We start from the raw sequence: 48,806 nt of genomic DNA, 5'->3' as shown, positions 1-48,806 counted from the left end.
CTCATCAATCAGGCGCGATTTATACGCCTTGCCCGCCGTTTTATATCTGCGGCATTGAACCCGCAGATCCTGCGCTCTTGACTCCAGACTCATCGTTTCCATCCCTCCAGCAACAGGGTGTCATCATGATGAGTCAACGAAACAATCCGCCCCCCTCTGCGGCCCGTGCTTCGGTGTCGTTTTTTATGAGTCAATTCGAAGTTATAAAAAAATTATCTTTTGTGTTGCCTTGCCGTACTGGTCTGCTACCTTAGCGCGTTTGTTTCTGAATGACCCCTTCGTTCAGCGGTTAGGACTCCAGGTTTTCATCCTGGCAACACGGGTTCGATTCCCGTAGGGGTCGCCAAACCAGCATATTAACAGCGGTGTAAGTATCCTGTGCTGCAATATTTTTGATTTTATTGTAAAATGATATCTATACAGGAATTTTCAACAAACGGCCGGATAATTTTGGTGGGCAGTGAGGGACAATCTCAACCGCTATACAGTTTTAAAAATTTAGCGTTGGTTGCACTTCGGTTGCTGTCAGACCCTATTCTTTCGGGCCGGAAATGCGCCATCCATACGGAATATAAAACGCCCGGTCATTCAGCATCATTTTTCCGCCAGCGGCGTAATACATAACAGATTTTCGCGGAATGTAAATTCCGGTTTCTTCGGCGACGTAAATGACGCTTTTAGGGTTCGGGCGGAAGCTCCCCTGGCTCACGCAACCGCTCACGCTCGTTAAAATCAGCAACGCCGTCAGGATCGTCAGGATTCGTTTTAACATGGAGCGAGTCCTCGTCTTTTTTATCAGCCCGCGTAAACAGCAATTTTACCACGCCGATAATTACGGCGACGGTAATCGCTGCCCACACTGGCAGGACAGAATCCATTATTAAGCACCTTGCGGGACAGCTTTTTCGAGCGCATCAATCGTTGCGTTGATAGATGGCAAAAGAACATCGTCTTTCGTGTTTTTGCTTTTCTCGATGCGTGCTTTTAATTTTTTCAGCCCGCGAATCTGCAAGCCGATCATTTTTTCAGGCGTCACATAGCCCATCGCCGCCTCGATTATTTTTTCACCGACCAGCGACCATGCTTTTTTTACTGCGTTCCATAACTTCTTCATATCTGCGTGTCCTCTCTTACTTCTTCGCTTCGGCAATCGTCAGTCTTAAATCGCTGATTGCCTTATTGTTTTCTGTAAGCACCTTCTCAAGCGTTTCATTATACCGCTCCATCCGTTCAACATTCTTTGCCTCAGCCTGTCTCAAGGCTCGCCATAACATGGAAAGCGCAAAGCCTTCCACGAGCACCATGAAGCTTAACAGCGTCGGCGCGCTTGAGCATGAAAGCTCATTGGCTCTATCCAGTACATCAATCCCCACCGCCATCACGGATGTTGAAATCACCACCAAGAGCCACACTAACACTGGAAGAGATTGACACCGGTTCATCCTTCACCGCCTTCCAGGTCATTGCCTTCCTCATCGCATTGCGACAGCCCCAGCGTTGAAAGCGCGGTGTGATAATCGACAACTCCGGAGATCGTTGCCGAACCTGTAGAGCCGGTGATGAACGCCGGTGCTTCGGCAATGTCTATATTTGCATGTGTATCGCTCTCCGGCAGAAGGCTAAAATCCGGCTGAACCCACCAGCCGACCAGCCACACTGTACCACCTTGCGAACGTACATAGTTGCCGCCGATGATGGACTTCTCTGCCGCATCTGAATCAGCTTTTCCAAGCACCAGCACCGGAGCAGAGAACGCCGTCAGCGATGAAATTAAAATCAGTGTAATCAGTTTCTTCATTGCACATCTCCTACGATGATTTTTGCTTTGCGAACATTGAACGCGGGCGGTTGAGGCGTCGCCGGATTCCCGAAATAAAACGGTACATTTTGCATCACCGGCAGTTCTTCCGGTGCCGTCGCTGTAGCTTTAATATCGCCATCAATTCCGGCAGTAAGCACCGTGCCTATCTTCTTAAACCACACACGCCGAAATCCTGTTCCAACTAAACTTCCAACTTTCCCAATATTCTCCGACATGTACGACACAGGGCTCAACGCAGTGTTGCCGACGATCGCTCGCAGATTGTCGGAAGAATAAGTATGGAGTGCGACAATATAGCCGTTAGTTGCGGAACCTATGCCTGTCCCATAACCATAAAAGTTTACGTACATATTGTTTGTCGTAATCGTTTCCAAAAACTCCATTTCAACTTCGATTAAAAAATCATTTGTTCCAATGTTTATGTTGCCCTGCGTATAGAGCCGGTCGTCTGCTCCATCAAAATAGTACGCCACGCCAGATGCAGTGTTCGTTAGAGCAGGCTGTCGTGCCACGGTCGGTTGAACCATGTCCATTTTTTCAGGACTCCAGTCCAGCCAGCGGGCGGTCGTCTGTCCGGCTTTGTATGCAGGCAGTGCCGCATCAAAAAGAAAAATCGCGTTCGACCATGTGCTTTCCTCTAAAGACTTATTTAACAAAGCGTAGCTCTTCCCATACTCCAACCGCGACGGATGAATCCAATTCGTCGCCGCACCAAACTCCCACACCTTATTAGTCGTCCACTCAACCTCCTGCTCCACCGTTATTAAACGGTTGCTCACGACCTCAAGGCGCGGACTCGTAACCTGTTTGCATAGCCCGATCTCACCTATCACCGCGTCAATCTCACCGGAAACCTCCCCCACGTCCTCCAGCAGTGCAAGCTCGGTATAGAGTGAAACCCAATCATCACCAGAAGCGTCTTCGTAAAAATATAGCGGGCGAACGGAATCCAAAGGCGACAAGTATATCCTTGATTGATATGTCCCAGAAATCATCGAGGAGGTTAGCACTAAATCGTTCTCGCTAGTCACCTCCGCCGTTTTAAACGTTCCAGCCACCGTCAGATTTGTGGCGGTGCCGCCGGAGTTGTCTACCTTCCCTTTGACTGCGTTCGACAAAGAGTTAAACTGCTCCAGCGTAGGGATGTCCTCAGCCATTATCCCCGAATCTCCAAGCAGACCCGGGTTAACATAAACTGGGATTGCCCCGGGCTTTCCGGGCAGCGATTCAACGCCAAGCGTTTGCGCCGGCAACGGTTGGCACTGGTATAAAAAAGCAATGGTCAGCAGATAGTAAAATGACTTCATTGATTTCTCCCAGATTACAGTTCAAGAAAAGAAATAATGGCCGTGCCGCCGCCCATCGGAGTAAAATACCATGCGCCGCGCTGCGGATCGTAAATCTGTCTCACCATCCAGGGGGCATTCGTGGAAGCTGCTGCGTTCAGGTTATAGTGCGCTGCTGTATCTGTCATTACACACGCGATCACGCCATTTTCGCCAAACGTATCTGTCACCACAATCCAGCCGATTCCATCTGCGCCGGTAACGTGACCGCTCCGGTGCGCCGGCTCAACCGATGCAGTGCCGGACGAGGTCGCCATATAATACCGGGCGGCACTTGAAATCACATAATCCCCGGCAGAAACCTCCCCGGCTTCCCACGGTGCAACAGTTTTTTCGCGTGCAATATCCTTACGCGGAATACACCGGGTTGATCCGGTAATTGTCATTGTCCACTGCGCAGCAGATAGGCACATAGGAACAAAGGCACAAAGGCACATAACTGCAAATAACATCTTTTTCATAAAAAACTCCTCCGCCCTATATACGCATCTCACTCTAAATAATTTTCGTACGCCTTCTTCACGTCACGGTATGGCGGCACGGCGCCCTTCATTATTTTCTCCAGCTCTTTCCACACCTCGCCCCAGTCGCCATAAAGAGCCGCGTTCACCGCCGCGCCGATTGTCTGTGCATCTGCCGCCAGCCCGGCAATCGGAATCATCTCACCGCCGCCAAAACCGCTTTCGCCCGTCAGAAGACCATGCGCCATTCCCTCCTGAATCGCACCAATCACAAGGATTCCGCTCCACGGCCCGACAAGGATGCTTTCAACCAGCTGTATAAAATCTTTCTCGTCGGGCGGCTCGCCCAGCATCCCGCGCCACGCTATCGACACAGCATTATAAAGTCCGGCCAGCAGAACATGGTTGATAAAGGAGGTCTTGAGGAATTGCGCACGAGCGGCGCTTTCTCTATCTGACCCAAACCCCTCAACCTCAAGCGCCGCCCGCCATGCCCGCCAGTCAAATACCTGCTTTGCCCAGAACTGTGACGGCGTTGAAAGAAGTTGACCCAGTGCGCGCCCAAAGCTCCCGCCGTGGCGCTGCCATTCGGGCATATTCATAATGCTGCCGGACTGCTGACTCATCTCAACCAGACGCCACAGCTGATCCATTGCCCATGACTTTGCCTCTTCGCCTTTCATTCCCTGCTGTGCGGCATCATTCAGCATGGCGCGATAATAACCCTGCCCAAAAATCAGCGTCGGCATAATGTCGCCATACTCGGTCGGGAACCGCCCAAAGCGCTTATATCCTTCCCAGAACGTCATTCCCTTTTCGTTTAAACCGGAAAGAATTTCGCGATCAACCTGCGTGAACCCTTCGCGCCGGCGCGTTTTAGCATGCTCGCTGTTCATGATTTCGCGCATCGTTGCTATGCCCTCCGGGGTGAACGCTGTCGCAATATGGCGCATGAAATCCCATCCCGGCACATACATCGCAAATGAGGGAATACTTGTAACCTGTTTCGGGAACAGGCTGAGATTCCAGCCCAGCCGTGTAACGGAAAAGAAATTCACCAGACTGTCAATAGCCTCCATCCGGCCGCTGGTCACCGGCTGGCCGCTGATCGTATCTCTTAAATGTGTTATCAGCTGCTCTGCAAACCGAGCCCCGTGCGTCAGCTCGATCGCCTTCATCAGTTTCTGATCGTTAAAAATCCGTGCGACCTGCTGATGGATTCCTGCAAATTTAATAAAATGCTGGTTCGATTCCAGCCGCCGCATATAAATGCTCACAATATCTGCGCTCTCATCAAGGTCACGTGTGCTGAACACGCGCGGCGTCAGACTTGGAGGAACCACCGGCATTGTAACATGCAGCGACGACATCGGCGGCGCCATATAGTCCACCTTGGCCGGAATGTAGAGCGGATCGGGAGGCTGAATCACAAAGCCGGTAATCTGTTTGTTGACTTCACTCAGCTCCGGGCGGTTCTGGCGGTAATAATCACGAAACCAGTTCAGCAGTTCAAAATCCTTCGGGCTCACTTTCCGCAGCGCGGCAATCATTTCGCTCTCCATTGCCAAACGCTGAGCCAGAAAAGAACCCTCCTGTACCGCGCGCACCGCCTGATACACCTGATAGCCGGACAGCTCCATGCCGTTTTTCAGCCGGTATTTTATAAACTCATCTGCATCCTGATACAGGCTTTCTGCAACCGCCTCAATGCCGTGCCGTTTAATATACTTAACAACATCCCCGCCGTGCATTGCTTTCAGCACATCACCAATTTCCGCAATCGCTTCGGCGCGGCTGCGTATATCCTGCTGTGCCAGCATTCCCAGCATCTGCAGAATCTGTGCGCGGCTCAGCTTCTGGCCATACAGGCTGAACCGCTGAAACTCTTCGCTCGGCGTCATCAGCGCCCGGACTTCGTTTTCGGCAAACCGGACACCGTAAATCCGCCGTAAGGCTTCGCCGAATGCCAGATTATCATTCGCCGTACTGTTGTTTTTCTGGAAGTTTGCGCTCGCAATATCAAAGGATATTTTCTGCATTAACTCCTGCGCCGCTTTTCGATCAGCACCTTTGCCATAATTGACCAGCTCCAGCAGACGGTGCTCGATCATGTAAACCTGAGAGTTTCCATCCGCCCACCACTCTTTCGGCGAGCGTTTATTATACCCCTCTGTTTTACGGCGCGGCAGCGTTTTTATGAGCGCCGCCTGAATCTTCCCGGCTTCCGCCTTTACTTTCTCACGGCGTTCCTCCTGCGCCTTTAACTCAGACTCCAGCCGTTCATTCAGCCAGTTGACGGCATCCGCCCGTTCCGCCGGTTTTTTATATTTAAATGCGCCAAACCGCTCCAGCATGTTATACCGGTCAATCGTATCCTGCAGTGCGTCATCCAAATCCGTTCCTTCCGGAAACGCGGCGCGCAGTGTATTCGGATTATTGATCCGGTCGTGCAACATCTGCATCTCTGTTTCCACCGCCGCCGGAGACATAAACAGAACACCGGCATGGTCGGTCGTCCCGCGAATATGCCGGAACATTTTTGTTGCCCGCGCATTCACCGCCCGGCTGATCTCCTGCTGCCGGTATTTCAAATGCCCGCTAAACTGCTTCGTAACCTCCAGCACATGATCAATCTGCCCCTGCAGCGTCTCATAATCCTGCGCATTTAACATCTGCTGCAGAATGATTGACGCCCGTCTCTCCAGCGCACTGCCAAGTTTAACATTGTCCAGCGAGTTAATCCGGCGCTCAATCACATCCCGCCGGAATCCATACGTCAGATCCGCCGCCATTTGCCCTAAAATGGTTTTCAGCGTTTGCCTGAATTCCGCCACCGCTACCGGTGAACACATTGCAAGTGATGAAAAGCGCACAGGGCCAATCACGCCCTCTTTTTGCAGTTCCATCACCACTGCGCTGCGCAGCCTGAACATGAAATCATCGACCCTGACTTTATAAATCTGCTCCGTTTCTCCGTTTAAATCCCGCACGATCGGCGTACCGGATTCAACCGCCTTCTCAAACTCCGCATCAGAAAGCGGTTTTCGTTTCAAAAGCTCTGCCGGCGGTTTACGCTCTGCCACCTCCAGATCGAGCTTTTCCAGCAGACGGCGCGGATCCAGATTGTATTCCAGCAGCTTTTCGGCATTCATCCCCACCCGCGACGTCAGCAGCATCTGCGCCGCCTTTTCCTGTTCATAACGAACTTCCGCCGCCGCCATTGCCGCAATCCGCCCGCCCTCGCGCCCGGCGCGGTAAACCTCTTCAACCTGCCGGTTAAACCACTGCCGCGCCATTTCATCGCGAATAAACCGGCTCACCTGTGCATTGTTCTTAAAACTGTTTTTCTGCCGCAGTGTCGCCGCTGCCGCAGCAGTCGCCATTGAAAGCACTTCATTCACCGCTGCATCATTCATGCCGGCGCCCATGCTTTTCAGAATATTGCGAACTTCTGCCGCCTTCTCTGCATCCGTTTTCGGAAACCACTGTCCGCGCTGTTTACCTTTGCCCTGCTTTACGTTAAACGCGCCGTTATAAATCTGCCCTGCGATGTACACCGCCGCTGATTGATACGGATCGTTGCGCTGCTCGATGGAAAACCGAGCTCCCGGACTGAAATTATCAGGATAGGAAAAACGTCTCTGATTGTCCTTGTACCCTGCCATCATATCATCTAGCTTGATGGTTGAAGCTGACGGGCTATCATCAAGGCTGTTATCAGCATGGGTGATTAATTTGACGTCAGCTTTATCTATTCCATCTAAAGCAACATCGTACAGTTTTCTAACGTCGCCGCTTTTGTCATAATCAGTTATTTTTTTGACGGTCAGTTTTGCACGATATACCTCACCATTCAGCATTACCGGAGCAAACAGCCGGTTGATTCGCTCAATTTCAGATGCACCGCGCGCATCGTCATGTGAATATACCGCGACTGCCGTCCGTGCAATTTCCGGCAACGCTTCAATTAAACTTAACGCACCGGGGATTCCAGACGTTGATAAAGTGTTGACTGTTTTTTGTCTTCCGGAGCCGGTAAAACGTAGATAAAAACCGCCATCCTCATTTAATATATCGCCGGCGTTTTGGATCTTTTTATAAATTTCGTATGCCTGCTTAATATTAATTTTTTCGCCGGACAGAGCAGTAATCGGGAGTTCTGTATCTCCTGAAACCGAAAACCGAATGTCTGGATTGCCGGGATCGAATGTGCCGGTGTTGTCCGTTGCGCTTTTTACCTGCGTTGAATCATGAACAACAATTATGTGCATATCCGGATCAAAATATGAATCATATCCTAATTCTGTATAATGTCCTTCATGACTTAACGCTGTTTCGCGCTCTGCGCCGGCCATTTCACTGATACGGAACGGTCTTTCCGCTTTTAAATAAACTTCTAAAACCCGACCGCTTTTGCCGGCATAACGTTCCGCAAGTCTGCGATCTGCTGTAAAATAGAACCCTTCACCAAGCCGCGTACCGTTTTTATTTTCCTGTTTTAAAAATTCATTAAAATCAGCATGAGTCCCATGATAAACCACCAATGGCTTGCCGGACGCATCCACCACTTTTGAATCTCCGAACCAGCGTTTGAACTCCAGAGTATCCACCGGTGGCGCGACCGAAAAACGGGGTTGACTCTCACCGGCAGATGGTGTCTTATTCTCATTGGCAGGCTGGTTCCGCGGCGAGCCTAAACGTTCGCTCAGTGCGGTGGTCTGAAAGACCAGCCTGCCGTTTTGCATTATTACCTCCACCTGTTTCTCTTTTTTCATGTGGTTGGTGATAACAATGCGCTCACCATCTTTACTGATTGCAACTGACAGAAACCGCCGTTTTTTATCCCCGTCAATAAATGCTTTTAAAAATGCCCACGAACCGCTTGGCTGCTCAATCACCACAGCTGGATCAGTCAAAGTGCTGTGCATCATGCCCAGTTGCCAACTGCGCCTTTTTGCTTTGAGCTTTTCAAACTGGTGCTCTCCGAGCTTTACTTGACCAACAGGAGTATCAACCCGGCCATCAGGGAACAGTCTGCCCCATTCTTCGCGCGAGAACTCAACCTCCGGTGCCGGCGCCGCAATGTCATGCAAAGCGTCAACAAACCGATCGCCGCCAATCGAGAATCGCGGATCCACCAGCTCCGTCATCGCGCGCTCATATTGCTCCGGTGTAATCTCTCCGCGCTGCACTTGATCCAGCAACTGCTGCTCCAGCTCCGCCTGCTCCTTTGCACTCTCGCGTCCTTGTTCCCGCCCCTGAACGCTGTCCTCAAACGCCTCCAGATAAGCCCGCAGCTCCGATGTTGAATAATCCGCCTCCTGCCTGCTCAGCGCCGCCACCTCATCCGCCATTTCATCCAGCGCCAGCCCTTTGCCTTTTTTCCCGCGGAACCGCTTCGGGATCGCCGCATATTCATCCGGATACGATTCGCCCGGCTTTAACTCCGGCATTGCAATCCCGCCGTTCTCCATCACCATGCGAATAATCGGATCGCCATCCATCAGCTGCTTAATACGCGCTTCATTCTTTTTGCGCCACTCACGCGCCTCTTTCTCTTCCTGCTTACGAATCTGCTCATCGGCCGCGTTCTGAATCGTTTCAACCAGTCCTTTGTCTTTAACCGCTTTGCCCTTTTCATTCACCCACTGCCCTTCGCGCCGGATGAACGTCTTGCGCTCCAGTTTCACCGTCGTGCCGTCCGGATAACGCACATCAAACCCGTGTGCAAACTGCAGAATATCCTGCGCCACACGCGCCACATTGCGCGCCGCAATCGTTTCCGGCAGATCCAGACCGAACTCTGTATTGATCCACTCTTTAAATCGTTCCCAGACTTTCTTTTCCTGCTGTGTATCGCCGAGTGAGTTGCTTTTCCCCGCCAGCCCGACCAGTCGCGACAGATATTCCGCCACAATTTCAGAATCAGTTTGATTGTGGTAAAACTCCGGAACCTGACTTTTAATAAAATCCATCCCCAGCTCTTTTTTCACGCTGTCGAGAAAACGCTGCGCCTTCGGGTTCAAATCAAGGCCGCGGTGTCCGGCCGCTTCATGCCACCACTGTTCGCGCGCATCCTGCGCGTTTTCCAGATTCTCACCCACCAGAACAATCGTGCGGCCGTCCAGATTCACCGCTTTAATTTTTTCCCCTTTCGCCTGTTTGGCGAGTTCCGGGAACTGGTCGATTGCCTCCTGCTGCGTTTCAACATACACGGTTTTCAGACCCAGCGCCGAGCCGTAGGCATCCATGTCGCCCTGCACCAAACCAAACTTCGGGCCGATAAACACATCCGTCTCATCTTCCTGCGCGAGCTCATGTTCGAGCTGCTGCTTATAGCCCTCAATGGCAAGCTGCTGCCGTGCCATAATCGCGTCAACATACTGCATCTGATTGCGGATTCCATCGAGCGCACCGCCCGGATCCTCATAGCCCTGCTGCTGCAGATATTCTTTCAATGAATTTTCAATCGCCTCAGGACTTGTATTGGACGTTTCCTGTGCTTTGGCGTATAATTCAGGGTTTATTGTTTTAAACAGCGCTTCTGCGCCGGAAACTGCCTCCTGAGATGTAGAAAAGTTTTCGCCGGCGCTGCCTTCAACAATCTGCAGCTTACCGTCCGCGCCCATCGCCGTTGCGTGCCAGCGCCCGCTGAATGTACCATCGTCATTCTGCTGCGATGAAAACCGCACAGATCCGCTGTCGGGCACCATTCCGAGCATATCCATTAAACGAACCTGCTGCACAATACTGTCCGGATATTGATCCGTGCGAAGCCCCTGCTCATCCATCGCATTTAGCGCCCGCCGCGCTTTCTGAACCGACTCATACACTCCCGCCGGCGACTTGATCGAATGAATGGCGTCACGAAATTCCATTGGAACAAACGCCCGCAGTGTGCCTTCGCGCGCCGCCTGTGCCATGCTGGACGAAAACCCGCCGGCGGCCGTCACAAACGGCATAATCGCCGTCGCCTGCCGGGCATCAATCACCGCATCGCGCAAATTATCTGTAAACTCGATTCCTTCGGATTCAAAAAACAGGCGTGCCGTCTCCATGGCCGCAAACTCAATGCCTGCCTGAATATACTCTTCACGCAGCTCCGGCCATACCGCCCGCCGGTAATAATTTCCAAACGCATACAGAAACTCTTTCGGTGCGCTTTTTTTTCCAATATATCGCGCAAGATTCGGCGCCTTGCCGAATGTGAATATTTCCGACTGCTCTGAAATGGCATACGGAACCGCTGCAATCGCAGAAATCAGGCGCGCGTCGGAAAGATTCATCTTGTGGTCATAAACCAGCCGCTGCTCCAGCTCCGCCTGAAACGATCCGTATGTGCTGGCCATCATCAGCGGAACGCCGACAACCGGAATCTGCGCCAGCATTGCCAGCGAAACCATATCCACCGTCGTCCCGATTCCTTCCAGCGTAGTCTCCGCCAGCCAGTTCAGTCGCTTATACTGAGGCGCCGCAACCGCTGCAGCTCCGTATTTAATCCGGTCGAGCCGCGCCTGCTGATAAGCCGGCAGCAGGGTTTCGCTAAAGTTTTCCAGCAGCTCCCGTGCATCCTTTTCCATTCGTTCTGTCTGGCGCTTCCGGGCAGCGTAATCCTGTCCCGATGCACCGCGAGGAGCCTCTTTCCGCCGCATCAGTTTCACAACCGCTGCAACGGCATCCTCTGCAACCTCCGGACGAACGCCCCCATTTTCATCCAGCAGTTTTTCAATCGGAAATCTGCTTTCCAGCTCTCTGCCGATCCGCGCCGCCATCGTGCTGATGTCAAACAAATCAGAGCCGAGATTGCGCATCGAACGAAATGTATTTTCCCAGCGCCGCGACATCTGTGCAGTTGCCGATGGAAGAATTCGCCGGACAAAACCGGCATCCGATTCCGGAACCATTGCCAGCGCCATTGAAAGACCCCAGCTGTAGGCATCTGGAGACATCGCCAGCAGCTCATCCCGATACGCATTCACCACATCCGAGACCCCCTGCTCGCCCTCTCCGCGCGCGCCACTCAATACCGCCAGCCATATCTCCTGCTCTTTGCGCGTCAAAACCCGCTGTGCTTCCTGAATCATATCCGCCGGCGACCGGCCAAACCGTTCATTTAATTCTGTTTCAACTGCCGCTGTCGTTTCTGTCGGGTTGTCTCGATCGACCGGCTTTTTAGACTCTTTCTTATACCGCTCCATCATGTGCGCCGGAACCGGAACAGTAACGCCCGGCGGCAGACCGGCATTCACGCCGGCATACAGTCCGCTATATAATTTTGCGTTTTCTTTCTTCCGCTTTGAATCTTCCTTTTCAACCGCAATGTCTGTCAGCTTATCAACCGGCATGCGCAGCGCTCGCTGCAGTTCTGTATCATCATAAATGCGCCCCAGCCGTCCCAGAATCTCTTTCTCCGCCTCTTCAATCGACATCGGTTTGCCAAGCGCCTGCTTGATGAGATCGTCCGTTGAACGCACGAGTCTCGGCACAGACATTCCGCCCATCAGTCCGGTATAAGAAGATGGATTCCGATTCGGCTCTCTCTCCACGAGCGTTGGAGGCGCATCAAAATCCACACCATCGGTATCAAATCCCCACGCAGAAATAACCGAACGGACAAGCGCCGTGCGCTCTTTTTCAGGAATATATTTTCCGGATTTTGTATAGTCGTATATCTGTTTTAATGGATCTCGCGGCATCGCACTGCCAAACGAAACATGCTGATCCGGTGTAATAGGCTCAAACCCCTCCGGCAGCTCAATCGGCACAAACCCCTCCGGCAGCTTACCCATTATCGTGCCTCCCTGATTGTTCCGTCGCTAAAGTAATACTCCATTCTTCCGGTTTTGGAATTCATCCTCTGTCCGAGAGGAATGGGTGCATTCGTCTTCAAGTATTCCGCCTGACTCTTATTGATTGTGTCCTGCAGCGTTTTCGATCCTGCCGGCGAATGAGCCTGTCTCATATTTGCTATGAAATTTTTAACACCGTTCTTTTCCTGAATGTCTTTGATGTAATCCTGTTTAAAAAAGTCCTCTACCGCCTGAGCGTGCGTTGATCCTTTTTTCATACGGTTAACAACAAACGTATCCAGATCATCGAGAGCAGTTGCCAGTGTGTTATAAAATTCGCTGGCTGGGTCTTTTAATGGATTCTTAGAATGGCCGTCGCCATATGAAAGAACTTTCGGCTTCCAGAATCCGCGCTGATTGGCATCAACCATCATTTTAGTCAACTGCGCAGACGCCGCATCCTGCATCCGCTTATATTTCTCGTCCAGCCCTGCACGAGGTTCGATCCATTTATTCAGCCACTTTTTCGCCGGTGCGCTGAATCCATCCAGCCGCTGTAAATGCTCCAGCATTTGAAAGCCGTCCGGATCATTATCCGGATCATACGCCGCCAGCGCGGCACTGAACTCCTGTGCCGCCTGCATTTCAAACTCCGGTGCAATCAGTTCATACCGCCGCGCCGCCAGCTTGCCCCTGATTTCATCCGTCACTCCCTCCATGGTCAGAATCTCTGCCGGCGTCGGCAGGCGCTGATGCTCAACAACAAAACTCCTCACCGCCTGAACGCCCTGCCGCTGCCGGGTATCCTCTTCCGCTTTATGCCGGTGATGCGCAAAGGCGCGCTCCCTGCCGGCCGCCTCTAAAAAGTCGCCCCTCTCTTTTTCATCCAGATGCTCAAACCCCGCTAAATCCTTCTTAAACTGCTCATATGCCGCATCAGCTTCCTCCGGCTGCATCTGCTTCATCGCGCCGATCAAATTATTTGCCTGCGTCTTATCCGTTGCCTTTAAGTTCGCCGCCACCATCGCCTTGGTTTCTTCCGGCCCCTTGCCGCGCGCCTGCGCGATATTGCGTGTAGAAAGCTCTACGCCGCTGTAATCGCCGGCCGCCATTGCAGTCGTGATTGCATTTTGCTCTTTTGCTACGGTTTCCTGGGTGGATATTTCCAGCGTCCGGCGGATCACATTATTTTTCGCCTGCATCGAAAACGCCGGCATACTCTGCTCCAGCAGCCGGTAATGATCTTTCCACCGGATATTCGGCGCGCCGCCCTCGCCCTTGCCGGAAATATACTTCTGCAGGCGCGGTTGATATTCGGCATAGATTTTCTCAACCTCTTCCGGGCTGCCCGTTTGCAGTGCACGGCCGTTCAGCTCGGTCAGCACTTTCTGATCAAAAGCTTTGAACGCCGCGTCGTCGGCTTGAATTTCAATCCGTTTGTTTTTTTCAAAATGTGCGTCAACCACCGCATTCAATGTGTGTGCCGCCCGGCGTATACTCTGCCCGAATGCCGCATAGCCCGCGCCCACGGCGTGCGCCGCACTGTCCGGCGCCAGCGGCCGGTGCGCATCTGCCCGCCCTGTATCCACTCTGAAATCAAACTGTGCTTCTGCCATACCGGTCCTTATTTTTTGCCGAATAATCCGCTGAATAAACTGTTGTTCTGTTTTCCGCCGCCGGCGTCGGCCGCTTTTCTCGATTCCGCAATCTTTCCGGCCGCGCCCGCCGCCATCCCGAAAACATCCGCCGCGCCGTCCACCAGCGCCGCGCGCCCCTGCATCTTGTACGACTGCGCTTTGATGTTCGATTCCCACAGCCCGATCTTCCCCTGGCTTTCAAGCGAGCGCGCCCGGTTTTCACTCTCGCGGTTGCGGTTCAGCACGTTCAGCTCATCCGCCGCGCTCTGCGCCGCCAGCGCGTCCACCGCGCTCGTGCCGTCAATCAGAACGCCGGAGGCGGCATACATGTTTTCAATCGATGCCAGCCGGCGGCGGTTTTCTTTGCGCTCCTCTTTTTCCGCCGCATCCCGGTCAAGCCGCTCCTGCTGTGCTTCCTTCTGCGCCTGCTTCGCGTTATATTCGCCGATTTTCTTCTGCGCCGACGCCTGTGCTTTGGCGGCTTGCGACTGCATAATTGAGCCATAGGCGGTCATCGCCAGTGAAGCGATCGTTAAAAAAAGCATCGTAAACATCAGACGACCTCCGAATTTGTCCGCTCAAAATTCAGCACAAAAGCCGCCAGCTCCCAGTGGTGGTCTTCCGTCCCGTTGCGAAGAACCAGATCAAAATCCTCTGTACAGGAGGCTTCCAGTGCCGCGCGGGTACGGCTGCCGGTAATGGGCACCGGCCGCCATTCGTCTTCATCCATGCCGGAAATCCACACTTCAACTTTTTCTGTATCAATCGTAAACAGATCCATCGCCGCAGTTTTCCAAACACTTCCGCCGTTCAATCCCTCTTCGTCCTGTGTGAGGAACGTCGGCCGGATCTCCACGGCAATTTTGCTGTGCAGCGGCTGGGCGGTCGCGCTGAAAAAATAATCCCTGTGCAGCTGCGAATCTCCCTCCAGCCGGATTTCATAACAGCCGTTGCCGATATTTCTGCTGGACTGCAAAAGCCCCAGCACGCTGACGCCGTTTTTCTTCACAGAAATAATGGAACGGAGCGTCGCCGCCGCAAAACCGGAATAGGTGAACGTGTGCCGCGACCAGGCAATCACGTTGTTGGTAATGTCATAGACCAGCGAATAGAGTCCGCCGGCGGCATCAAGCACCCAGATCACCGGCCACGGAGTTGATGTAGTGCACATCATCACCGCCGGCGCGACCGGCAGATGGGGCGCCAGAATATCAACCTGTTTCGAATAAAGCCCGTCCTTTTCATACTCATACGCCATCGCCCAGATCGTTTTACGGTCATTCCCGAAAAAGAAAATCGTATCTTTATGAACCACCGGCTGGATGGCCGCGCTGCCGATCGCCGATATTTCTTCAATCTTTAAATTATCAAACGAATAGCCTTTCGCTGCATCGCGCGGTTTCACCGACCACTCGCCGGACAACGTGCCGAACACCATATAGCCGAGCGAACCCCCCCACTCCACCAGCTCCGCTTTATTGCCCGGAAAAGTAAAACTGAATGGCGATGTTGCCAGCTGGCCATAATCAAACCGTCTCCAGTCATTCGTCAGCGAACAGTACACATAACGCGGATTCCCCGGTATGCCGCCGATCACCAGACGTTCATCATGAATAAATCCGAACGATGGATACCCGCGCGCTCCTCCTGTAATGCCCAGCACAAACTCTGTTGTCGTTATGTTTTCGGTCATCGGAGTCTCCAGCATAACCGTCACTTGCATTGGAGAAATCACCTGATGAATTGTGCCGTATACGTAGCTGAGGCTTTCAACCGGCTCTAAAACATACCTGCAGCCGGTCGGGTTTTTATCCACTTGCACTTTTCCGGTTTCATACTCTCTCATCCAGACGCGCCAGATGCTTTTTACGGATGTCGCCGACCGGGTAATCGTACCGTTATAATTTCCATCCAGAGCATGAATTTTCCCGCGATCCGTCCATGTTTCCCCGTAATCTGTACTCTCCTGCAAAACAATTACACCCGCCCAGACACCCTCGCGGGTTGTCAGCGTAATATCGCCGGAACACGGAATTGCCGCGCTATATTCACTCTGTGCATCCGGTCCGGTAAATATTCCTTTCAGTGTCGGCGCCGGACGCAGCACACGAATTAACCGCCCTGTATCTGCCGCCGAAAACACACCGCTCGTTGTCTCTGCAATCACCGTTCCTGAGACCACCGGCGCACTCCGCCAATATGTATTTACGCCGGGAGATTCCGCCGGCAGCGCATTTGAATCTGTGGCATCCTGGATGTTCATGAAAATATCATCCGTGTGCCACGCCGACCGCCGCACCTTCGTTTGCGCATTATGCGCCGGCAGAGCCGGGGGCGCCGCGTTAATGTCCGGCTCCGGCCCATACCCGTTTGTATCAATCAGCTTAACTCCGTTAAAATGGCGCTCATGAAACGCGCCGGAGGCCCGGAACCGGTGCGACATCCGCGAATCAATATAAATTGCAGTCCCGTCTATTTTCAGAACGGTTTGCGTCCCGTCATACGGCGAACCAACCCCGCTGATCCAAACCGCATCACCCTCTTTAAACCCGTGCGATCCAACTGCGATTTTTAAATAATAATAGTGCCAAATGGATGAAGTGATGTTTTTTTGCTCTTTTCTCCAGAAGACACGCGAAAACCCCCCGATTTGTTTTATCACTTCACTTTGCCGGACAACCACATCACCGCGCTTATAATCCGGGCCGTCCTGACCGAAAATACGCGGGCGCAAGACAATGTTTACATGTCCGGCCTCCTGGGAGGATGCGACAGATACAACTTTAGTCACATTCCCGGACAAACCTGTTAAACTGTAGTTATTATTGTATGCAGAACTCAGCATCTCTTCGCTGTAACTCTGTATTTGCTCCCAGTCAGTATGGCTCTCCCAATAACCGCCTTCATCATCATCAAACCATTCTTCCTTCGTCTCTTCCTGATAGACCTCCGGAGTAACATCAAACGTCTGGATATTCTCCCGCTCTGCCGGGATTGTAATCCAGTCCGCCCCGGTATTTAATACGGTATGCTCTCCGCCCCAGTCGTGATCCCCGTTGGACATGCCGGAAATAACCACCTGATCGCCGCGCACGATATTATGAGCGCCAAGTGTAATTTTTAACTCAGTACCGTAAACCCGCGTTTCAATATAATTCAGATTCGGCGGCAGGTCGGCGCCCTCATCCAGATAGATTGGAGAAAACTCTCCCGTTGAGCTTTCCGGATCATATTTCGTCTTCGTCTGCTGTACATACTCCAGCCCGCCCGTCGCATACTCATAGGTTTCAATAATCGAGCGTCCCGCCGGCGGATCCTGCATCATCGGCCCGCCGATATACTGATGTTCAACAATGCGCCAATCCTCGTCTGCGTGCCGTTCAATGCGCATGGTCGGGTGGCGTTCATGAAACAGAAAAATCACATCACCGCTTTGAAAAAACCAGATCTCCCTCAGCTCTTCGGCTGAATAGCTGTGAACGCGTTCATCGCCGCTATCAAAAACAAAATCTGCCGGCAGCGCTGCCGGAGGAACAAACACATCGCCGATATTAAACACATACATCTTCCCCGCCGGAGTCAGCAAAATCCGGTAGGCAACCTCTGCACTGTACTCAAACGGGAACTCCCTCCCGGCAGGTTGATTATAAGAAAGCGGATCATATCCGCCCATCACCTGCCCGTTACGCATCAGCGCCGTTCCGTAGGGCGTCGGAATACAGTTTTGCAGCGAGATACAGCTCTTATTATACGGATCCAGCTCTGAACGGCGCCAAAGCTGTTCTCCAATCTCCCCGCCGTTAAAACTCCGGCGCACTGCCCGCAACTGCTGCCCCATTAGAATAACCCCCTTCCGGCGCGGTCATATCCATTGCCCGGTGTATGCTGCCGGCGTTCGCGCACCGTCCCGGCAGAGGCGCGGTGGCGCATCCGTTTGCGCACAATCTGCTCATAAATCTGAATCAGGCGGTCCACTAACGTCGCACTCTTATTGCGCGCCGGCGCCAGCAGTATCGCCACTGCGTGATAGACCGATTTCACCAGCCACGGCGTCCACTCTCCGGGATCATCGCTCTCGCGGATATAATTCAAAACAATCTCATCCCCGTCCGCATACACCATCCCGCCTTTTATGTAATAACGCAGCGCACAGCCGCCCCGGCCGGTGACCACCAGACCGTTCACATCCTTACAGGGGCGCACATAATCCGCCGGCAGTTTAAAACACGAAGAAAACGGATCACTGCCTGTCGGTGTATACTCTGCATCTTTCTGAATCACCGCGGCGGTTTTCAGTTCAGGCCACGAGAAATCCGCCTGCACTTCAAGAATACATTGATCAATCACCGCCTTTGCATTCACCGCCGCCGGGTCGGTTGTAGAATCAATATTACGAATCGGGCTTTCCCCGATCTGCGCCAGTGCCAGATTCACCAGCGCCGTTTTATCCTGCGGTTTCGTCAATGCCATAACCTCTCCTTAAAAATGCGGGGCGAGGGCACCACACCCCCGCCCCGCCGGGTTCGAGTCAGGACAGAGATCACTTGACTTCGAAAATAATACGGTAATAAACGTTTGTGCGGTTGGTCCCGCCGGCGCCCGTCAGCCGCAGCACATCACCGCGCTTTAACACGACTGATCCTGCCGAATTGACGTTCAGCGGATCGTTTAACACAATCGGAGCCTCAGCATTGCCCACCGTCGAAAATGTTCCAATCCGGTAAACCTTTCCGTAATCTACCGCATTGGTTGACACTGCAGGTATAAACGCCATGGTAACCGCATTCGTTGTCGTGCCGGTCAGCTCTGTATAGATCAGCTTTGGCACGGCCGTATCAGCAAACGTGTTTTCAATATTCACCACGTTGTTTGTATCCGGCATGGCTCCGCGGCTGATCAATGTCTGCGCTTGCGCACTGATGGCTGCAACCAGACCTGCTGTTATAATCATCATCATTTTTTTCATCTGCTTCTCCTGTTTAAAGAATCCGCCCCGCACTCAACGGGGCGGTTTAGTTTTAGTCCACGTCGCCAATCACTGCGCCCTGCACAACCTGCAGGTCGTCCGTGCGCACGCAATCTGCATACACATCCACCGTCGCAATGCTCTGGCCGTTCATGAAGAGGTTCGGGCCTTCCATCCCGGAATTGATGCCTTTCCACTCGTCCCACGTAACGCCGTTTTCCGTCCACGCGGCCACTGTGCCGAGTTCACCATCTTCAGGAGAAATCAATCCGAGTGCTCCCAGCGTTTCCGCGTCTTCAAAAATCGGATGAACAAGCGGAGTTAACCCGTAAACCGCCGGCAGTTCGCCGGTTGAAAAATAGCGTGCGCTGTCAACATAGTCCTTGTTGTTCAGCTTATCGCCGCTGTTATTCACCAACGCTTCCCACATCTCCGGCCCCATGCCGAAATAGATGCGCTGATTCCCGCAGTACGCTTTCGAAAAGCGTTTTTTCACCGCGCTGAACAGCTTTATATCTGCATTGGCATATCGGGTATCCGGCAGAACCTGACTCGCCGGGATCGTCACATTATGCAGTGTGCTGTTTAATGTGCTCTTGCGCTGAACTGCTGTACGCAGCAGTGCCAATATGATCATGGAATCAATTTTCAGCCAGAAACCTGCCATCAGCGTCTTCATCGTGCGACTGGTCGGATCCGACAGCTCCAGAAAATCTTTCGCTTCCGGATAGAACCAGTGCGCCACATCAATTTTATTCGGCTGTGCCGGTGTGCGGAGTTTCGTCACTCCATCATTCGGCGTAAAATTATGCAGAATAAAATTCTCTGCCGTCTGATCCATCTCCGCCAGGGCGTCATACGTCTGGCGGTTGGTCAAATCGCTGACCTTCCGTGTGCGGCCGGCTCTGTTTGCCGGAGCAATCGCATCCAGCCAGTCTGTTTCTCCGGTCGGATTGCCTTTAAACCCCACGGCTTCGCGCAGGTAACTTCTATCAGGTCCGCCAGCTAACTGCTGAACGGCTGCATTAAACTGTTGAACATAATGCGTAATATCCATTTCATCTCTCCAAGTTGATTTTCACTTTCAAAATTCACCCGCTTTCGCGGACCCATTTCGAACATTCTCCTTCAACCCGAAGGTGCTCTGGCGTTACGCGCTTATCCGGGCGGCTTGCCCGCCGGCAGTCAGGCCTTCTCCCTGAAAAAGAAACAGGGCGGAAGGTTCTCCCTCCGCCCTATATACGCATCCGGCTTTACGGAGCTTTAATTTTTATTCATTCGCGCCAGCCGCCGTACTAAAAACGGCGGAACCTTCGGCCCCGGCTTCTGTTCGCCGGACGTTTTTTTAGACGGAACATACGCCGTAACCGGCGCGTCTGCCGTCTCTGCCGTCTCTGTTTTTGTATTTTCTTTTGCGCTTACTTTTTTCGCCATATCCGCCTCCTGCTGTTTCTCTGTGCCTCTGTGCCTTTGCCCCTCTGTGCCTTCTCCCTCTCTTCCTTCTCCCCTACTTCCCTCCGCCCGGAATCTGCTTTCTCAACTCAAGAATATCCTGCATGATGTTAGCTTTATCGCCGACTCTCAGGCGCGGATTCGCATAAGCCGGATCAGCCATCAATGCACTCAGCCGTTCCTGCGCACTGCCGGCTCCGCCGCCGGCGGCCGGTAAACTCCCCTCGCCAATCGCCTCGGCGAGCTGATGAAACACATCAATCACACGGTAGTCATTCAGCAGTCCGCTGTTGTACAAAGACTCTTTTAATCCGAATTTCTCCATAGCCCGTCCAGCTAGACGGAAATTTGCATCTGCATCCGAACCCCAGCGTTTTACACCCCAGTCGCGCGCCTCTTTATACTGCTCATCCAGCATCGCCTGCAGCTTATCCATGGACAGCGCCGACTCTTCTTCAAACAACTGCATCGCCTTCGTCACCTGAGAATCAGAAAAACCCGCCTCATGCAGCTCTTTCATTCTGCCGTTGAAATGGTCCATATCCAGCCCGGCGTCAATCGCCTCCTGTGCCGGCTTATAACTGTATCCTTCCGGTGTTTCAGGGCGCCCCGCCAGCTTCGCAAGCTGACGACTAAACTCCGCTTTCTCTTCCTCTGTTGCACTTTCACCCGGCGGCTTTAATCCGCCACCTTCACTGAATTTTTTATTTAACTCGGCATAACTTTTCGCCAGTGCGGCCGGACTTTTAAACCGGTCGAATAAACCGGCATGCTCTGTCAGCTCGGGATCTTCCGCAACAATGCGCTCTGTGAGAGATTTCGATGCCGCCAGCCGGTTTTCATGCAACGCCGCAAACGCCGCGTCGCGGCTTTCAAAACTGCCCAGTGTTTCTTTCAACCCCTCGTCCGCAATCTCCGTCCCGTACCACGGTTCGCCTCCTCCGCCGCCATCCGCGCCGCCTTCAATATGCCGCACTGCACACAGCGCCATCGGCAGATACATCGAACATATTCCTGCCAGCCCCCAAAACCATGAACTATGAACTCCAAACCTCTTCATTATTCATCCTCCGTCGTTTTCCCATACACTAAATTCATTAAAAGCTGATGCTGTTCCTGCCGCCCGATCCAGCGTGCCGTATCCTCTGCGCCTTTGTCGGAAAACGGACTGCGCCCAAACCGCGCCTTCTTCGCCAGATACGCCGTCACCGTTTTAAAATTACGGTTGCCCGCCAGCCGCTTTGCTGCCGCTGCCGCCAGTTTTTTTTCTGTTCCCTGTCCTGCCGCCATAAAATCACCTTCCGCAAGTCCTCAATCGGCAATCGTCAATCGACAAAACCTGCCCCGCCGGCACTCTGCTCCATCGGACTGCCCGGCTCCGGTGCTTTCGCCATATCCATCGGCCGCACCATGCCCTTCATCATCTCCATCTGCTGCGCCTGCGCCTGCGCTGCCGCCATCTCTTCCAGCACTTTCTGCTCTTCGGTATCATCGTTAATCAGATCAGAATCCACATTTGTGTTTTCCGCCAGATGCCGCAGTGCCTTGCTGCGCGGGATCAGTGCCTCCAGTTGCGGATTCTGTTCATAGCTGGCGCCGACGGCCGCCGCATATTCAAGAAACGTTAACAGTGCAGTGTTTTGAAGCAGCTTGATTTTCTCGTCCAGCCGCATCGAAAACGCCACCTGATAGCGCAGCACCCCGCGCTCATCCAGCAGTCCGTCAGGAATCGGCGGCAGGGTGCGCGCCTCCTCCGGCAGTCCGCGGTCCCGCTCGATGATCAAATCGAACACCCGGATCACATACGGCTCAAAAAACTCTGCCCGCAACCGTGCCGATACCGGCATCAGCCCGGAAATCTGCTGCTCAATCAGATACATCGTCTGCGGATTCTGGTAGACTTTGTTCCGGTCAATAATCTCAATCAGATCCAGAAATGCCGCCGAGCGGATGCACTGCTTCAACTCCTCGTTCAAATCCTTCGCCGCCATCACATTCGGATTACCGCCAACCTCTTTAACCGCATCCGTATCATCAACCAGCGTCACACTGCCGGCGCGCCGGTCGAAGTTTTCAGCAGCATCCTCGTCATTCGTAACCAGCGGCGGCTTAATCGATGTTTCAATCGCATCAAAATAATCATACCGCGCACGCTGAATCGCCCGTGTGTCGTACATCGCCGCATGGACAATGCCGCGGCCGTGCGTTTCGTTGTGTGCCACATACATGCGCGGACACTGAAACGGAAACGTGCGGAACCCCTGCTCTTCAACAATCCGGTCTTTGTCGCTGTTCGCCTCAATCCAGATCGCTTCCCACTCCATGCCGCGCCAGCTTTTTAACTCGCGCTTACGCTGCTGCCGGCGCGCCACCCGATAATAAAACCAGTGTTTATTTCCTTCGGTATGGCCGTTTTCTGCATCCTTTTGAATGCGCTCAGATAAATTCTCTGCACCAAACTTTTCCACCGCCTGCTGCGCCGTGAAATCAATTTTACGGTAGAGCCCGTTTGGCATGCCGTCCGCGTCCACCGTCATCCAGATTCCTGCAAAAGGGGAATACGCCCGGTTGCGCAGCCGCCCGCTCAGCTCGTCGATTTCAACACTGTGAAACCCCTGTCCGCCCGCCGCATAGCCATAATACATTTCATGCGCCGTCAAAGGAAAATTCGATGCCCGGATCAGCTTCATAATCCGTTCGGAAACCTGTCCGTACCATTTGCTGTATGACGACTGATTGTTATTCTCTTCGTTCAAATCGCGCAGACTGAACAGGTCGGACATATCCCCGACCGTGTTGGAATACATAAACGCCACAAACCGGTCAATCGCGCGGCACATTTCGCTCGAAACCGGATTCGGCTTCTCAACTCCCTCGGCCTGATTCTGCCACAGTAAATCCTGTTCACGCGGCAAACCATACCGCGCACAATCCTCCAGCACACTGCCGCGCGTGGTATTTGCGGAAATCACCGCCTCCACCGAGCGGCGTACCTGCTGTGCGCGAGAAAGACTCATTTAAAACAGCTCCTTGAAAAAATCGGCAATGGCTTAATCTCCGACCAGCGTTTTTCTTAACCCGGCCGGAACCAGAAACGTTCCGGTACGCCCCTGCTGCTGAAGGATACGCCGGCGGGTCTCTTCCGCTGCGTTTCGCACGCTTTCATCTTCGGCCGTAACCGGCGCTGCAACCGGAGCTGCTTCCGGCACTTTTGGTGTTTTCGGTTTACTTCCCATATCTCAATCCATTTTCCAGGGTTACAAAAATCATTGACCGGCAACTCTTCTCCTGACTCCATCAATCTGCAATCGGCAATCGTCCAGCAACAATCTCTATTGCCCTATATACGCACCGCATACACTTTGCCGTCTTTTTCACCAAAAACAGTAAAACCGAAAATGGCTGAAAGCCGCCGGCTGGCACAGTCGTGTTCATTAAACACGGCAAAAAGAACACGGTAGTCATCGCCGTCCAGCACAGCATCAATAAACGCCCGTGCCGCCCGCATCATGGGCCGCCCGTGCCGCGAGGAAACCGCATAATGAATAAAGGCGCTTTTCGGGAAATAACAGTAATCCGTCAGCCAGAGTATTCCAATGCACTGCCCTTCCCACTCAAACACCATCGGCGAACACTCGCCGTTTAAAAACGCATCCACAAAAGACTCTTCATCACGCAGTGTTTCATCGACAAATCCAAATCCGTGTTCCGCCGCCAAAAACCTGAACAGCCCCCGCAGCTCCTCTTCCGTCGGCTCTGTGTGAACCAGCATTTCCAATTTCCGATTGTCGATTTCAGATTTCATAATTCCTCCGTGCCCATGTCCCTCTCTCCCTCTCTCCCTCTCTCCCTCTGTGCCTTTGTCCCTCTCTCCCTCTGTGCCTTTCTTCCTTCTCTAAAAATTCGGCAGTCCCTTCAACCGCTGCCGGTTTCTCTTCTGTTCATCCAGAATCTTTTTTTCATCCAGATAATCCCCCAGCGGAATCATCACCGGCTGGCCGCTCTCATCAAGCACACCAATCTGCGCGCCGCTGCCGAAATCAATTTCAGCCAGCCTGCCCGTCTCTTCATCCACTCGCGGACCGCGCCAGCGCCGGGGCATTTCCAATTTCCGATTGTCGATCTCCGATTTCATAATTCCTCCGTGCCCATGTCCCTCTCTCCCTCTCTCCCTCTGTGCCTTTCTCCCTCTGTCCCTCTGCTCCTTTGTGCCTCTGCTCCTTTGTGCCTCTGTGCCTTTGTGCCTTAGTGCCTTTCTTCCTCTGTGCCTTTGCGCCTTCTTCAAAAATTCGGCAGCCCTGTTTTCCTGCGCCGGAGACCGGCGCCGTACATCTTCCGGGCCAGCTTCTCTGCCGGGAAATCCGCCCGCAGCTCTTCATCCAGAATCCGCGCGATACAGTCCAGCATGTCGTCATGCACCGCCACGGGAAACGCGTCATACTCATCATCCAGATACTGCTGCACAAAATCCTGCATCACTCCGTCTTCGTCCATAAACGGCAGTTTCGGCGGATAGCGGAACCGCCCGGTTTCATGAACCGGAACCAGCTTGCGGATACGGTCATTCTTCGGCATCTGACCGCCCAGCGGGATAATTTTAAACCGGTAGTTTATCTGCTCCTGCACCTCTTCAATGTGCTGAATGTCGGCCTGCATACCGTACTTTTCATAGCCAACCGCCTTCGGTTTCCATTTGCGATGCAATTGAAACAACCGGCTGGTTCTCTCAGTCAAATTCATCCGAGCACGCACTCCGTCCAGCAGGTAATAATTATGGTCCGCTCCCAGCCCGACCGCCGACATCACTGTGTAATCGCTGTTTTTTTTCTTCTCGCCGGCCGGATCAACCAGCAGATAAATATTCAATGTGCGCGGATCGGGCATCGTCATATAACGCATAATCCATGCGCGTTTGAAACCCATCGCCGAATCCTCCACCGGATTTAAAAGCATCTGACATGAAAAGGTATAACTCCCCATATCGCGCCGCTTCTGCCCCAGCGATTCCTGCGAAATCAGCACCGGCCTGCCGCCCATCGTGCCGTCATCTGTCGCCGGATAAATGCGCGGAGTTGCCGAGCCGCGTTTCAGCATCACGCTGTACGTATCGTTGAAATGGTAGCGCGTTCCGGCATAGCGGATCTTTCCTCCGTCGCGCCCGAGATTCAGAGAAATCTCCCACGCCGTAGTGGTTTTTTTCATCTGCTCCGGCGTGGTCACGCTCTCCAGCGTCACAATGTCGTCATACAGCAGAATATCAAAATGCTTTGACGTCGGCTGACCGTCCACCAGTCCCCACGCTTCAATCGTCGCCTCTTTCGGATTCGCTCGGCGCTTCACCACAATCCCGCCGTCCTCGCTCCATTTGCGTGCCTCGCGGCGCGGCTCACGAAAAAGAACATCCGGGTACAAATCCTTCATGAACTCGTTGGTTTCAAACTCCGCCATGATCTGCCGGAGAAACGCTTTTGCAATCGGCCGCGTGTGCGAAAATAACCCGATCGTCACATCAGAATCTTCCACAATATCCTGAATCGACTTTGCAAACGTAATAATCGTGCTCTTGTAATGTTCTCGTGCCCAAAGGTCTAAATTAAAATCCGGTCTCTGCTCCACTTCCCGGCACCGGTCGAAAATCCATTCGCGATTTGCATCCTGCCGGTTGCAGATAACCGTCAGCATGAAAAATAAATCCTGCTTCCCAAGCTCAGCCATCATCCTGTTTTCACGCAGACGCAGCAGATCCGCATACAGCCGGTTGCACTCCGTACGGTTCATATCTGCTGTCAGATTATTCATCTGCTGCCTCCGCCAGTTTTGCTTTCAGCAGACGAATCCGGCCGCCGTAGGCTTCATCCTCTTCGTCATCATCATCCAGAGAATTCACACCCGCCGCCTGCGCAATCCGTTTAATCGCCGTGTCCAGACCGTCATTATCCGGCAGCGGACGGTTGCGAAACTTGATCATGTGCCATTTGATATTTGACACCACAAACTCAAAGCGCTCCAGCTCACCTGCGGTCAACTGCTCCAGCGGCATCTCCTGCACGGTTTTAATAATCTGCAAAAACTCATCCTCCTGCAGCGCTGCGCGCAAATCACACGCGAGTTTAAAATGCACCGCAAAATCCATCTTTTCCCCGGAACCCTCTGTAATCCCCTCCAGAATCCACTTCGCCACGGTTTGCCGGCACGGAAACGACCGATCTGCACACACGCCCGTCAGCGTGCCGCCCGCTGCCAACCCCGCCAGAATCTTCACGCCCGCTTCCTTCGTAAACTTCGTCGGCCGCCCGCGCCGCGCCGGTACAGACACACGCCGGCGCACAGTTTTTTTCACGGCACGTTGTGCCTTTGTGCCTGCTGCCTCCGTGCCTTTCTTAACTGCCTTTTTCTTCGCCATGTTTTGCGTTTTTTGCGCTCTTTCGCGGTTACAAATTCACTCCGCGTTATATTGCCGCGCGCGCGAACTCACACACGCCCGCGCGTACCGGTTAAATAATTCACCCCATATACGCACCGCGCCGGCGCAACTTCCGCAGATCAGAACGAAACAGAATCTTCATCGCCAAACGCCACCGGATCCCGAACCGCTGCGACTGCATCGCCAGCAGCACACCCCTTGCCGCCACCCGCCGCTGACCTTCTCTCCATGCCTTCCGCTTCCCGTTGTTCTTGCTCATAGCTCCTCCAGTTAAATTCCATCTGTTTAATCTGAGAAATACTCAGCCTCGACATCGCCGCCGGATTAATCCAAAGCCGTTCCGTCCGCTCACCGCCAACCGTCCATGCCAAACGATCAACACTCTCCCAGCCGAGTCCGTCATAAATGCAATCCGCGTATCCGCTCAAAACAACCATCGAACCCGACCGCTCCAGACATTCCATCAATACCGCATGCTCCTCATCACTCATCTCATGAGAATATTGCTGTAATCCTTTTTGCGAACGCGTTGAAAACGGATACGGCGGATCGCAATAAATCAGCGTGTCCTCAGAATCAAACTTCCGAATCAAATCCACCGCATCCATCTGCTCAATCACCGCATCACGCAATCGCTCCGTAACCGCTGGAATCAGATCCGCAACATCTTTGAACCCGGACGCCTGACTCGAACTCTTCACTATGTCATTCGCCTCATTCCGGAAACCGGTACCACGATGCGAAACACCGGAAGATGAATGACCCATAAACGAACGCACACACAGCCTGCGCGCCGCTTCCACCGGATCACATGACATCTGCCGCGCTTCAACAAACTCCTCCCGGCTGTACGGCGTCAACCGCAGCACCCGCATCAGCTCCGCTGCCAGCACCGGCGAACGCACCACCCTGAAAAAATTAACCACACTCGAATCAATATCGTTGTAAATCTCATTGTACGCCGGCGCCTTCTGCAACAGTACCGACGCCGCACCTCCGAACGGCTCCACATAACGCCGGTGTTCCGGAAAATAAGAAATTATCCACGAAGCAATCCGCCACTTCCCCCCGAAATAACGCAGTACCGGACGCTCTATTTTTTCCGCTGTTCTGTTTCGTGTCATTCGTGTGTTTCGTGGTTAAAAATCGTCACTCCCCGAACTCTGCCTGTCCGCCATAGCTTCCAGCACCGGCGGAAACACTGAACTCCGAACTCAGTCCAGCGCCGGCTTCGCGCCGCCGCCGCGCATCCTCTTTGCGCTGCCAGTCCATTCCGCAGCGCCGCACCATCAGCTGCAGAAACGCAAACGGATTCTTTCCGGGCTTCATCCGCTGCCAGTTGCGCGACAGTTTCACGTGGAACTGCCCGATCACATCATCCACCGCATACTGCCATCCGGCCGTTGAGCGCTGCGAATACCACAACCGCGCCACCTCTTCGGCCAGAACAGCAAACCGTTCCGTCATCGCGCCCTCCGCCAGACTCGCCTCAAGCTCCCGCCTTAATTCTTTTTTGCACACCGCCATCAGTAAAACCTCCTCAATACGGCGCCGCCTGCCGCGCTGGACAACCCATAGCCTCATTCATCTTCGCTGTCACAATCATCTCAGGCTTGCGCACACGGTCGTTCGAAACCCAATCCCCAAACACTTCCTCCACAATCCGCCGGAACTGAACCAGCGCCAGATCTGCATCGCCGAGATACTCGCTCAGCAATCTAATCCGCTTTCCAAAAATGCCCGCCGTCTTTTTGCGGTTCGGTGGATTCAGAACGTGGCACGCCATCGACACCAAATCCGGCGCCGTTGCAGGAGCTGAAAAAATATCTGCCCGAAAGCGCTCAACCTCGGATCCTGAAGGAACATACCGGCAGTCCCGATCAGCTCCGCCTGCGGCGCGCTCCGCCCCCCTCCTCACCGAATCGGAACCTGACGGACGGCGAAGCTGTCCGCCAGGGGATTCGTCATATTCACAGACGCGCGCTTGCGCGCGTTCATGATCATGAGATGCGTAAGCATCTCTTTTATGATTATAATTCTTATGATTGTGACATGTCACACTCGCAGAGTGTGATATGTCACCCTCACCTTCACGCGCGTAAGCGCCATCACAATCACAGGGGGCGGAGCGCGCCGCAGGCGCGCAAACATTGGCTTCCGTGAGAATAATGGATACCAGCAAGCCGCCATCCTTCGGCTTGATTTCCCCCGTGCCGGACAGCTCCTTTAAAATACCCTCCGCCGACTTTTCGCCGACTTTCGCCGCACCTTTGACGCGATAAAGCAAATCATCAACTTCCAGCACTTTGCCGTTCTCTTTATATAAGGAAAGGCGGGCAGCATTCGTCCACCGGTTCAATCGGCTCACCTGCTGCCGGGCTGCGCCGGACGTAGGACTCTTTGTCTGTTCCTCACCCCAGCCCGCTAATTTCACCACACCGGCCTTTGAAACAAAAACCAGCTTCAACTTAATCAACGAATCAAAAACAGTTTTCGCACGCGGCGCTTTCAAACCCGGCGTTTGCTGCACCAGCCACGCCTCAACCTCCGATTGCTTCATCGGCTTGCCCATCACCGACAGCCGGCCATCACACAAATCAAACTGCTGCCGGCTGGATCCAGCCAGCACATGCAACTTTAAAACCGCCGCCGACTCCTCCGACGGTAAGCCGGCAATCAGCGGCATCAACCGCTGATGATTAAACTGACTGTAGTAATGCCCGCGAAACCGTCCCTTGCTCACATCGCCCCCTTATATATAAGGAAAGAGAAATCCATCTTCATGCCTGTCCGTGTTTCCTAAAATCTGCAATAACCTCCGGCCACTCCTTGATTAAAAGATCATCGGGGATAGCTTCGCGGTCGGCTTTGTTTACCCCGCTCATCTGTTTCATGAAGAACGGAACATTCGCCGCTTTGCACTGGTCTCTTAAACTGCGCGCCCAGTCCGGATTCATTGGGCGCGCTCCGGAACCTGATTCGCCACCGCATATTACCCAGTCGACGCCGCTTCCATCCTGAAATAAAGCAACTCGATTTAAATTAATTTCCCCCAGCATCGGCTCACAGCTAACAAATCGCCGCGCCGCCGGTGTCTCCATTAGAAGAGGAATTCGAGCGTCTGCCATTTCTTGATTCTCCGCCGTTACTCCAAGCCAGACGTTTTTGAGCGGGATTTCTGGGCGACGCCGAGGGGATGAAATTTCACCATTGCCTGTCAAACGATCCATACGGAATCCGACTCCTAGGCTGATCGCCTTATCAATATGGTTGAAATATGCCTGCATTTTCTCTGCCCTTTTTGTCAGCAGAATAAACAGATGTTGCGGACATAGCGCCGCTACTGCGAAAACCATGTCTATCCAATGAATCAATATTCGCTCATGAAACGGGTCGGTCATGCTCATGAAAAACGCACGCGGCTTCTTCATTGAAAGCGGCTTTTTAAGCGTGGATTCAACCAGCCTTGTTTTACCGTTCCATTTATCAGTAAGCGGATCGACAACCTGCTCGTAATTTCCGTTAAACATCATCGCGAGCCGGAACGCCATCTTTTCGGCGTAGCAGTTTTGGCATCCTGCTGAAATCTTACTGCACCCGATTATCGGGTTCCATGTTTGAGGCACATAGCCGGGCACGTTCAACCAGTCAATTTTGTGTTTCATCTTCGCGCTCCTTGCGTTCTTTGCGGTTAAATCTTTTTAAAGCTGATCACAAACACCCATCTGACTCAAAAACCACTGTTTCCCTGAGTCGCAAGCGGCATTGCTTTCAAGCCACTCTATGGTTAACTCTTTCATTCCTTTTCCTCCAAAAGATTGACGCCGTCGTGAGTGTTACCGGTTATTTTCCAGTCACCTTCGGTCAAAAAAGCTGACCGAGATTCATTAAGCCCTATCTTGATTAGAAAAGCGGAATACTCGCCATCCCACCGAATAACTCCGCCATATTTTCGATCTGTATGAATTGAAATGTAATCGTTCTCGTAAATCTCAACGCCGTCTTTGTCCTTCAGTCCAGTAAACTGCCCTACGGTTTCAGGAATGACCTCAACGGGAGCTGCATCAATTTTTGCAATTTCTTCGGCAGCTTTCAGTATATCGTTACGATCAATAAACAGCTTGTCTTTGCATCCCTTAACAGCGGCATGAAGTTTTTCTGCGTACTTTTTTGCATTGTTTTCTACTAAAATACAAAAATCGTTTTCACCGACCTGCCACAGATCGCCAAAAACCCACTCGCCGTTATCTACTCGTTTCCCTCTGAATTTTATTTTTCTGTTCATGATACCCTCCAGACTCCCCAGCACTTTTTCTGTGCCAGTCTCACCACCAAAAAGCGTTTGTCTTTTACCGATCTCGCAACCGAATGAAGCCGGTCTCTTGTAATGTGCTCTTCGTCTATCTCAATGTGCTGTCCTTTATTCAGCGAACCCAATGCCGTGAGGATTTTCTCCCGATACTGTTTATATTTGTTGTCTCGCCGGAGCGGAAACTCCTTGTCCGGCGGTGCGCTGATGCGTTTAATGATTCTGATTTTCATATGTATTCCTGCCTTTAAAAACATCTACGTCAATCTGCGGTGCATCATTTTCAAAACCTTTGTTCATATTCATCTTTTCGTGTGTTTTGTGTTTTTCGTGGTTAAAAATTCATCGCGCTTTTTTTTGCATTCCGCCGGCGCCGGCAAACAAATCCACCATTTTAAAAACCCTCTTCATTTCACCGCCCGGCCCGCCATGATCTCATTCCCCCGCCGTTGATCCTCTTCCGGCATCCCGCGCGGCCAATACCCGTACTTCTCCCAAAACCAGAAATCAAAATCACACGGACGCACCACATCACTAAAATCCGGCTCACTCCACTGCCGGCGTTGCGGCACAGAAACCTCCACGCGCTGCTCGCCGTCCCAGACACTTGCCCGGCCCGTCTTCGTCGCCATTCTGTACTGTCCCCCCTTCATCAGCCGGCCGCGCCCCTTCCGTTCTCCAGCCACTCAAAAAATACGTTCGCGCTTTTCAGAATCTCTCCGTCCGCCGGAACCTCTCCCCCGCACATCGCTGCGCGCCCGCGCGCCAGCTCCACCGCCAGATTCAATGCCCGCTGCCGGTTCGTCTCCCCCGTGCCTCTGTATCCCTGCGCCTTTGTTCCTCCCCGCCTCTCCCCCTCAACCAGATACTCAAACGGAGCCGTTTCACCCTGTTTTTTTGCATCCAGCAAAACCGGCTTTTCAGGCTTCGTTTTTCCAATCAGCTCCGCCGTCTTGCGGTCAAACGTTTTTACAGTCCGCACTGCCTCTTTACCGGTACTGTCCACATCCACCACGCAATCAAAAATCCACAGCTCCCACCTCTTCCCGTTCTTTTCACCGGATTTCGGTTCGTGTTTTTTCTCCACCCTCTTAATCATCAGCTTGCACATAACTCTGTCCTTTCCTGTTATTCGTGGTTAATTTTTCTCAGGAACCATTTCTTGAAATGCCGCCAACTCATCGGCGAAATACATCAGCTTAACCGCTGGATGGTGGAACCACGCATTTGCCATACCGCCGTCGCGTAATGAATATTCCCCGCGACGCTCATCAAATTCATTCAGGCCGTAAACGCCCATGTGATAGAGAATCATCTTCTCTTCGAGATCAGTTAGTTCGATGAACCTTTTAACGCGCTCGATCGATAACCGCGCATGCCCCTTTGGATGATTCTTATTACATTTATAAGGAGCATCAGAACCGGCATCCGCCGGAAGATAAAACCCGACCTTGCAAACATCGTGCAACAATGCGGCGATCACTACCGATTCACGCGGAACATCGATTTTAAAATCAAAAATAAATTTCGCCAGCAAATCGAAAACATTTAAACTATGCTGCGCCAGCCCGCCCTCAACCGCTCCATGAAACTTCGACGAAGCCGGCGCCGTAAAAAATCCCGTACCGCACAGCCAATCAATTAAATCCTGAGTTCCTGCGCGCTGGGTCGTTTCCAGCATCGTCATAATTTCAATCTGATTATCGTTCTTATCTTTATCTTCGAAGTGGTCGCTTTCGCCGCATGCCCGGCACGCCACGTCGTCCAGCGTTCTAGTGTGTCCGATGATCTCCCGCTCGTAGCCGGAAACTCCGGCAGGGTATGCTCCGCACTTGCTCATTTTAATAACTCCCATGCTGTTGCGGCCACGATTGGAACTTGTCCATTTCCAATGGTTTCAATTCTGTCCACCCGATAGGCCACATCATTAGCCACTCTGGGAAAGTCGGGTTCAGCGTTCCACCATTCCCAGCCGTCATAGATTTCTTCTCGCGTTCCGTCAGAACGCCCGACGCAACCAGCCGCTGCATCTGCTGAAAGTTTCCGGTGCCGCCGCACATTCCTTTGGTTCGCGGTGTCGGCCACGTCCGCGCATAAACTTGACGCGGAAGCTGGTCTACTTTTGAACGACCGTCTTTGCGAACGCGTTTCATTCCGGGTGTGTCTTTCCAGTCTCTTGCGTTCGGCGTCACCCAGCGCTGCGCTGATCCATATTCTTTTTCTACGATGGGGCGCTCCAAAGTCGTCAGCTCCCAATACTCCCCATCGACAGTCATACCCCATTTTGCAAAGGTCACTGATGACAACGGCAAGACCTCTGGAAACAAGCATCGGTGAGTTTTCCAGCTCCGCATACGCCGGTCGTACCTCATCAATGATTCGCCGTGCTTCACCCCACAGCCCGCTTCTTTCGCCAGAAATGCCAGCGCCTTTACCCGCTGCCGAAATGTCCTGACACGGGAATCCCGCCGTAATTGAAAGCCCGTTTCTGATTGTTCGCAGGTAGTCGAAAAACTCTGCACACTCGGCGTTGTCGCTGCGGAATGTCCTGATGTCGTCCCAGATTGGAAACTCCGGCAGGAGTCCGTCTTTTTGCCGAGCCAGAAGAACTCGCCGCTGATATTCCTCGATTTCACAAGCTCCGATGCAAGTACGACCGAGAAGCATTCCCGCAAGGATTCCTCCGCCCCCTCCTGCAAATAGTGCCAGCTCATAAAGAATATCACCCTTCATGATTTAAAAGCCCCCGACGGGAAGATTCCGCGCACCTCGCGCAGAACCGATAATTAAATAAAAAGAACCAGTAGATTCGTTTTTGTTTGTTTGTTCTTCCCGCGGGGAAATAGTCCGGCGTTCTTGCGCCACGGTGCCGGAACCGTTCTCAGGTACATTCTGGAGAATGTCTGCGCTGTTTTGCTGGATTTGCGCGCCACGGCTCCAGCGCCGTGTAACGGTAACGCCTTCGCGTTCCGCGCTGTTTCCCGATGCCCTACTGTCCGATGAGGAACGTAAAAAAAGTCCCGCATTTTCGCGCCACGGCGCGGGAACCGTGTGGAAAACACTCCGAAGAGTGCTGGCGCGTTGGTGTGGTAATTTCGCAGGAGCGTGAAAATCATGCCCCAGTGCCTTCTGCCTTTGTGCCTTTGTGCCTTCTCCCAGTCCCTCTGTGCCTTTCATTCCAAATTCCGCCGCCGCTAAAATCGCCCCCCAGAAAGCCAGCCCGAAAATCAGGCACTGCAAAAACTCCCGCGCCGGCTTCCCGGTCATCAGAGCAATCAATCTTTTCCGCCGCGCCTCACGCGCCTCACGCGCCCGCACAATCTCACCGGCGCGCGGATTCAAAATCGCCGTCCTCAAATCCAGCGTCGTCACACGTTTTCGGATAAATATTTCTTTCTTCATTTTCCTGTTATTCGTGTTAATTCGTGGTTGAAAACTATTCCCCGGTGCCTGCTGCCTCTGTGCCTCTGTGCCTCTGTGCCTTTCTTCATCACGCCACCTGCCCCTTCTCCAGATACCGGTCCAGCTCAATTTTCGAAAAACGGAACGGATGCTTAAATCCCTGCTGCCGGCGAATCAGCCCCCGGCTCAAAAGCCGGCGGAGCGAATCTTCACTGATCCCCAAATACACCGCCGCCACATCCGTCGGCATAATGCGCGGGAACGTTGCTGTTTTTTTAGTGCTCATTTCATTTCCTCGTCTTTAAAAACTTGACCGAAAAATTAATAACCCGTATCCCGTCAACAGAAAGGAGGTGGACACACATGGCAAAGCACGAATACACCTCGAAAAAAGTCGCGAGTAAGGCGGCGAAAGTTCTGAGCAGCAAATCATCAACAAAAACAATGAAGAGCATTTCCGGCTCAGCACTGACACAGGCTCGCGATAAAAAGAAAAAATAGTCACAACACGCGCCTCCCGGTAACACACCCTTTCGGAATACAAAGACGACTCATAATCTGTCCCCCGGAAACTGACTGCGTCAGCGTTATATGGGAGGCCGTCTCTTCCACCACAAACCCCACCGACACCACCTCAACCGGCGCAATCGGCTCAAGCTCAGCCCGATCCTCCCAGACCGACCGCACTCCGAACGAATCCACCCACACCACCTCAACCAGCTTCATCTTCCGTTGTCCCGTCTGTTTCATAATTCGCATTCGCACCCGCCTATTGAAAATTGACTATTGAACATTGAGAATTGAGCCTCCCCGCTCCCGCCTGCTAGAATCGGATTCGCAACAACCACAACCCCAACAGACAGGAGGAGGAGAAAAATGAATAAAGAAATACGCATCTTCGGCGCACAGCTTGGCAACGCCGCCGCCGCAATTGAAACAATGCCGGAAAATCCAACCATCGAAGAACTCACGAAGACACTCAAAGCCGTTGCTCCGGCTCTTCGCGATGCTCTTGCAATGGCAAATTGTCTTGAAAATATTCAACGACGCCTCAACTGATTAAATTTCCGCTTCGTCTTCCCCGCCCAGCGCCCTGCAAAGATTAGGAACCGCCCTGAGTAAACAGGACGCGGAACAAATATCTTTTGCCGTATCACACTCAACGGCAGCGCAATCAACAATCACCTGTAGCGCCGGCGTCGCGCCATAGACATATCTCTGTCCGCATACATCACATATCATCACACGCTCACTGCTCATATTTTCGTCCTTTCCTGTAGTTGTGCTGGCGTTTAAGGTGTCCCACTTAACGCCTGCTGCCTCTGTGCCTTTGTCCCTTCTTTAAAATCGGCAACACTCATTACCAGCCGCTCCAAACTCATCTCCCGCAATTCTGTGTTTGAAAAATTATCGTGAATTTTAAAATGACATCCCGGACACACAGAAATTTTCCGGCCTCTGGGTCTTTTTTGTTTCGATCCAATAAGCCGCGGATGCACATGGTGCTTTTCGATCAGTCCGGTACTGCCGCAAATCCTGCACATTCCGGTTTTCGGATTTTCAACGTTTAAATGCGTCTTTTCCCGGAACCCGCGCATCTTCCTCATCTCTCCGTCCTTTCCTGTGGTTGTGCTGGCGTTTAGGGTGTCACACACCCCATATAATTAAAAAAAATTACATAGTCGGAGCTTGCTCGCTGCGGTGTCCCACACCCCGCATAAGAAAAAGCTCAACCATATTCGAAACAGAACGGTGTTCTTTTTTCGCAATGTGTTTGAGCTTTTTCATAATATCAGCGTCGATTGTGCACCCAAGATACTCTTTTTTATTTTGAGCCATCTTTATCCTCCATCGCTTCATACTTTTCGACTTCTTCACACAGGACATCATTAATAATGTCACTCATACTCGTGCCGCGCTCTTTCGCCAGCTTTCTTAAAGCGGTCTTCAAATCAGCATCAATCCACGCTGACAAGTAGTCTTTATTATCTGCTCTTTTATTTGGCATATGGGCATGGTGTCCCACACCGGATTTTTTGTCAACAGATAATTTTACTTTTTTTTATGCCTTGTTATTTTAAAGAAATGGAAGCAATTACATTCACCATTCCCGCATGGGTTCTTTATGCCACAGGAGGCTCCATTCTTTTTCTAATTATTTTTTTTTGGCTGATTGCTCAGACGGTAAAAACTGCTCGGTTGAAAAAGAAATTAGCATCGGTTGAAAAAAATATCCGCACGGTCGAAACCAACGCCAATATAAAAATTCAACAATTCACGGATCAAATTAATACGGATTTAAACACGGCTCAGGCTTCGGCAAATAAATTAATTTCTGATCAATCAGAATCTTTCACAAAGCTCGAACTAACAACAAAAACTGATTTACAGAATTTTATAAAAAAACTCGATGACATTGAAGAAAAGTGCCAATACCTGATTCCGCCTAAACAATATACAGAAACTTTTGGCGAAGCATATCTTCGCTCAAAATCAAAACATGAAAAAAAACTTAAAACCGCAAATGTTGCGTTTACAAAGCTCACGGCCGAGCAGCAAACTTGCATAAATCAGATTAACGCCGGCGTTCCAATTATTTTAATTACCGGCCGTGCTGGAACCGGAAAATCAACTCTTATTCAGCATATCCTCTCAACAACAACGCGCCGATACGCAACACTTGCCCCAACAGGCGTGGCGGCTAGAAATATTAATGGGCAAACAATTCATTCATTTTTTCATTTCCCCGGGCGCCCGTTATCTTCCGGAAACATAAAAAAGCTGGCTGAAGAAAAAGACCGACAGATCTATGAAAAATTAGAACTTCTTATTATTGATGAAATCTCAATGGTTCGCGTCGACATCATGAACGCTATAAATTTGTTTCTACAAAAAAACAGACATGGCAAATCCCACCTTCCGTTTGGCGGCGTTCAGATCGTAATGCTCGGCGACCTTTTCCAGCTGCCAGCATTTGCAAGAAAATCAAAAAAACACGGAGAAACGCAGTCTGAATATGACATCATGCAAACTATTTATCCGAACAGAATGCAATTTATCGGGGCACCATCTCTTGAGACCGTGAATTTCACGCATATTACTTTAAATCATGTTTTCCGACAGGATGATCCATCTTTTATTATGCTTCTGAATCAGATCAGGATAGAACATAATATAAAACAAGCACTAGACAGTCTCCATGCTCGATGCCGCGTAACACAAACACCGCCTCCAGAAAGTATCAGTTTGACCGCATATAACAATGATGCGGATAAAATAAATGATGATCGCCTAAGCCAGCTTTCTGCACCAAATAAATCATATAAAGCAGATATAACAGGGGAATATCCAGAAGAAGAATTTCCAACTGACCAAATTCTTACTTTAAAAACTGATGCCCGCGTAATGATATTAATAAATAATGGAGATATTTATCAAAATGGCAGCATGGGAACTGTCACAAAACTTGAATCTGATGAAATCTATGTTCGGATGGATAAAAAAGACGATATTGTAAAAATAGAGCGGCATACATGGGAACGCAACGGGTTCACATACAACGAAAAAACCGATGAAATAGAAGAAATTTTATTGGGAACATTTAAGCAATTCCCTGTCCGGCTGGGATGGGCCATAACCATTCATAAATCACAAGGGCAGACCATCCAAAACATTCATATTGATCTGGGTAAAGGGGCGTTTTCACATGGACAAGTTTATGTCGCTCTCAGCCGGTGTCCGCGTTCAGAAGGAATTACACTGTCAAAAACAATCACAGCAAAGGATATTAAAAAATGTAATGAAATGTACGAACTAATGAAACCGCTTTCCAATCAATAAACACTCCACTCCGAAATGTCAAACTTGCCAAAGTCGTTTCGCGCTTTTCGTGGCGAAAATAAAGAATAAACCAAACACCCATGTCCCGCCCGCCCTTAAACAACAAACTTGTCGGCGTCAATATGCCGGTCGAAATGGCTGCCGAGCTGGAGCGCCGGGCAAAGTCCATGCGACTTTCAACGGTCGACTACTGCCGCAGAATCATAAAAATGCACTTTGATTCAGGAGAGCAGATTGTTTTGACCGATGAATAAAGAAATATTCACGCTTTTCGTGGCGAAAATAAAGAATAAACAACACACCTATGGTTCAAAATCTGAAATCATCAATCTGAAATCGGCAATGCTTACCGCCTTTGTGCTGCCGGACAAATGCTGAAATATTTTTCAGCGTCCGGTTTCCCCGCATTGCCTTTATAGTGCTGGTACAAAATCGCCACATTGCCCCTGTGCGTCAGCAGCGTCGCCGTTTTCCCCGCATCGCCGTGCAGTGCGACGTGATAGGTGCAGAACGAGTGCCGCAGCGCGTTGTGCGGCATCACCACCCCCGCCTTCTTTGCCACCTGCTCGCGCCGGCGTTCCCACATCCGCTTACTCAGCTCAAAACCCTCCGGCGCATGCTGCCGGCACCATTCCAGCCACAGCCATAAATTATCCTCATGCCCGTCCACAAACTGCCGGCGCTTATTCTTCGCAATATTCCCCGTAATCAGCAAACCCCGCTGATCCCACCGGATATGCTTTTCCGCTTCCAGCCGTACAATAACACTCGACCGAAGCCCCGCAAACGCCCCCAGCGCAAAATTCACCACCGCGTCCGGCCAGAACTTCACCGCCGTATTCATCAGCAGCCTCATCTCATCAACCGGCAGAAAACCCGGCTCACTCTCCGGCGCCTTCGGCACCGGCAGATTTTCAAAAACATTCCCGTTCGTATATCCGTGCGCCGCCAGCCACTTCCCGAACACCTTCATCCGGATCACATGATTGCGCACCGTCACCGGACTGCCCTTTAAATTCGCAAACCACTTCCGGGCATCCTCCGGCGTAATGCTGTGCGCCGGCGCCGAGCGGTCAAACTCAAACAGCTTCATCGTCCGTTCAATATGTTTCGGATATTCATCCGTCGCCGACGTATTATATTTTTCATCCACAAACGCCTGAATCGCCTCTTTCAGCTCGATCCGGTTCACCTGCCGCGCAGAATACTCCTCAACAATTCTCAGCACCGCAGCCGCCGATCCGGCCTTTTTAATGCACTCCGCCATCACCGCTGCGTCCGCCGTCGAAAGATTCAAAATCGGCGTCCCCTCCGCCTGAACCTTTTTCTCAAACTCCGCGACAAACGAATCCCGCTTTTTTCTGGAATCAAAAAATTTAAAACTCCGTTTCCCGTTCTCAATCCACCGGACTCCGAAACGCTTCGTCGACCTGTCTTTCCGATCGTATTTTTTAATCCCCATAACCCGGCCTTTCTGGTTGCACTTTGGTTGCACTATCAAGACCATATTACGCCCGATCAACTCCCTATCAAGACGGATTAACTAAAAAATAACCCCAAATAGAAACCCCTGCAAACATTGAATAAACTCAATATTTACAGGGGATTTTCAACAAACGGCCGGATAATTTTGGTGGGCAGTGAGGGATTCGAACCCCCGACCCTCTCGGTGTAAACGAGATGCTCTAACCAGCTGAGCTAACTGCCCGGAGAAAGTGTGGGAGAATAGCGGGATTCCAATGAGAGTCAACCCCGCTTTTAAGAATTCGAAAACATCCGCTCATAGTGCGCCGGCGGCGGCCGAAGAACGGATGGCCTCGAGTCCGGAAATTTTCACATATCCGCCCCGGGTACGTGCGGCCAGATTTCTCAAATAAGGCAGTTCTTTCGCTTCGCCGGATGTCGGCACAAAATGAACCACATTGACCGTGATGGATTTTTTCTTCAATCCAAAGGATGCCGCCCGCCGGTCAGTTTCGCCATATTTGATTTGCATGGCGCTGCTGTAAGCCAGAATATCGTTGATCGTATATGTATAACGTGACGTGGTCTGTTTTTGTACCGCCGGCGGTTTAGTTGCGCCAGGGAAATACGCTTTAACAACGGCATCCTCGTTTCCATCGAGTACGCGAACGGGCTGTCCTCTGGCCATGCGCGCAGCATTTTCTTCATTCAGTTTTTTATACGCAGCGGAAACGGTTTCATTCCACTTTTTCCAGGCCGGTGAATCATAATCGTATGTACTGTAATTTCCGGGTGCCCGTCCGGACAGATATTGCAACGGCTTTCCTTTTTTGCACTCATCCAACAGTAACTGATCAATCCCGGAAACTGAATCCGTTGTCCCCAGCACATAAATGCTGTCAACGCCTTTTTGCAATCCGTAAGACAATGCGGCAATCCAGCCGGACTGTGTGTTGTATATCGGCGCATGGCATTCAAACTGCACCGCCGTTCCGCGCCAGGCCAGCGTTGAAATCCCGTAGCGGTTCTGGTGACTGTTTAACGGCGCGAGCCATTCTTTCAATTTTTTTATGTTTTCATCGCTGGCCGCGCTCATGTCGGGAGAAAAGGCCTGTGAAGAGGAACTTTCAAAAACGATCACATTAAAGAGTGTAGTTGGCGGAATGCGGTCCAGCAGGCTTCCGAGTTCATCTTTAATAATTTTATACGCCGGAATCCCGCCAACCTCGTCCAGCAGCATGGCACGGTTTGTATCCAGCACAAAAAGGGCTTTTTCTCCGCGGCTGCGGACACCGAATACATTAAACTGCGCCATTGCGAAATTTAAACCGCCGGCGCCGAGTCCGGCGCCGGAAAGATCGACACTTGTTCCGCCGAATCCGGCCAGTTCAGGCATTTTAAAATCAACTGATTTGGTTTGTGCATTTGCTGTAATCCGCTGACTGATATTGGGCACTTTCGGCGTCGCTTTTTTTTCAATCTTTACCGGCACCTGCAGCTTTTTCAGTTTCATTTTCGGCCGGACAAGCTGTTTGCCCTCAAATTTGGCTTCATCACGAATGACCACAGTTACAGCCACGAAGGTTGCGGCAACTAAAAGTAATACGGCGTGAATAATAATGCTCACCATCAATCCTGATGAGCGCCCCCTTACAGCAGTTTGCTTTTTCTGTTTAAGCACAGTTTGTAAATCCTTATTTTAAAGACGGGCATTGTACGAGCCGGTGAAAATAAATCAATTTTCTTTTCACCGTTAAAATCAGCGCCGGTAGCGGGATGATGTTGACACAGCCCGGATGGCGTCAAGTCCCGGCAGCCGCGCATAATCGCTGTTCAGCTGCGTTGAAACATCTTTTAACCGGGAAAGTTCAAACTGCCGGCCGGTGGATGAACTGCCGACAAAATGAATGACATGCAGGCTAAATGTCCGGCGCTTTAATTTAATAAATCCGGGATTGCGATGGACGAGATCATATTTTTCCCGCATTGCGCGGACATATTCCGTGATGTCGCGCGCAGTGTATGAATACTGCTGCCGGTGATGCCTGTACCCCGGAGGGGAAACTCCGGGGAAATATGTTTGGACCAGCGACGTGTTGCCAGGCCCGCCGTCCGGCAGCACGCGAATCGGCCGGCCGCGCGCCAGCCGCGCTTTATTTTCTGCGTCATATTTTTTGCGCGCCTCCGCCACAAGTCTTTCCCACCGTTCTTTTCCGCCGTACGGATCATAATTGACTTCCAGCGAGCGCGGCGGTTGTCCGGACAGGATTTGCAGCGGTTTCCCTTTTTTGCAATCGGCCAGAATATCTTTATCAATCCACGCAACGCCGTCGTTCGTTCCCAGCCAGTAAATGCTATCGACACCGCGCTGAATGCCGTAAGAAACCGCCGCCATCCAGCCGCGCTGCGTGTTATACACCGGCGCCAGCGGCTCAAACTCCACCGGTGTGCCGCGATAACCGAGCGTTGACATCCCATATTTATCTGCATAGCTGTTCAGCGGATCAATCCACCGCTTCAGCTTTTCAATATTTTTTTCGTTCGCGGTGTTCAGTTCCGGCGTAAATGCTTCAACGCGGCCGTTCGCCTCAAATACAATCACATTAAACAGCGTGGTCGGCGGAATACGCCGGAGCAGCCCGGTCAACTCGTCTTTGATCAGCTGATAGGCCGGAATCCCGCCGATTTCATCAATCATCATATTCCGGCTTGTATCCAGAATGAACAGGACTTTTTCACCGCGGCTGCGCACGCCGAACAGATTAAACTGCGCGACTGCAAAACTCAGATCGCCGGCGGAAATCCGGCGGTCTGATAAACTAAAATCCATGCCGCCGGTACCGGAAAACGCCGGCAGTTCAAACTCAGCTTGATGCGTATAAACCGGCGGCGCTGTAATCCGGCGTGCAAAATCCGGCGACCGCGGCGTCGCCTTTTGTTCAATGTTTACCGGCAGCTGCAGCCGCTTCAATTTTGTTTTCGGGCGGACATATTCCCTGCCCTCAAACTTCGGCTGCTCGTACCGGATCGCCGTCACCGCCACAAACATACCGGCCAGCAACAGGATTGCGGCATGAATCAGAATACTGACCATTACCGCAGACGTAACTCCTTTTACCGCTGTCAGTTTTTTGCGCCGCCGGAACATCATTTATCAACGGCTGAACCGTCCTTTTATTGTGAAAAGATTTTTCTCACTGCACCGAAATCGGCATACGCCGTCATATCCAGCTGAATCGGCGTAATCGAAACAAAGCCGTCACTCACGGCATGAATATCCACATCGTCGCCGGCGTCCTGCACTTCCAGTTCACCGTCGAGCCAGTAATAAATTCTGCCGCGCGGATCGAGCCGCTCATGAAACTTCTCAATAAAGCGCGACCGTCCCATGCGCGTAATTTTTATTCCGCGCAGCTCTTCATACGGAATGCTCGGAATATTCACATTCAGCAGCACGCCCGGCGGCAGCGGATTTTCCAGCATCTTTTTTGTAATTTCACCGGCCACGCGCCGGCCGGTTTCCCAGTTCGGATTCATATAATTGCACAGCGAAAACGCCACTGCCGGAATTCCCAGAATTACACTCTCCGTCGCCGCCGAAACCGTTCCTGAATAAATCACGCTGATGCCGGTATTTGATCCTAGATTTACACCGCTCAGCACAATGTCCGGCGGCGTATCGCGCAGAATCGCACGCACCGCCAGTTTAATGCAATCCGCCGGCGTTCCGCCGATTCCGTAACCGAAAAATTCCCCATGCCGCTCCACCGGCGCACACTTAATCGGATCGGCAATCGTAATCGCATGGCCGGCGGCACTGCGTTCTACATCCGGCGCAACCACATACACCTCACCAAAACCCTTAACTGCCTCGTGTAATGTGGCAATTCCCGGTGCAAAAATTCCATCGTCATTACAAAGAAGAATTCTCACTGCTTTTCCGCCCGGCGTTTTTGTTCTTTGCTTTTTTGCCAGACATATCCGGGATCAAGGATCGGACCGTAGCTGTCATCGATCGGCACAAAGAAAAGTCCGGTTTCAAACACGCCGGTCGCGGTGCGCACCACCGTCATAATTGCGCCGGCCGGAATTCCCACCGGAATCACCAGCCAGCCGCTTTTTTCTTTGCCGGTAATCATCATCTGACGCGGAATTTCACACCAGCCGGTTAAAATATTCACGATACCGCGATTCAGCTTGCTCGACATATCCTGCACCAAACCTTCCGCATGTGACAGTTCGCGGCCCGCAACCACTTCATCGGCAAAAATTCCGGCGGCGGCAAGCGCCATTAAAAAAACCAGCATGTAACGCATCACAACCTCCTGTTTTATCTCCTAAAGGCTAGACCAAAGCACTGCTGCCGGACAAGGTTTTTCACCGCATACAAAACAAACTTATTCTTGTTACGCTGCGGTTCAGAACTGGACAAATCGAAAGCGCCGGGCTTAAGCTCGTTGTGTGACCATTGATGTGATAACCTTATTTCCGGAAATGCTCGCCGGATTCCTTGGACAGAGCATGATGAAACGCGCCGCACAGCACGGGCATGTTGCATTTAACTGCATTAACCTGCGCGATTTTGCCGGCGATAAACACCGCACCACCGACGAACCGCCGTTCGGCGGCGGCCCCGGCATGGTGCTAAAACCCGAGCCGTTGTTCCGCGCCGTCGAATCTGTAAAAACTGAAGCCTCGCGCGTCATTCTCATGTGTCCTCAAGGCGCACCGTTTAAGCAAAAACGCGCGCAGGAACTTTCCGGCGCGGAGCATCTGATTTTTATTTGCGGACATTATGAAGGCGTCGACGAACGCGTCCGCGAAGCATTGGTCGACGAAGAGATTTCAATCGGCGACTACGTTCTGACCAACGGCGTGCTGCCGGCGGCGGTTGTCATCGACGCCGTCGTCCGGCTCATCCCCGGTGTACTCGGCGGTGACGGCGCCGCTGAATCCGAATCATTCACCGGACTGCTGCTCGAATATCCGCAATACACGCGCCCGGCCGAATTTCGCGGCATGGCTGTGCCGGACGAACTGCTTTCCGGCAATCACGCGCTCATCGCCGAATGGCGCCGGAAAAAATCCGCCGAACGCACCGCCGCCCGCCGCCCCGATCTGTTTGACTGATTTGTATTAGTCACGATAAGATCTGACAGTCAGGCAGAAACATGTTATCCCTGTCAGGGTCAAAATCAGAACCCGAAGTCCTGCTGATTTAAATCAGCAACCGGACGAAAAGTTTTGCGGTGGCAGGGGGCCGGGCCGTATTTGTAAAGAGCGGCGAGATGGTCGGCGGTGCCGTAGCCTTTATGTCTGGCAAAACCATATTCCGGGAATTGTGCATCGAGTTCGAGCATGATGCGGTCGCGTGTGACTTTGGCGATGATACTGGCAGCGGAGATGGAAAGGCTTTGGGCGTCGCCTTTGACAATACTCTTGGATTTGCACGGCAGCCCGCGCACCGGATTTCCGTCGACCAATGCCAATTGCGGCGCCGGAATGATTTTTGCCACGGCTGCGGCCATGCCGCGCCAGGTGGCTTGCAGAATGTTCATGTCGTCGATGATTTCTGCGCTGATGATGGCGCAGCCGATGTGCGCAAAAGAACAGATCTGTAACTTCTCAAAAAAAACATTGCGGCGTTTCTCAGTCAGCGTTTTGGAGTCGGTTAATCCGGCAAACTGTTCTGCACCGCCGGATTCCAGCGGTTCGCGGTCGAACGCGACAGCGGCGGCGACCACCGGACCGGCGAGGGGACCGCGTCCCGCTTCGTCAATTCCGGCAACAAAAAAGAGGCCGGACTTCCAGGCCTCTTTTTCGTAATGGAGCATATCCATGACAGGTTAAACGCGGCGTTCTTTAATCCGGGCTTTTTTACCGGCAAGATTGCGCAGGTAATAAAGTTTTGCGCGGCGGACTTTTCCACGGCGGATAACATCAATCTGAGCCACGCTCGGACTCTGCAGCGGAAATACACGCTCGATACCTTCGCCAAACGCCACCCGGCGGACGGTAATGGATTCAGCTGCGCCGGAGCCGTTGCGGGCGATGATAACGCCGCTGTACTGCTGAATGCGCTCTTTCGCGCCTTCTTTAATTTTCACATGCACATTCACTGTATCACCGATTGCGAAATCCGGGATCTCTTGTGTGCACTGTTCCTTGCTGATTTTTACCACTGCAGGATTCATAATCTTTTCTCTCTTACAAAATTCAAAATGAGTGACGGATAATACCGATCTGTTTGCGCCGGTCAAGCGACTTTGTTGATGAATTAGAATTTTGGTAGACTGTAAATTAAAATGCCGGAAGTGGAACCCGTAAATTGTGCTGCCGTTCTCATTTCCCCAACCGGCGCCGTTTCGACCTTCAGACTTTCAGACTTGTGACTCTGTCTCTCCCCCGGCGCTCCGCCGTTGTCTACAACAATCGTTGCGGCGCGCAAGGGACTGCGCGCCCTACCGTTCTGCCGTTCTCATTTCCCCAACCGGCGACGTTTCGACCTTCAGACTTTCAGGCTTGCGACTCTGTCTCTTCCCCGGCGCCCCCGCCGTTGTCTGCAACAATCGTTGCGGCGCGCAAGGGACTGCGCGCCCTACCGTTCTACCATTCTCATTTCCTAGCCGGCGACGTTTCGACCTTCAGACCTTCAGGCTTGCGACTCTGCCTCTCTTCCGGCGGTTAAAAATCTGCCCATCTGTTTACATCCGCGGCCGAACTGCTGCCGTTCCCGCGCAGTTTAAAGAATTATATGTCTAAAAAAGTGTAGCATTTATGACTAGTTTTTCTCATTGGCTCTTATTTGCCAGTGTCCATAATTATATCACCATTACAGACAGACTGCCTGTCTGATAACGGATGGAGAAGTCCAGACGATGCGTATAAGGATGGATAAAAAAAGCGTGTTTTATCTGCTGCTTTGCTGCAGTGCCGTGCAGTGGCCGGCAGAGTAATGAATGATTTTAGATTGCAGATTGAAAAATACAGGGAGAGTTTTTTGACAGGATAACGGATATTGATGATTTCAGATTGATAAGTGCAGATTGGAAAACAGGATTGCCGGAAAATAAAAACCAGCAATCTGAAAGCTGAAATCGGCAATGTTAAGTATTTCCGGTGGGGCGCCGGAAAAAAGAGAGAGTACAAATAGAAAGGAGTACAAGGATGAGGAAAATTATCACAGCATTCATCGCGGGAGCATTGCTCGCCGCCGGAGTGTTTGCAGAAACAACAACCTGGATCGGCAGTCCGAGCCACACACTGCATAGCGAAAATCGGTGGTCTAACGGGTTTCCGGCCAGCGGAAAAACAGGCATCATTAACAGCGATGCCATGGCTGGTTCCGGCACCGACACGACGGGGTGGACCGTTATTCAATCCAATGGAACAGTCACGATCTCTTCAAATCCTTTACAACTAAAAGGAGGCGTCAAATGGACGATGTATGGCGGCATGCTGAATAGTGCAGCTAATCATATCAACGTCAGAGACGCCGGGTCTGAGTTATATATGTACGACGGAGCACTGTATGGTGGTAGATCACTTCAAGTATACGACGGAGGAACCTTTGTACAAAATGGCGGAAATTTAACGTTTGTGGAGCATGCATACGTTTATGCTGGAGGTACGATAACAGTTTCAAACGGAACGGCTCAACTTAATACTCAGGACGGGGCTCTTGGCTTTAATATTTATGGAGCCGGCGCGCTGGTCACATTTGCCGGCGGGAACTGGACAGTTAACGGTGAACTGCGCTTAACAAATTCGACAGCAAATGCGGCAAGTCTGCGTTTTGATCTCGGCGACGGATCGCTTACGGCAGACTCCCTGAATATTACTCATGTTGGTTACATTGATTTTGTCAACCACTCCGATGGCAGCCTTACAATAACCGGCGGCGCAGACTTTGAAGATCTGTGGAGTTCAGGTAAAATCAGGGTTGACGGTGAAAATAATGGCGCTTTTGATGATCATTTCCAGGTGATCGACGGAAAAACGCTGTTGCTCATTCCTGAACCGGGAACGATTTCAATATTCCTGATCTCAGGGATGACACTGATGATCTATCGCCGGCACCGTACGCGGTAAACCGGATTCCTTAATCCGCTAAAAAAGAGCAGGCAAAACGCCTGCTCTTTTTTTATGGGTAGGGACGGCGATCCTCCGCCGGCCGTTAATATGAAATATTTCTAATTTTCCGGCGCGCAAGGGACTGCACGCCCGGCCATTTTTCAGGCGGCACAGCATAAATTTTCCGGTGGTTTCCGGCTTTTTTATGAAAAAATCCACCGCCGGGAAATTTTTATTGTTTCGCCCGGGCGAGGATGTCTTTCATGTATACCGGCATCCCGGTACGGACAGATTCTTCGGCTGCCGCGCCAACCGCAACGGCAAGAAATCCATCATACGCCGTTACCGGCGGTTGAATATTAGAGCGAACCGCTTTGTAAAACTCAACGTGCTCGTAATATGTTGACCCGCTATGTGCACCGGTTGTCGTGATCACATCCGGAGCTTCAACGCTTATATAACGTGCCGGCGAGCGGCCCGTCGCTTTGATTTGGAGTTTATTTTCCGGATGATCGGCTGCATACAGGCTGGCTTTGTCTCCGTTTACAATGACCTCTTCTTTCGCTCCGCCGCAGAACATAAACATGCAGAGATTCAGGCAGGCCCGGATTCCGTTTGCATAGTCAATAATTGCAAACGCATTATCGATGATATCGGATTTTCGTCCTTCGTATTCAAAGCCGGTGTTTACATCCTGCGCCCCCGATGCATAAACTTTGACCGGTTCAGATTCTGCCATCAGATTAAACAGGTCAAAATAATGACAGCATTTTTCAACCATTGTACCGCCGGAATATTCTGAAAACTTATTCCATTCCTCC

52 protein-coding genes and 2 tRNA genes are annotated in these 48,806 nt (G+C 51.8%); 7 read left to right on the top strand and 47 right to left on the bottom strand.

The features are described 5' to 3' along the window. Nucleotides 1-271 precede the first annotated feature (271 nt). Nucleotides 272-346 (top strand) — tRNA-Glu (locus tag WC959_10825). 186 nt (nucleotides 347-532) lie between these two features. On the opposite strand, the gene WC959_10820 is transcribed toward WC959_10825, so the two are convergent. From WC959_10820 to WC959_10655, 34 genes are all read right to left on the bottom strand, one after another. Then, entirely contained in the window at nucleotides 533-772 is a 240-nt protein-coding gene (locus tag WC959_10820) for a hypothetical protein (protein ID MFA5689621.1), read from the bottom strand. Nucleotides 773-880: 108 nt separating this feature from the next. Further along, nucleotides 881-1,114 carry a hypothetical protein gene (locus tag WC959_10815; protein ID MFA5689620.1) on the bottom strand — a complete coding sequence of 78 codons (234 nt, stop codon included), beginning with the start codon at nucleotides 1,112-1,114 and terminating at the stop codon, nucleotides 881-883. Nucleotides 1,115-1,130: 16 nt separating this feature from the next. Next, entirely contained in the window at nucleotides 1,131-1,442 is a 312-nt protein-coding gene (locus WC959_10810) for a hypothetical protein (protein ID MFA5689619.1), read from the bottom strand. Continuing rightward, entirely contained in the window at nucleotides 1,439-1,798 is a 360-nt protein-coding gene (locus tag WC959_10805) for a hypothetical protein (protein ID MFA5689618.1), read from the bottom strand. Before WC959_10805 ends, WC959_10810 begins: the two co-directional genes overlap by 4 nt. Further along, nucleotides 1,795-3,129 (bottom strand): hypothetical protein, encoded by a 1,335-nt coding sequence (locus WC959_10800; GenBank protein MFA5689617.1) that lies wholly within the window; start codon nucleotides 3,127-3,129, stop codon nucleotides 1,795-1,797. Before WC959_10800 ends, WC959_10805 begins: the two co-directional genes overlap by 4 nt. 14 nt (nucleotides 3,130-3,143) lie before the next feature. Beyond that, nucleotides 3,144-3,629 carry a hypothetical protein gene (locus WC959_10795; GenBank protein ID MFA5689616.1) on the bottom strand — a complete coding sequence of 162 codons (486 nt, stop codon included), beginning with the start codon at nucleotides 3,627-3,629 and terminating at the stop codon, nucleotides 3,144-3,146. Nucleotides 3,630-3,658: 29 nt separating this feature from the next. Then, nucleotides 3,659-12,418: a PBECR2 nuclease fold domain-containing protein gene (locus WC959_10790; GenBank protein ID MFA5689615.1), complete on the bottom strand. Its 8,760-nt coding sequence runs from the start codon at nucleotides 12,416-12,418 to the stop codon at nucleotides 3,659-3,661. Continuing rightward, complete coding sequence (locus WC959_10785) at nucleotides 12,418-14,034, bottom strand: hypothetical protein (protein MFA5689614.1); 1,617 nt, start codon at nucleotides 14,032-14,034, stop codon at nucleotides 12,418-12,420. The genes WC959_10790 and WC959_10785 overlap by 1 nt, the downstream gene beginning before the upstream one ends. 8 nt (nucleotides 14,035-14,042) lie before the next feature. Then, nucleotides 14,043-14,609: a hypothetical protein gene (locus WC959_10780; GenBank protein ID MFA5689613.1), complete on the bottom strand. Its 567-nt coding sequence runs from the start codon at nucleotides 14,607-14,609 to the stop codon at nucleotides 14,043-14,045. Continuing rightward, on the bottom strand, nucleotides 14,609-17,893 hold the full coding sequence (locus tag WC959_10775) for a hypothetical protein (protein ID MFA5689612.1): 3,285 nt from the start codon (nucleotides 17,891-17,893) through the stop codon (nucleotides 14,609-14,611). The genes WC959_10780 and WC959_10775 overlap by 1 nt, the downstream gene beginning before the upstream one ends. Continuing rightward, the gene (locus WC959_10770; GenBank protein MFA5689611.1) at nucleotides 17,893-18,525 is read right to left on the bottom strand and encodes a hypothetical protein; all 633 of its coding nucleotides are present in this window, start codon (nucleotides 18,523-18,525) and stop codon (nucleotides 17,893-17,895) included. The genes WC959_10775 and WC959_10770 overlap by 1 nt, the downstream gene beginning before the upstream one ends. 70 nt (nucleotides 18,526-18,595) lie before the next feature. Then, nucleotides 18,596-19,021 carry a hypothetical protein gene (locus WC959_10765; protein MFA5689610.1) on the bottom strand — a complete coding sequence of 142 codons (426 nt, stop codon included), beginning with the start codon at nucleotides 19,019-19,021 and terminating at the stop codon, nucleotides 18,596-18,598. 52 nt (nucleotides 19,022-19,073) lie between these two features. Continuing rightward, on the bottom strand, nucleotides 19,074-20,078 hold the full coding sequence (locus WC959_10760; protein MFA5689609.1) for a phage capsid protein: 1,005 nt from the start codon (nucleotides 20,076-20,078) through the stop codon (nucleotides 19,074-19,076). 206 nt (nucleotides 20,079-20,284) lie between these two features. Beyond that, the gene (locus WC959_10755; GenBank protein ID MFA5689608.1) at nucleotides 20,285-20,455 is read right to left on the bottom strand and encodes a hypothetical protein; all 171 of its coding nucleotides are present in this window, start codon (nucleotides 20,453-20,455) and stop codon (nucleotides 20,285-20,287) included. 73 nt (nucleotides 20,456-20,528) lie between these two features. Next, a complete protein-coding gene (locus WC959_10750; protein MFA5689607.1) occupies nucleotides 20,529-21,533 on the bottom strand; it encodes a hypothetical protein in 1,005 nt (334 codons plus the stop codon). Further along, nucleotides 21,533-21,763 carry a hypothetical protein gene (locus tag WC959_10745; protein MFA5689606.1) on the bottom strand — a complete coding sequence of 77 codons (231 nt, stop codon included), beginning with the start codon at nucleotides 21,761-21,763 and terminating at the stop codon, nucleotides 21,533-21,535. The genes WC959_10750 and WC959_10745 overlap by 1 nt, the downstream gene beginning before the upstream one ends. A gap of 35 nt (nucleotides 21,764-21,798) precedes the next feature. Beyond that, nucleotides 21,799-23,490, bottom strand: coding sequence for a portal protein (locus tag WC959_10740; GenBank protein MFA5689605.1), 1,692 nt, complete (start codon nucleotides 23,488-23,490; stop codon nucleotides 21,799-21,801). A gap of 33 nt (nucleotides 23,491-23,523) precedes the next feature. Continuing rightward, entirely contained in the window at nucleotides 23,524-23,709 is a 186-nt protein-coding gene (locus tag WC959_10735) for a hypothetical protein (protein MFA5689604.1), read from the bottom strand. A gap of 104 nt (nucleotides 23,710-23,813) precedes the next feature. Further along, nucleotides 23,814-24,278 carry a hypothetical protein gene (locus WC959_10730; GenBank protein MFA5689603.1) on the bottom strand — a complete coding sequence of 155 codons (465 nt, stop codon included), beginning with the start codon at nucleotides 24,276-24,278 and terminating at the stop codon, nucleotides 23,814-23,816. Nucleotides 24,279-24,368: 90 nt separating this feature from the next. Beyond that, nucleotides 24,369-24,608, bottom strand: coding sequence for a hypothetical protein (locus tag WC959_10725; protein MFA5689602.1), 240 nt, complete (start codon nucleotides 24,606-24,608; stop codon nucleotides 24,369-24,371). Between the two features lie 146 nt (nucleotides 24,609-24,754). Next, a complete protein-coding gene (locus tag WC959_10720) occupies nucleotides 24,755-26,272 on the bottom strand; it encodes a hypothetical protein (GenBank protein ID MFA5689601.1) in 1,518 nt (505 codons plus the stop codon). Then, nucleotides 26,265-26,876 (bottom strand): hypothetical protein, encoded by a 612-nt coding sequence (locus tag WC959_10715; GenBank protein ID MFA5689600.1) that lies wholly within the window; start codon nucleotides 26,874-26,876, stop codon nucleotides 26,265-26,267. Before WC959_10715 ends, WC959_10720 begins: the two co-directional genes overlap by 8 nt. 140 nt (nucleotides 26,877-27,016) lie before the next feature. Continuing rightward, on the bottom strand, nucleotides 27,017-28,021 hold the full coding sequence (locus WC959_10710; GenBank protein ID MFA5689599.1) for a DNA adenine methylase: 1,005 nt from the start codon (nucleotides 28,019-28,021) through the stop codon (nucleotides 27,017-27,019). A 25-nt stretch (nucleotides 28,022-28,046) separates the two neighbouring features. Next, entirely contained in the window at nucleotides 28,047-28,424 is a 378-nt protein-coding gene (locus tag WC959_10705) for a hypothetical protein (protein MFA5689598.1), read from the bottom strand. Between the two features lie 13 nt (nucleotides 28,425-28,437). Further along, nucleotides 28,438-29,640: a hypothetical protein gene (locus WC959_10700; GenBank protein MFA5689597.1), complete on the bottom strand. Its 1,203-nt coding sequence runs from the start codon at nucleotides 29,638-29,640 to the stop codon at nucleotides 28,438-28,440. Nucleotides 29,641-29,677: 37 nt separating this feature from the next. Next, a complete protein-coding gene (locus WC959_10695) occupies nucleotides 29,678-30,562 on the bottom strand; it encodes a phage Gp37/Gp68 family protein (protein ID MFA5689596.1) in 885 nt (294 codons plus the stop codon). 131 nt (nucleotides 30,563-30,693) lie between these two features. Further along, entirely contained in the window at nucleotides 30,694-31,182 is a 489-nt protein-coding gene (locus tag WC959_10690) for a YopX family protein (protein MFA5689595.1), read from the bottom strand. Continuing rightward, nucleotides 31,179-31,439 carry a hypothetical protein gene (locus WC959_10685; protein ID MFA5689594.1) on the bottom strand — a complete coding sequence of 87 codons (261 nt, stop codon included), beginning with the start codon at nucleotides 31,437-31,439 and terminating at the stop codon, nucleotides 31,179-31,181. The genes WC959_10690 and WC959_10685 overlap by 4 nt, the downstream gene beginning before the upstream one ends. 174 nt (nucleotides 31,440-31,613) lie before the next feature. Continuing rightward, nucleotides 31,614-31,838, bottom strand: coding sequence for a hypothetical protein (locus WC959_10680; GenBank protein ID MFA5689593.1), 225 nt, complete (start codon nucleotides 31,836-31,838; stop codon nucleotides 31,614-31,616). 20 nt (nucleotides 31,839-31,858) lie between these two features. Further along, a complete protein-coding gene (locus WC959_10675) occupies nucleotides 31,859-32,317 on the bottom strand; it encodes a hypothetical protein (protein ID MFA5689592.1) in 459 nt (152 codons plus the stop codon). A gap of 27 nt (nucleotides 32,318-32,344) precedes the next feature. After that, complete coding sequence (locus WC959_10670; protein MFA5689591.1) at nucleotides 32,345-33,046, bottom strand: HD domain-containing protein; 702 nt, start codon at nucleotides 33,044-33,046, stop codon at nucleotides 32,345-32,347. After that, the gene (locus tag WC959_10665; protein ID MFA5689590.1) at nucleotides 33,043-33,939 is read right to left on the bottom strand and encodes a DNA cytosine methyltransferase; all 897 of its coding nucleotides are present in this window, start codon (nucleotides 33,937-33,939) and stop codon (nucleotides 33,043-33,045) included. The genes WC959_10670 and WC959_10665 overlap by 4 nt, the downstream gene beginning before the upstream one ends. Before the next feature lie 3 nt (nucleotides 33,940-33,942). Next, complete coding sequence (locus WC959_10660) at nucleotides 33,943-34,608, bottom strand: hypothetical protein (protein MFA5689589.1); 666 nt, start codon at nucleotides 34,606-34,608, stop codon at nucleotides 33,943-33,945. 88 nt (nucleotides 34,609-34,696) lie between these two features. Next, complete coding sequence (locus WC959_10655; GenBank protein MFA5689588.1) at nucleotides 34,697-34,894, bottom strand: helix-turn-helix domain-containing protein; 198 nt, start codon at nucleotides 34,892-34,894, stop codon at nucleotides 34,697-34,699. A 77-nt stretch (nucleotides 34,895-34,971) separates the two neighbouring features. On the opposite strand from WC959_10655, the gene WC959_10650 reads away from it, so the two are divergent. Next, entirely contained in the window at nucleotides 34,972-35,109 is a 138-nt protein-coding gene (locus WC959_10650; protein ID MFA5689587.1) for a hypothetical protein, read from the top strand. On the opposite strand, the gene WC959_10645 is transcribed toward WC959_10650, so the two are convergent. Next, nucleotides 35,110-35,358, bottom strand: coding sequence for a hypothetical protein (locus tag WC959_10645; protein ID MFA5689586.1), 249 nt, complete (start codon nucleotides 35,356-35,358; stop codon nucleotides 35,110-35,112). It abuts the gene before it with no gap. 126 nt (nucleotides 35,359-35,484) lie between these two features. Between WC959_10645 and WC959_10640 the strand changes: the two genes are divergently transcribed. Next, a complete protein-coding gene (locus tag WC959_10640; protein ID MFA5689585.1) occupies nucleotides 35,485-35,667 on the top strand; it encodes a hypothetical protein in 183 nt (60 codons plus the stop codon). On the opposite strand, the gene WC959_10635 is transcribed toward WC959_10640, so the two are convergent. From WC959_10635 to WC959_10625, 3 genes are all read right to left on the bottom strand, one after another. Continuing rightward, nucleotides 35,668-35,868 carry a hypothetical protein gene (locus tag WC959_10635; protein ID MFA5689584.1) on the bottom strand — a complete coding sequence of 67 codons (201 nt, stop codon included), beginning with the start codon at nucleotides 35,866-35,868 and terminating at the stop codon, nucleotides 35,668-35,670. It lies immediately after the preceding gene. Between the two features lie 414 nt (nucleotides 35,869-36,282). Beyond that, nucleotides 36,283-36,447, bottom strand: coding sequence for a DUF6364 family protein (locus WC959_10630; GenBank protein MFA5689583.1), 165 nt, complete (start codon nucleotides 36,445-36,447; stop codon nucleotides 36,283-36,285). Continuing rightward, complete coding sequence (locus WC959_10625; protein MFA5689582.1) at nucleotides 36,434-36,616, bottom strand: ribbon-helix-helix protein, CopG family; 183 nt, start codon at nucleotides 36,614-36,616, stop codon at nucleotides 36,434-36,436. Before WC959_10625 ends, WC959_10630 begins: the two co-directional genes overlap by 14 nt. Nucleotides 36,617-36,693: 77 nt before the next feature. Here WC959_10625 and WC959_10620 point away from each other — a divergent pair, with 77 nt between their 5' ends. Then, nucleotides 36,694-38,448, top strand: a complete 1,755-nt coding sequence (locus tag WC959_10620) for an AAA family ATPase (protein ID MFA5689581.1) — start codon at nucleotides 36,694-36,696, stop codon at nucleotides 38,446-38,448. Between the two features lie 80 nt (nucleotides 38,449-38,528). Continuing rightward, the gene (locus WC959_10615) at nucleotides 38,529-38,702 is read left to right on the top strand and encodes a hypothetical protein (GenBank protein MFA5689580.1); all 174 of its coding nucleotides are present in this window, start codon (nucleotides 38,529-38,531) and stop codon (nucleotides 38,700-38,702) included. Nucleotides 38,703-38,794: 92 nt separating this feature from the next. Here the strand turns inward: WC959_10615 and WC959_10610 are convergent, their stop codons facing one another. The 6 genes from WC959_10610 to WC959_10585 all read right to left on the bottom strand — a co-directional run bounded on the left by WC959_10610 (nucleotide 38,795) and on the right by WC959_10585 (nucleotide 44,228). Then, nucleotides 38,795-39,910, bottom strand: a complete 1,116-nt coding sequence (locus WC959_10610) for a hypothetical protein (GenBank protein ID MFA5689579.1) — start codon at nucleotides 39,908-39,910, stop codon at nucleotides 38,795-38,797. Between the two features lie 169 nt (nucleotides 39,911-40,079). Beyond that, a tRNA-Val gene (locus WC959_10605) sits at nucleotides 40,080-40,156 on the bottom strand. A 72-nt stretch (nucleotides 40,157-40,228) separates the two neighbouring features. Continuing rightward, nucleotides 40,229-41,593 (bottom strand): hypothetical protein, encoded by a 1,365-nt coding sequence (locus tag WC959_10600; protein ID MFA5689578.1) that lies wholly within the window; start codon nucleotides 41,591-41,593, stop codon nucleotides 40,229-40,231. 78 nt (nucleotides 41,594-41,671) lie between these two features. Beyond that, on the bottom strand, nucleotides 41,672-43,063 hold the full coding sequence (locus WC959_10595) for a hypothetical protein (protein ID MFA5689577.1): 1,392 nt from the start codon (nucleotides 43,061-43,063) through the stop codon (nucleotides 41,672-41,674). Nucleotides 43,064-43,086: 23 nt separating this feature from the next. Next, a complete protein-coding gene (surE, locus tag WC959_10590; protein ID MFA5689576.1) occupies nucleotides 43,087-43,845 on the bottom strand; it encodes a 5'/3'-nucleotidase SurE in 759 nt (252 codons plus the stop codon). Continuing rightward, entirely contained in the window at nucleotides 43,842-44,228 is a 387-nt protein-coding gene (locus WC959_10585; GenBank protein ID MFA5689575.1) for an exosortase system-associated protein, TIGR04073 family, read from the bottom strand. Before WC959_10585 ends, surE begins: the two co-directional genes overlap by 4 nt. Before the next feature lie 157 nt (nucleotides 44,229-44,385). Here WC959_10585 and trmD point away from each other — a divergent pair, with 157 nt between their 5' ends. After that, nucleotides 44,386-45,042: a tRNA (guanosine(37)-N1)-methyltransferase TrmD gene (gene trmD / locus WC959_10580; GenBank protein ID MFA5689574.1), complete on the top strand. Its 657-nt coding sequence runs from the start codon at nucleotides 44,386-44,388 to the stop codon at nucleotides 45,040-45,042. A 65-nt stretch (nucleotides 45,043-45,107) separates the two neighbouring features. On the opposite strand, the gene WC959_10575 is transcribed toward trmD, so the two are convergent. Both WC959_10575 and rplS read right to left on the bottom strand, forming a co-directional pair. Then, a complete protein-coding gene (locus tag WC959_10575) occupies nucleotides 45,108-45,752 on the bottom strand; it encodes a ribonuclease HII (GenBank protein MFA5689573.1) in 645 nt (214 codons plus the stop codon). Between the two features lie 6 nt (nucleotides 45,753-45,758). Beyond that, the gene (gene rplS, locus WC959_10570; protein MFA5689572.1) at nucleotides 45,759-46,106 is read right to left on the bottom strand and encodes a 50S ribosomal protein L19; all 348 of its coding nucleotides are present in this window, start codon (nucleotides 46,104-46,106) and stop codon (nucleotides 45,759-45,761) included. A 973-nt stretch (nucleotides 46,107-47,079) separates the two neighbouring features. Here rplS and WC959_10565 point away from each other — a divergent pair. Next, entirely contained in the window at nucleotides 47,080-48,003 is a 924-nt protein-coding gene (locus WC959_10565; protein ID MFA5689571.1) for a PEP-CTERM sorting domain-containing protein, read from the top strand. A 214-nt stretch (nucleotides 48,004-48,217) separates the two neighbouring features. Here WC959_10565 and WC959_10560 read toward each other — a convergent pair. Next, the coding region (locus WC959_10560) for a Gfo/Idh/MocA family oxidoreductase (protein ID MFA5689570.1) at nucleotides 48,218-48,806 on the bottom strand (589 nt) is incomplete at its 5' end.

The organism is Kiritimatiellales bacterium (assembly GCA_041656295.1).
In the GTDB taxonomy this organism is placed as follows: domain Bacteria; phylum Verrucomicrobiota; class Kiritimatiellia; order Kiritimatiellales; family Tichowtungiaceae; genus Tichowtungia.
Note: the sequence above shows the minus strand (reverse complement) of the source record. Positions and strands in the feature narration are given on the sequence as shown.

Bases quoted from the DNA above. Each gene is read 5' to 3' on its own strand.
- WC959_10660 (MFA5689589.1), bottom strand. From the start codon at position 34,608: ATGAAGAAAGAAATATTTATCCGAAAACGTGTGACGACGCTGGATTTG.
- WC959_10775 (MFA5689612.1), bottom strand. From the start codon at position 17,893: ATGGGGCAGCAGTTGCGGGCAGTGCGCCGGAGTTTTAACGGCGGGGAG.
- WC959_10785 (MFA5689614.1), bottom strand. From the start codon at position 14,034: ATGGCAGAAGCACAGTTTGATTTCAGAGTGGATACAGGGCGGGCAGAT.
- WC959_10705 (MFA5689598.1), bottom strand. From the start codon at position 28,424: ATGGCGGTGTGCAAAAAAGAATTAAGGCGGGAGCTTGAGGCGAGTCTG.
- WC959_10760 (MFA5689609.1), bottom strand. From the start codon at position 20,078: ATGGATATTACGCATTATGTTCAACAGTTTAATGCAGCCGTTCAGCAG.
- WC959_10670 (MFA5689591.1), bottom strand. From the start codon at position 33,046: ATGAGCAAGTGCGGAGCATACCCTGCCGGAGTTTCCGGCTACGAGCGG.
- WC959_10780 (MFA5689613.1), bottom strand. From the start codon at position 14,609: ATGTTTACGATGCTTTTTTTAACGATCGCTTCACTGGCGATGACCGCC.
- WC959_10610 (MFA5689579.1), bottom strand. From the start codon at position 39,910: ATGGGGATTAAAAAATACGATCGGAAAGACAGGTCGACGAAGCGTTTC.
- WC959_10735 (MFA5689604.1), bottom strand. From the start codon at position 23,709: ATGGGAAGTAAACCGAAAACACCAAAAGTGCCGGAAGCAGCTCCGGTT.
- WC959_10800 (MFA5689617.1), bottom strand. From the start codon at position 3,129: ATGAAGTCATTTTACTATCTGCTGACCATTGCTTTTTTATACCAGTGC.
- WC959_10770 (MFA5689611.1), bottom strand. From the start codon at position 18,525: ATGGCATTGACGAAACCGCAGGATAAAACGGCGCTGGTGAATCTGGCA.
- WC959_10725 (MFA5689602.1), bottom strand. From the start codon at position 24,608: ATGAAATCGGAGATCGACAATCGGAAATTGGAAATGCCCCGGCGCTGG.
- WC959_10685 (MFA5689594.1), bottom strand. From the start codon at position 31,439: ATGAAAATCAGAATCATTAAACGCATCAGCGCACCGCCGGACAAGGAG.
- WC959_10765 (MFA5689610.1), bottom strand. From the start codon at position 19,021: ATGAAAAAAATGATGATGATTATAACAGCAGGTCTGGTTGCAGCCATC.
- WC959_10720 (MFA5689601.1), bottom strand. From the start codon at position 26,272: ATGAATAATCTGACAGCAGATATGAACCGTACGGAGTGCAACCGGCTG.
- WC959_10655 (MFA5689588.1), bottom strand. From the start codon at position 34,894: ATGAGCACTAAAAAAACAGCAACGTTCCCGCGCATTATGCCGACGGAT.
- WC959_10615 (MFA5689580.1), top strand. From the start codon at position 38,529: ATGTCCCGCCCGCCCTTAAACAACAAACTTGTCGGCGTCAATATGCCG.
- WC959_10690 (MFA5689595.1), bottom strand. From the start codon at position 31,182: ATGAACAGAAAAATAAAATTCAGAGGGAAACGAGTAGATAACGGCGAG.
- WC959_10575 (MFA5689573.1), bottom strand. From the start codon at position 45,752: ATGGATATGCTCCATTACGAAAAAGAGGCCTGGAAGTCCGGCCTCTTT.
- WC959_10815 (MFA5689620.1), bottom strand. From the start codon at position 1,114: ATGAAGAAGTTATGGAACGCAGTAAAAAAAGCATGGTCGCTGGTCGGT.
- WC959_10795 (MFA5689616.1), bottom strand. From the start codon at position 3,629: ATGAAAAAGATGTTATTTGCAGTTATGTGCCTTTGTGCCTTTGTTCCT.
- WC959_10675 (MFA5689592.1), bottom strand. From the start codon at position 32,317: ATGTGCAAGCTGATGATTAAGAGGGTGGAGAAAAAACACGAACCGAAA.
- WC959_10680 (MFA5689593.1), bottom strand. From the start codon at position 31,838: ATGGCGACGAAGACGGGCCGGGCAAGTGTCTGGGACGGCGAGCAGCGC.
- WC959_10650 (MFA5689587.1), top strand. From the start codon at position 34,972: ATGGCAAAGCACGAATACACCTCGAAAAAAGTCGCGAGTAAGGCGGCG.
- WC959_10820 (MFA5689621.1), bottom strand. From the start codon at position 772: ATGTTAAAACGAATCCTGACGATCCTGACGGCGTTGCTGATTTTAACG.
- WC959_10730 (MFA5689603.1), bottom strand. From the start codon at position 24,278: ATGAAATCTGAAATCGACAATCGGAAATTGGAAATGCTGGTTCACACA.
- WC959_10625 (MFA5689582.1), bottom strand. From the start codon at position 36,616: ATGCCAAATAAAAGAGCAGATAATAAAGACTACTTGTCAGCGTGGATT.
- WC959_10810 (MFA5689619.1), bottom strand. From the start codon at position 1,442: ATGAACCGGTGTCAATCTCTTCCAGTGTTAGTGTGGCTCTTGGTGGTG.
- WC959_10565 (MFA5689571.1), top strand. From the start codon at position 47,080: ATGAGGAAAATTATCACAGCATTCATCGCGGGAGCATTGCTCGCCGCC.
- WC959_10790 (MFA5689615.1), bottom strand. From the start codon at position 12,418: ATGGGTAAGCTGCCGGAGGGGTTTGTGCCGATTGAGCTGCCGGAGGGG.
- WC959_10715 (MFA5689600.1), bottom strand. From the start codon at position 26,876: ATGGCGAAGAAAAAGGCAGTTAAGAAAGGCACGGAGGCAGCAGGCACA.
- WC959_10755 (MFA5689608.1), bottom strand. From the start codon at position 20,455: ATGGCGAAAAAAGTAAGCGCAAAAGAAAATACAAAAACAGAGACGGCA.
- WC959_10740 (MFA5689605.1), bottom strand. From the start codon at position 23,490: ATGAGTCTTTCTCGCGCACAGCAGGTACGCCGCTCGGTGGAGGCGGTG.
- WC959_10695 (MFA5689596.1), bottom strand. From the start codon at position 30,562: ATGAAACACAAAATTGACTGGTTGAACGTGCCCGGCTATGTGCCTCAA.
- WC959_10635 (MFA5689584.1), bottom strand. From the start codon at position 35,868: ATGAGCAGTGAGCGTGTGATGATATGTGATGTATGCGGACAGAGATAT.
- WC959_10750 (MFA5689607.1), bottom strand. From the start codon at position 21,533: ATGAAGAGGTTTGGAGTTCATAGTTCATGGTTTTGGGGGCTGGCAGGA.
- WC959_10710 (MFA5689599.1), bottom strand. From the start codon at position 28,021: ATGACACGAAACAGAACAGCGGAAAAAATAGAGCGTCCGGTACTGCGT.
- rplS (MFA5689572.1), bottom strand. From the start codon at position 46,106: ATGAATCCTGCAGTGGTAAAAATCAGCAAGGAACAGTGCACACAAGAG.
- WC959_10745 (MFA5689606.1), bottom strand. From the start codon at position 21,763: ATGGCGGCAGGACAGGGAACAGAAAAAAAACTGGCGGCAGCGGCAGCA.
- WC959_10595 (MFA5689577.1), bottom strand. From the start codon at position 43,063: ATGATGTTCCGGCGGCGCAAAAAACTGACAGCGGTAAAAGGAGTTACG.
- WC959_10640 (MFA5689585.1), top strand. From the start codon at position 35,485: ATGAATAAAGAAATACGCATCTTCGGCGCACAGCTTGGCAACGCCGCC.
- WC959_10620 (MFA5689581.1), top strand. From the start codon at position 36,694: ATGGAAGCAATTACATTCACCATTCCCGCATGGGTTCTTTATGCCACA.
- WC959_10665 (MFA5689590.1), bottom strand. From the start codon at position 33,939: ATGAAGGGTGATATTCTTTATGAGCTGGCACTATTTGCAGGAGGGGGC.
- WC959_10645 (MFA5689586.1), bottom strand. From the start codon at position 35,358: ATGAAACAGACGGGACAACGGAAGATGAAGCTGGTTGAGGTGGTGTGG.
- WC959_10805 (MFA5689618.1), bottom strand. From the start codon at position 1,798: ATGAAGAAACTGATTACACTGATTTTAATTTCATCGCTGACGGCGTTC.
- WC959_10585 (MFA5689575.1), bottom strand. From the start codon at position 44,228: ATGCGTTACATGCTGGTTTTTTTAATGGCGCTTGCCGCCGCCGGAATT.
- WC959_10630 (MFA5689583.1), bottom strand. From the start codon at position 36,447: ATGGCTCAAAATAAAAAAGAGTATCTTGGGTGCACAATCGACGCTGAT.